A 43,577-nucleotide genomic window follows, 5' to 3' on the forward strand; every position below is an offset into this window, starting at 1 on the left:
TAAACGTCCTGCCTGACCGGCTACTGCTGTTCAGCGGCGCTGACGGCGATCATCAGGTGGGGGAGTTTCAAGTGACCATACCCGGGGGATTTTGACCGACCCACGGGGGGCGATGGGACGGGCGCTGGTGCGCGATCCCCTGCTCTTCCTGTTCGACGAGCCGCTCTCCAATCTCGATGCGAAGCTGCGCGTCGAGATGCGGATGGAGATCAAGCGGCTGCACCAGCGTATCGGCGCCACCATCATCTATGTCACCCACGACCAGATCGAGGCGATGACGATGGCAACACGCATCGCCGTGATGCATCGAGGCGTGGTGCAGCAGTTCGCCGATCCGGACACCGTCTACCGCTATCCGGCCAATCTGTTCGTCGCCCGCTTCATGGGTTCGCCGCCGATGAACACCATGCCGGGGCGGCTCGAGGCCGATAGTAGCGGACTGATAGCCGTGATCGGCGCGGGGCGACCGGACGAGGTTCGTCTGCGCCTGCATGGACACGACGGGGCGGCGCCCTACGTCGGCCGCGACGTGGTCGTCGGGATCAGGCCGGAATGCATCGCCGAGGCCAGCCGCATCTTTTCCGGCGAGGCGCCCGTCCTCGTCGACGCGCCGGTCGAGATGATCGAGCCGACCGGCGCCGAGACAATCGTGCTGCTGCGTCTCGGCGGTGAGACTGCGCTGGCGCGCATCACCCCGGATATCCGTCCCGCGCCCGGCGCGACCGCCACCTTCGCGCTCGACACGCGGCGCATTTGCCTGTTTGACCCTGAAACGGAGCGGCTGATCGCATGACCCGGACCATCTATCCCAGCCTTGCCGGCCGCGTTGTGTTGATCACCGGTGGCGCCAGCGGCATCGGTGCCGTCTTCGTGCGCGCCTTCGCGACCCAGGGCGCCCGTGTCGCCTTCCTCGACATCGATGCGGGCGCCGGCGAGGCGCTGGTGCGGGACGTCGCGGCCACATCCGGCTCCGCGCCCCTGTTTGTGCCCTGCGACCTCCTCGACATCGACGCCTTGCGCGCTGCGATGGCAGGGGTGCACGGATCGCTCGGCGATGCCGCAGTCCTCCTCAACAATGCCGCCAACGACCAGCGTCAGGTGCTGTCTGAGGTGACGCCGGCCGAATTCGACTGGACGATCGGCGTCAATCTCAAGCACGTCTTCTTTGCGGCCCAGGCGGTGGTGCCGCAGATGCAGGCGCGCGGCGGCGGCTCGATCATCAACATGTCGTCGGTGGCGTGGATCCGCGGTGCGCCGGCGCTGCCGGTCTATGCCGCGGCGAAGGCGGCGATCGTCGGCTTCACCAATTCGCTGGCCAGATCAGTCGGCCCCGACCGCATTCGCGTCAACGCGATCGCGCCCGGCATGGTGATCACCGAGCGCCAGCGCCGGCTCTGGTTTCCGGACGAGCAGAAGATCTCCGAGCTGCGCACCCGCCAGGCGGTTCCCGATGCGGTGACGCCCGAGGACATCGCCAGCATGGCGCTGTTTCTCGCATCCGACGAGAGCCAGCGTATCACCAGCCAGTGTTTTCGGGTCGACGGCGGCCTCGCCTAGGACTGTAGGGTGGACAAAGCAAAAGCGTGCCCACCACCTCTCCGCAACCGAGAAGGAAATGGTGGGCACGCTTCGCTTTGCCCACCCTACGAAGCCGTCTGTTGCCGCCTGCCCTTGCGCATCGTTGCGAGCACGATGTCGGCGGCGAGCACGCTCGGCGACTTGTTTCCGGTGGACATGATGGTGTCGAGCCGTGCGAACGCGTCGACCTGTCGTTTGCGCAGCGGCGTGTCCGTGAGCAGCTCCGACAGTGCCGGCGTCAGCTTCTCCGGTACGCAGTCCTCCTGCAAGAACTCCGGAATGACATCCTCGCCGATCACGAGATTGGCGAGGATCACCGAGGAGACGCGGATCGCGCGGCGCAGGATGAAGGCTTCGATCGCGCCGACGCGATAGGCCGTCACCATCGGAATGCCTGATAGCGCGAGCTCCAGCGTCACGGTGCCGGATTTGGCCAGCGCCGCGCGCGCGGTTCGGAACGCGGCGCGCCTCTCGGTCTCGCCGACCACGATTTGCGGCTTGACCGGCCAGCTCGCGATGCCTTCGCGGATGGTGGCTTCGAGATGCGGCATGGTCGGCAGCTTCAGTTCGAAGGCGCGGCCTTCGGCCTGGAGCCGTCCGAGTGTCGCGCCAAACACGTCGAGATGGTGCCTGATCTCGCTGCGGCGGCTGCCGGGCAGCACCAGCAGAACCGGCGGCTCGGCATCGCGGCGCCGCTGCTCCTCCGCATTTGGCCGCAGCGACGGCAATTGCTCGATCAGGGGATGGCCGACATAGCTGCATGGCGGCCCGCCGAGCTTGCGGTATTCCTCCGGCTCGAACGGCAACAGGCCAAGCACATGATCGACGTAGCCGAGCATGGTCCGCGCCCGTCCCGGCCGCCAGGCCCAGAGCTGCGGCGAGACGTAGTCGACGACCGGGATCGCGGGATTCTTCGCACGCACGCGGCGGGCAACGCGATGGGTGAAATCGGGGCTGTCGATGATGACGAGCGCGTCGGGCGCAGCCTCCAGCACGGCGTCCACGGTCTGGCGGATCAGCCGCAATATCTTCGGCAATTGCTGGACCACCGCGGCGAAGCCGACGATCGACAGCTCCTCGATCGGAAACAGCGTCTCGAGCCCCTCGCGCGCCATGGTCCGGCCGCCGACGCCCACGAACTGCACGCCGTCGCCGAGCCGCTGGCGCAACACCTTCATCAAGGCGCTGCCGAGCCGGTCGCCGGATTCCTCCGTCGCGATCAGGAAGATCTTTCGCTTGGGATCGCGGCTCTGCATCACGCCGTCAGGCCGATGACGAAGAGATATTTGGCGTCGGCAAGCGAGATCATCGCCTGCGGCTCGGCGGCGATGGTGTTGCCGGCGACGACGGCGATGCCGGCCAGTCCGGCGCGAGCGACGCCTTCGAGGGTACGCGGGCCGATCGTCGGCAGGTCGAAGCGCAAATCCTGCCCGCTCTTCGGCACCTTCACCAGCACCCCGCGTCCTGTCGCAGCGCGGATGCGACCTTCCTCGCGCAGGCGTGCCACGCGCGCGAGCAGCGCGTCGGTGCCCTCGATATCCTCGATCGCCACCACATGGCCGTCGATCACGACCGCGGCCTGGCCGATGTCGAACGGGCCGAGCGCGGTCAGCACCGCGCGGCCGCGCTCGATGTCGGCCTTGCTGTTGTCGTTCGGCCAGGCGCGGCTGATGCAGCCCTCGGGCATCAGCAGATCCGGCGCGACATCCTTGATGCCGACCATGCGAAAGCCGCCCTGTTCGAGAATGCGCCCGACGCCGGACAACAGATGATCGTCGCCGCCGCGGAAGGCGCGGATGACGTTGCCGAGCAGGCGCAGTGTCGTGACGTCGAACCTTATTTCGGACAGCGCGGGCCGCACCAATGTGCCGATGAAGATCAGATCTCGGCAGCCCTCCTCGCGGAACAGCCGCATGGCGCGGCCGAGCTGGCCGACCGAGATCCAGCGATGGCGGAATTGCTCCACCCGCGTCGGATCGCAGGCGCCACGCAGCGGGAACAGCACCGGCGTGATGCCGCGCGCGGCAAGCGAGTCGGCGACCGCGAACGGCATCGCGCCGCCGCCGGCGACGACGCCGACCGGCGACGAAATCTCCGAAGCCGCCGATGTCATGCCCGCGGCCATCCCGAAATCACTTCTCGATGGCGGGAAGACAGATCGGGCGATGCTTGCGCTTGCCGATGAAGTCGAGGATCTCGGCAATCGCGGGATCTTCGCTCGCGAGCGGCTGGGCCGCCGCGAGCCGCTCGGCGAACGTGCCGGGGCCGTGGAAGAGTTTTTGGTAGAACGATTGCACGGTTGCGCGCCGCTGCTTGGTGAACTGACGCCGTTTCATGCCGATGAGATTGAGGCCTTCCAGCGCCGCATACTGGCCGTTGGCGAGGCCGAACGGAATGATGTCGTCGCGAACGCCCGAGAGGCCGCCGACCATCACCTGCGGGCCGATGCGCGTGAGCTGATGCACCGCCGACAGGCCACCGATATAGACGAAATCGCCGATCTCGCAGTGGCCGCCGAGCGTCGCCGAGGTCGCGAAGATCACGTTGTTGCCGACCATGCAGTCATGGCCGACATGGCTGTTGTTCATGAAGTAGCCGCCGTTGCCGACGCGTGTCAGCCCGCCGCCCTTGATGGTGCCGACATTCATCGTCGCGCCTTCGCGGATGGTGCAGCCGGAGCCGACCTCCAGCCTGGTCGGCTCGCCCTTGTAGCTGAGATCCTGGGGCGCGCCGCCCAGCACCACGAATGGCGAGATCACGCAGCCGTCGCCGATCGAGGTGTGGCCAATGACCGTGACTTGTCCGATCAGCTTGCAGTTCGCGCCGATCACGGCATTCGGACCGATGATGCAGAAGGGTCCGATCTCGGTACCCTCGCCGATCACGGCGCCGTCCTCGACCCGTGCGGTGGGATCAATCTTACTCATCAAGCAATCTGACTCATCAAGAAGGTCTGATCATGTGTTGAAGTCGCTCGGTTTTCCGGTGGTTAGCGCGACTATGCCCGATCTGTCCAGTGACGTATCATCTCGGCCTGTTTCAGGCGCCGGATGAGCTGGCCGTCCTAAAGCACGATGAAATTGGGATGAATCATCATCGCGCTTCAGGCTATTGTTTAAGCATGATCCTTTCGGGAAACCGCTGCACACTTTTCCGGATCATGCTCTAGCCCTTCAACGCCTTCATGTGGAGCTTGAAGTCATCGTGGTCAGGGCCCTGGCAGTTCTGCTCGCACAGCTCGCGGCCGCCCCGATCGTCTCCGAGACGGTCGAGACCGGCGAACGTCGCTTCGTCGATCTCGCGACGTTCGAGTGCCGCGACATCACCCGCAGCACGGTGCTTCAGCGGGTCTGCTACGACGGCGCGCGGCAGGACCTCATCGTCGCGATCGACGGCCAATATGATCGCTATTGCGGGGTCGCGGCCGAGACGGTCGACAGCCTGCTCGGCGCGCCGTCGATGGGCCAGTTCTTCAAGCGGAATATCAGGCGCGAGACGGCCGGCGGCCGTTACGGCTGCGGCGCATAATCCATTTGCGCTGGCTTAAGCCGCTCAGTCCGTCAGCATGGCGCCGACGTCGGCTTCGGCAACGATCTGGCCGTTGACCTTGGCGTCACCGTGAAACCACCACATCGCCTTGCGGCGGCCGATCGAACGCATGTGATATTCGATGGTGTCGCCGGGCAGCACCGGCTTGCGGAACTTGCACTTGTCGATGGTGAGGAAATACACCGCGCGCGGCTTCTCGGTGCCCTCGACCGAGGTGATGCCGATCACGCCCGCGGTCTGCGCCATCGCTTCGATCATCATCACGCCGGGATAGACCGGGCGTTCCGGGAAATGCCCCTGGAAGGCCGGCTCGTTGAAGGTGACGTTCTTGATGCCAATGCCGCTGTAATCGGCGCGGATATTGATCACCCTGTCGATCAGCAGCATCGGGAAACGGTGCGGCAGCGTCCGGAGGATCGCGTTGATATCCACCAGCTCGAATTTGATCGGTGATTCCTCCGTCATTCCCGTCCCTCGTTCTTCGGATCGGCCCTGCTGTCGCGTACCAGGCGCTCCACCGCGATAATTTCCTTGAACCACTGCTTGGTCGGCTTGGCGAAAAAGCCGCCCCAGCGTCCGTTCGGCGGGATGTCGTCCTTGACGCCGCTCATCGCGGTGACCTGGGCCCCATCGCCGATCTTGAGGTGATTGTTGATGCCAACCTTTGCTCCCAGCGCCACGTTGTCGCCGATCGTCAGGCTGCCTGCGAGCCCGATCTGGGCCGCCAGCAGGCAGTTCCGACCGATGGTCACATTGTGGCCGATCTGGACCTGGTTGTCGATTTTGGTGCCCTCCCCGATCACCGTGTCGCGCAGGGAGCCGCGATCGATGGTGGTGCCGGCGCCGACTTCCACATTGTTCTGGATCAGCACGCGGCCGGTCTGGGGCACCTTGAGATGGCCTTCGGGGCCGAAGAAGATGAAGCCATAGCCGTCCTGGCCGATCGAGCAGCCGGGATGGATCAGTACGTTGTTGCCGATCAGCGCGCACTGGATGGCTGTGCGGGCGCCGACATTGCAGTCCCGGCCGATCTTGACGCCGGGACCGATGACCACACCGGCCCCGATCACGGTGCCGCTGCCGATCTCGACGTCAGCGCCGATGACGGTCAGGGGATCGACGATGACGTCGTCCTCCAGCCGGGCCGAGGGATCGATGATGGCCGACGGGGCGATGCCGTCATTGCCGACCCAGGACTGCGGGCGCAGCGCATCGCCGTGCCATTCCCGGGCGAGCCCGACGAAGGCGCGGAACGGCTGCGCCACCCGCAGCACAGCCACATGCGCAGGCACCTGGGCCTCGAAGCGCGGACTCACAAGGCAAGCCCCGGCCTTGGTCGCCTTGAGCTCGTCGGCATATTTGAGGTTGTCGAAGAACGCCAGATGCATCGGGCCGGCTTCGTCGAGCGAAGCAAGACCGGTAATGACGTGACCGCCCCTGGCAGGGTCAACGAGCTGCGCCTTGGTCAGCGCTGCAATGTCAGCCAGCGCTGAGGCCGGCGGCTTTTTGAAGAAGGTCGGTTGCGCCATTCCACCCCATCGCGGTCCGGCTTCGGCATGAAGCGGTCAGGCCGCATCATGCCTTATCTCACGGATTGAGCACGATCTTTTTGGAAACCGACCCCAACAAGGGGCCGGCTCATGCCCTGCTGATCGAATTAGAACGAGGTGCCGCCGCCGAACCGGAACTCCTGGGTACGGTCGTACTTGCCCTTGGTGAGCGGCACGGCGTAGTCGAAGCGCAGCGGTCCGAATGGCGACTGCCAGATCAGGCCGACACCAACCGACGAACGGACGACGTTGCCGTTGTCATACACCAGGCCGGTACAGGTTCCAGACGTGGGCGGGTTGATGGTCGACGCCGTGCAATTCGAGTTCCTGGTCGTGGTCACCTCGTTGGTGAACGACCACGTCGTTGGGCCCTGATAGTCGAACAGGCCACCCGCATCGGCATAGACCGCGCCCTTCAGACCCACTTCCTTCGGCAGGAACCAGAACGGCATCTGCAATTCGAACGAAGCGCCCCAATATTTGGTGCCGCCAAGCGCGTCCTGCGTACCGAAGGGATTCAAATCGCGCGGGCCGATGCCGTTCGGAGCAAAGCCGCGGACGAGATTCGGGCCCATCTGGAACTGATCCAGCATGCGGATCTCGTTGTTGCCGATCTTGTTCAGCATGCCGCCCTGAAGGTGGACGAGGCCGACGATGTCGGACACCAGCGGAGCGTAGTACTTCGCATCGACGACGGACTTCAGGTAGGTGACGTCGCCGCCCACACCGGCGAAATCCTGACGGAAGTCGACGAGCAGACCGTCGGTGGGGTTCTTGTTGTTGTCCAGCGTGTTGTAGGTCAGCGTGTAGCCGAGCGCCGAGGTCAGGGTCTTGCCGCCGGCAAGCTCCTTGCGGACCGGCAGCGAGGCTTCGCCGTCGGAGTAGCAGCCGAGACCGCCGGTCGAGGCAGCCAGAGGAATACCAGTCGCTGCCGAGAAAGCCGGGCTCGGATTGAAAGCCGGATTGGGCGTCACACCGTCCGCGAGGAACTGGTTGTTGTTACAGTTCGCCAAGTAGGACGGCAGCGTGATTTCCTGCTGGTAGATCGAGTAGCGCACCTGGAGCGCCAGATCTTCACGCAAGGAGAAGCCGAGGCGCGGCGAGAAGCCGAGCGTCTTGGTGCCGTAGGAGATGTAGCTGTTGGCCAGCTGCTGGCGCTGATAGAGGTCGAGACCGAGCGCGACGCGGTAGTCGAGCAGATACGGTTCGACGAACGACAGCGAATAGCCGCGCGCATACTGGCCGTAGGTCACCGAAGCCTTGGCGAACAGGCCGCGGCCGAGCAAATTGCGCTCGGAGATCGAGACTTCGGCGAGCGCGCCGTCGGTCGTCGAGTAACCGCCCGAGACCGAGAAGTCGCCGGTCGATTTCTCTTCGAGATCGACGATCAGGACCACGCGGTCGCTGGAGGAGCCCGGCTCCGTCGTGATCTTCACGCTCTTGAAATAGTCGAGGTTCTTCAGGCGGCGCTCGGCACGGTCGACCAGCGCGCGGTTGTAGGCATCGCCCTCGGAGATGTCGAACTCGCGGCGGATCACGTAGTCGCGTGTGCGGGTGTTGCCGCGGACGTTGATGCGCTCGATATAGGTGCGCGGGCCTTCGTCGATATTGAACACGACGGCGACGGTGTGCGCCTCGAAATTACGGTCGCCGCCGGGACGGACCACGGCGAAGGCATAGCCGCGACGCGACGCCTCGATCTGCATTTCCTCGACCGACTTCTCGACCGATTCGACGTTGTAGAGCGCGCCTACATTGACGCGCGAATAGTTGCGCATCGTGGTCGGATCGAAGTTCGGAATGGAGGAGCGGAAGTCGACGGTACCGACGCGGTACTGCGAGCCTTCCTCGATCTTGAAGGTGACGTTGAAGCCCTTCTTCTCCGGATCGTATTCGGTGAGCGCGGCGACCACCTGGACGTCGGCGAAACCGTTCTTGAGATAGAAACGGCGAATCAGGTCGCGGTCGGCCTCGACGCGATCGGGATCGTAGATGTCGTTGCTGGCGAGGAAGCTCAGCAGGTTCGATTCGTGCGTCTTGATGACGTCGCGCAGACGGTAGGACGAGAACGCGCTATTGCCGATGAACTCGATCGACTTGACGCCGGTCTTGGCGCCCTCCTCGACCGTGAAGACCAGGTCGACGCGGTTATTCGGCTGCTCGATGATCTCGGGCGTAACGCGGACGTCATAGCGGCCCGAGCGGCGGTAGATTTCGGCGATTCGCAGGGTGTCGGACTGCACCATGGCGCGGGAGAAGGTGCCGCGCGCCTTGGACTGGACCTCAGCGGTGAGCTGCTCGTCCTTGATCTTCTTGTTGCCCTCGAACGCGATGCGGCCGATCACCGGGTTTTCCACCACAGAGACGATGATCTGGCCACCGGAACCGCGATTGATTCGCACGTCCTGGAACAGGCCGGTCTCGATCAGGGCCTTCAGGCCGTCATCGATGGCGCCCTGATCCAGGCGGCCACCCGGGCCCGGCTTGAAATAGGAGCGGATCGTCTCCACCTCGACACGGCGATTTCCTTCGACGGAAATAAACTGGACGGTCTGAGCAAGCGCAGACGAAGACACAAAACCAGCCCCAACCGGGGCAAGCACCGGCGCGCCGAACAAGATCAGGGATGCGAGCAAGCCCCCCCGGAGTCGCAGTCCAAACTTCATTGCGCAACGCGCCCTTATCAGTACCAGACCCAACCCCAACGCCGGTCCGGGAGATTCCCCAAGTTCGAAGCCGCTTGTAGCCAATTTCCCCGATGTCGCAAACGGCCGCTGACACCGTAATTTCAATTTCATTCCAAGACGTTGCTCATGAGCAACGCCACAAAAAAGCCCGTATCAGGAAGCTGCCATCCGCAAGATGTCGTTATAGGTGGCAAACACCATCAGCATCAGCACCAAACCGAGCCCGATTCGGAACCCCATCTCCTGAGTCCGCTCGGACAGGGGTCGGCCCCGGACCACCTCCGCCGCGTAGAACATCAGGTGACCGCCATCGAGCAGCGGGATCGGGAACAGGTTCAACAGCCCGATCGACACCGACAGCACCGCGCACAGATTGATCACGAACTGGAACCCGGCGCTGGCCGCCTGCCCCGACATCTTGGCGATGCCGAGCACGCCGCTGACCTCGTTGGGATTGCCTTGTCCGACAAACAGCGAGCCAAGGAACTTGAAGGTGCTGGTGATGATGAACCAGACCTGCTCGACCCCGATCTTGAGCGCTTCGCCGACGCCGACCGGCGTGGTCGAGGCCTCGCCGGCCTGGGACTTGTGCTCGACGCCGAGCACGCCGAGGCGGTGGCTATTGCCGAACGGATCCTTGCGCTCGAGCAGCGCCGGCGTCGCGGTCAGGGAGACGATGGCGCCGTCCCGCTTGACCTGGAAGGCAAGCGCCGAACCCGCATTCATCGCAACGATTCGCTGCATGTCGGCAAAGCTCTCGATCGGCTTGCCGTCGATCTGCACGACGACGTCGCCGATCTTGAAGCCGGCCGTGGCCGCAGCACCGTCGGCGACGACGCCGTCGACGCGGGCGATCGTGCTCGGCTTGCCATAATAAAGCGCCATGGCGGCGAAGATCAGTGCGCCCAGGATGAAATTGGCGATCGGTCCGGCCGCGACGATGGCGGCGCGCGGGCCGACCTTCTTGTGATGGAAGCTGCCGGCGCGCTCCTCGGCCGTCATGGCCGCGAGCGTCTCGGCCGACGGGGTCGAAGCCTCGCTCTCGTCGCCGAAGAACTTGACGTAGCCGCCGAGCGGGATCGCCGAAATCTTCCAGCGGGTGCCATGGCGGTCGTTGAAGCCGACCAGCTCCGGTCCGAAACCGAGCGAGAAGGTCAGCACCCGAACGCCCGCCCAGCGCGCGACCAGGAAATGGCCGAGCTCATGGAAGAACACGACGATCGTCAGGACGAACAGGAAGGGAACCGCGTAGCCGAGGAGCCCATGGCTCAACGTATTGAAACTATGGACGAAAAAGTCGATCATCGAATTCCCTCATCCAGCGCCGCAAGGCCCTGGCCCCGTGCCATCTAGGATGCCTTTAAGGCAATTTGAGGCAATAGGGCGGCAGCTCTATTTCGCGCAACATGGTCAACAGAGATTGCATCGTCGGCGGACGTCAGGGGAGCCTGGTTCCCGCCGCGAATCCAGTCGTCCAACGTCGCCTCGACCAGCCGCGCGATCGCGCCGAACCGGATCTTGCCGGCGATGAACGCGGCGACCGCGACCTCGTTGGCGGCGTTGTAGACAGTGGTCGCCCCCTTCCCGGTCCGGAGCGAATCGAAGGCCAGCCGAAGTCCGGGGAAGCGCTCGAAATCCGGCGCCTCGAAGGTCAGCTGGCCGATCTTGGCCAGATCGAGCTTGGCCGCCGGCCCCTTGATGCGATCGGGCCAGCCGAGGCAGTGCGCGATCGGCGTGCGCATGTCGGGAGAACCGAGCTGGGCCACCACCGAACGGTCGGAGAACTCGACCATGCCGTGGATGATCGACTGCGGATGCACGAGGACGTCGATCTCGTCGGGCGAGAGCGCGAACAGATAGGACGCCTCGATCACCTCGAGGCCCTTGTTCATCATCGAGGCGGAATCGATCGTGATCTTCTGGCCCATGCTCCAGTTCGGATGCTTCAGGGCCTGCTCGAGTGTCGCCTGCTCGATGTCGGCGGGCTTCCAGGTCCGGAACGGCCCGCCCGAGGCAGTGATGATGACGCGGACGAGCTCGTCGCGGTTGCCCGAGCCGAGCGCCTGGAACAGCGCATTGTGCTCGGAATCGGCCGGCAGGATGCAGGCGCCCGCTTTCGCCGCGCGCTGCATGAAGAAATCGCCGGCGCAGACGAGACATTCCTTGTTGGCGAGCGCGACATGCGCGCCGCGATCGACCGCGGCCAGGGCCGGCTTCAGTCCGGCGGCGCCACTCACGGCGGCCATCACCCAATCGGCCGGACGCGCGCCCGCTTCGATCACCGCGCTTTCGCCCGCGCCGCATTCCGTGCTCGTTCCCGCGAGCGCAGCCTTGAGTTCGGCGAACTTGGATGTGTCGGCGATCGCGACGTAGCGCGCGGAAAACTCCTTGGCGAGCTTGGCCAGCGCTTCGACATTGCCGTTCGCCGTCAAGGCTTCGACGCGATAGCGCTCGGGAGATGCGCGCAGCAGATCCATCGTGCTGTCGCCGATCGAGCCGGTGGCGCCGAGAACCGTGACACTGCGGACGGTCGACGCCGCAGCCTTGTTGTTACGCAATGGGACCGCGCTCATATCCTCACCAAACCATAAGACCGCTTCCGGCGCTATGCACACCATGGCGGAGAAAGCCGATAATCCATGCCATCAGGATGGCGGCAACAAAACCGTCCAGACGGTCCAGTAGCCCGCCATGGCCGGGAATTAAGTGACTGGAATCCTTGACGCCGAAGCGCCGCTTCACCGCGGATTCGAACAGATCGCCCGCCTGCGATACCACCGACAGGATGGCGCTGACGAGCAGGAGTGGAACCGCTTTTCCGATCCCGCACGCCGCAAAGCCGGCCGCAACCAAAAGGCTCGCCGCGAAGCCGCCGAACGCCCCAGACCAGGTCTTCTTCGGGCTCACGCGCGGCCATAGTTTCGGCCCGCCAATGCTGCGTCCGGCGAAATAACCGCCGATATCGGTCGCCCACACCACGAGCAGCACGAACATCAGCGCGGCGAAGCCGTTGACCAGATCCTGCCGCACCAGGATCGAGGCCAGCAGCGCCGCCGATGCGTAGGCGAAGCCGGTGGCCGCCCAGATGAACTTGCTCCGCGCGATCAGCGTCACGATCGCGCCGCCGATGAAGCCGGTGATGATTGCGGTCTTGAGCGCGCCGAAGGCGACGCAGGCCCCCATCATGGCAATGACGATGGTCCCCGCCCCGGTCAGTGCGGCAGACCCCGCGCCCACCACCATCAGCCATTCCGCAAACAGTCCGATCGACACCAGGGTGACGAGAAGCGCCCACAGCCAGCCGCCGGCATAAGCCAGCGCGATGGCGAGCGGCGCCAGCACCAAAGCTGCGAGGACTCGCATCACGAGATTGCTCGGGGCAGGCTTCGCGCCCGTCGATGCGGCGTCGGGTTCGCTCACGAGGCGTTTTTCGCGACCAGACCGCCGAAACGGCGCTCGCGTCTGGCGAATTCGGCGATCGCGCCTTCCAGCGCCGCCTTGTCGAAATCGGGCCAGTGGATCGGCACGAAGACCAGCTCGCTGTAGGCGGCCTGCCACATCAGGAAGTTGGACAGCCGCTGCTCGCCGCTGGTGCGGATGATGAGATCGGGATCGGGAATGTCGGGCGCATCGAGATGAGCCCCGATCGTCTCGGCGTCGATCGTTTCAGGGGCGCGCTTGCCGTCTGCGACTTCCCGCGCGAGCTTCTGGGCGGCTTTCGCGATTTCCTGCCGCGAACCGTAATTGAAGGCAACGACCAGCGTCAGGCGTGTGTTGTCGCGCGTCAGTTCCTCGGCCTCGTTGAGGAGTGCGCAGATGTCGCTATCGAGTCCGTCGCGCTCGCCGATGATGCGGACCTTGACGCCGTCGCGGTGCAGGCTCGCGAGATCGTTGCGGATGAAGCGACGCAGGAGACCAAACAGATCGCCGATCTCGCTCGCCGGGCGCGACCAGTTCTCCGAAGAGAAGGAGAAGATGGTGAGATAGCGGATGCCGAGCTCGTGCGAGGCACGCACCACCCGGCGCAGCGCCTCGACACCGCGGCGATGCCCTTCGGCCCGCGGCAGGCCGCGCGCGGCGGCCCAACGCCCGTTGCCATCCATGATGATGGCGACATGCGCAGGCGCGTCGGACCGGTCGGGTCCTTCGGTTGCTGGCGCGGCGGCGTTGGACATTAGGGAAGCCTTAGACGGTGAGGATTTCTTTTTCCTTGGCAGCCAGCAACTGGTCGATCTCGGAGATAGTGCCGGCGGTCGCCTTCTGCACCTCGTCGGCGTGACGCTTCTGATCGTCTTCCGACATCTCGTGATTCTTCTCGAGCTTCTTGAGGACGTCGAGGCCGTCGCGGCGGACGTGACGCGTGGCGACCTTGGCCGCTTCCGCGTATTTGTGCGCGACCTTGACAAGCTCCTTGCGACGCTCCTCGTTGAGCTCGGGGATGCGCAGGCGCAGCACCTGGCCTTCGGTCGCGGGCGACAGGCCGAGATTGGAATCGACGATCGCCTTCTCGACCGGCTTGACCATCGACTTGTCCCAGACCTGCACCGAGATCAGCCGCGGCTCCGGCACGCTGACGGTGGCAAGCTGGTTGAGCGGCATGTGGCTGCCATAAGCCTCGACCTGCACCGGGTCGAGCATCGAGGCCGACGCGCGCCCCGTGCGCAGGCCGCCAAGCTCGTGCTTGAGGGCCTGGACGGCGCCCTGCATGCGACGCTTCACTTCGTTGAGGTCGAAATTACCCGTGGCCATCACGTTTCTCCTTCAAAATCCCGGCGACCCACTCCGCGCGCCTCAGGCGCGACCGACGAGCCGTCAGCCGGCGACGACGGTTCCGTGGCCGCCGCCACGCAGCACAGCGCCGATCGAACCCGGCTCCGCGATCGAGAATACGATGATAGGCAGCAACGTCTCGCGGGCAAGCGCGAAGGCGGTCGCATCCATCACCTTGTAGCCGCCCTCGATCGCCTGCGAATGCGTCAGCCGGTCGAATCGCGTGGCGGTCGGATCCTTTTTCGGGTCGGCCGAGTAGACGCCGTCGACATTGGTGGCCTTCAGAACAGCCTCGGCTCCGATCTCGGCGGCCCGCAGCACCGCGGTCGTGTCGGTGGTGAAGAACGGATTGCCGGTTCCGCCCCCGAGCAGCACGATCCGGCCCTCGGCGAGGTATTTGTGCGCCGCGGTGCGGGTGAACAGCTCGGAAATCTCGGGCATGACGAAGGCCGACAGCGTACGTGCCGGCGTGCCCTTGCGCTCGATCGTCGCCTCCAGCGCGAGGCAGTTCATCATGGTGGCGAGCATGCCCATGGTGTCGCCGGTGGTGCGCGACACCCCTTGCGAGGACACTTCGACGCCGCGCACGATGTTGCCGCCGCCGATCACCACCGCAACCTCGGTGCCGAGCTGGCGGGCGGCGATCAGATCGTCGGCAACCCGGTCGAGGGTCGGCTGATCGATGCCAAAACCCTGCTGTCCCGCGAGATACTCGCCGGACAGCTTGATCACGACGCGACGATAGACCGGATCAGTCATGAGCACTTTCCCCGCCCGGGCGCCGCTTCCGGCGGCAAGCCGGAAGGAACGTACCGGCGCTTACTTCTTGCCGCTGGCCGCTGCGACCTCGGCCGCGAAGTCGCTTTCCTGCTTCTCGATTCCCTCACCGAGAGCATAGCGCACAAAGCCCGCGATCTTCACCGCGCCGCCGACCTTGCCTTCGGCTTCCTTCACCGCCTGCGCCACCGACTTGCCGGTGTCGTGGATGAAGGCCTGCTCGAGCAGGCAGACTTCCTTGTAGTAGGTCTTGAGGCCGGACTCGACGATCTTCTCGATCACGTTCTCGGGCTTGCCCTGCTGGCGATATTTGTCGGCGAGCACGTCCTTCTCGCGCTTCACGACCGCCGGATCGAGGCCGGACGGCTCGAGCGCGAGCGGGTTGGTGGCGGCGACATGCATCGCGATCTGGCGACCGAGGGCCGCGAGCTCGTCGGCCTTGCCGGGCGATTCGAGCGCGACGATCACGCCCATCTTGCCGGCGCCTTCGACGACGGCGCCGTGGACGTAGCTCGACACGACGCCCTGCGTCACTTCAAGCGAAGCTGCGCGGCGCAGCGTCATGTTCTCGCCGATGGTGGCGATCGCATCGTTGATCGCGGCTTCGATCGTGACGTCGCCGACCTTCGCGGCCTTGATCTTCTCGACATCGGCGCCGACGTCGAATGCGACCTGGGCGACCATCTTGACGAGGCCCTGGAACTGGCCGTTGCGCGCGACAAAGTCGGTCTCGGAGTTGACCTCGACCACGACGCCCTTGGTGCCCTTGGTGAGTGCGCCGATCAGGCCTTCCGCGGCAACGCGGCCGGACTTCTTGGCGGCCTTCGACAGGCCCTTCTTACGCAGCCAGTCCTGCGCCGCTTCCATGTTGCCGTCGTTTTCGGTGAGCGCGGCCTTGCAGTCCATCATGCCTGCGCCGGTGGACTCGCGCAGATCCTTGACCATCGCAGCTGTGATCGTTGCCATCGTTGAAAATCCTTCTTGCCTGCCGGTTTGCCGCGGCGTGGCATCAAACAGCCCCGCCGCGGTCCATCTCAGGAATTCGCGTCAACTGAAATGGTGGCCGGACTTATATCCGGCCAACCCATCGCTCTTTTTGACTATTCCGCTTCCGCGGTCAGCGCCTTGGCCTTGGCCACCCAGGCATCCGCACGGCTCGGCAGACCGACTTCTTCGCCGATCTTGTGCGCGGTGTCGTGATCGAGCTCGGCGAGCTGCCAGAAGTGGAAGATGCCGAGGTCGTTGAACTTCTTCTCGATCGCACCCGACACGCCCGGGAGCTTCTTGAGGTCGTCGGCGGTGCCGCGCGGACCGGCAAGGCCCTGGAAGCCGCTCGAGGAAGCGGCCGGCAGCTCTTCGGCGACCGGACGAGCCGAGGCGCCGATGTCGATGCCCGAATCGCCCTGGGCGCGCGAGATGCCGTCGATCGCAGCACGTGCGATCAGGTCGCAATACAGCGCGATCGCGCGGCCGGCGTCGTCATTGCCCGGGACCACATAGGTGATGCCCTTGGGATCCGAATTGGTGTCGACGATCGCGGCGACCGGGATGTTGAGCCGCTGGGCTTCCTGGATCGCGATGTCTTCCTTGTTGGTGTCGATCACGAAGATCAGGTCGGGCAGACCGCCCATGTCCTTGATGCCGCCGAGCGAGCGATCGAGCTTGTCGCGCTCGCGCTGAAGCGTCAGGCGCTCCTTCTTGGTGTAGGAGCTGGCGTCGCCGCCGGACAGCACGTCATCGAGATGACGCAGGCGCTTGATCGAGGCCGAGATCGTCTTCCAGTTGGTCAGCGTGCCACCGAGCCAGCGCGAATTGACGAAATACTGCGCGCAGCGCTTGGCAGCGTCCGCGACGCCGTCCTGCGCCTGGCGCTTGGTGCCGACGAACAGGAGGCGGCCGCCCTTGGCGACGGTGTCGCTGACCGCCTGCAAGGCGGTGTGCAGCAACGGCACGGTCTGCGCGAGGTCGACGATGTGGATGTTGTTGCGGGCGCCGAAAATGAACGGTGCCATTTTCGGATTCCAGCGGTGAGACTGGTGACCAAAGTGCACGCCAGCTTCGAGGAGCTGACGCATGGTGAAATCGGGTAGCGCCATAGTTTCAATTCTCCGGTTGGTTCCTCCGGAAACGTGTGAGCAAAACGGAGCGTTCTCGCCCCGGTTGCCACCGGACGGCCTTGTGAGCCATGTTTCCGTGTGAGATGGGGCGCTATATAGCGCCATTTCGGCCAGAAGCAAGGAAATAAGGGCCTTTCGGGGGCGGTTTTCGCCCCTCGAAGGCCCTCTTCCGTAAAGTCCACGCCAGTCCGTAAAGACCTAGCACTTGGGCTGGTTCGGCGGGCACTTTTTCGCCGCCGGCGCCGCTGGGTGCGCCGGAGGTGCCGCCGGACGATGCGGGGGCGGGGGCGCGACGGCCATCCGCGGCGGCGGCGGTGGTGCCGGCCGGGCGACCGGCGGTGGCGGCGCGGGCCGCGCCACGGGTGGAGGTGCAGGCCGGGCCACCGGCGGAGGCGCCGGCCGTGCAACGGCCACAGGCGGAGCCGCTCGGGCCGGCGGAGGCGATGCGACATGCGGCGGCGGTGCCGGGCGAGCGGCGGGCGGAGGCGGCGTCGGCCTCGCCACGGCCTGCGGCCGCGATGCTGGAGTTGACGGCAACGGCCGGGCGGCCTGCGCTGGCGGGGTCGCGGGCAAGTGCTGCGGTTTGACCGGCTCGCGCGCGGCCGAGGGCGGCGGCGTGACCGGCTTGCCCGCGGCGCCCGAGGGCGTGCCGGGCGGCGTGCCCGCAGCCGGCGGCGGCGCGCCAGCCGGCTCACGGGTTGCAGACTTGCCGCCAGCGGGCGCGCCGCCCGCCGGGGTCTGGGCAACCGGCGGCTTCGGCGGTTGGCTGGGCGCAGCCGGGTTCGCGGTGGGCGCAACGGTGGTCGGAGTGCCGGCCGTTGGCGCACCAGGATGTGGCGGCAGCGTTGTGCCGGGTGCAGCCGTGGTCGGCGCCCCCGGATGCGTTGGCGGGGGCGCGCCGGGTGCATTTGCCGTCGGCGCCAAGGGCCTGCCGCCAGGCGACGTCCCTGCTCCGGCCGGCGGCGACGGTGGCCCGCCTTGGGCGCCGGGAACCGGCAGCGTGTTGGTCTGTGGCAGCCTGGTCGGCGGTGCGGCGGGGGGTGTGCCGGTCGGCGCGACATTGGCCGGCGTCCCGGGAGGTATCCCCGGCCGCGCCGTCGGCTGGACCGTCGCGCTCGGCGGCATCGGCGCCTTGCCCTGCTGGATCAGCGCGGCGCGTTGCGTAGCGGCTTGCGGCAACATTGGCGCTACCGGGTTGGCGCGCTCGGCAATCGCCGGCCTCAGATTGCCTGGCCCGGTCCCTCCTCCCGCTCCCACGGGCGGGGCGGGCGGCCGGTTGATCACGGTGTTGATGACCGTGGTGTTATGGATGTTGTTGAAGACGATGTTGTTCGGCGGCGGCGCGACATAGACCGGCGGCCTGACGAACACCGGGATCGGCACGAACATCGGCTGCGGCAGCACGAACAGGCCGACCACGGGCAGCGGTGGCTCGAGCACGACGAAATCCGGCGGCGGCGGCGGCAGATAATAGACCGGCGGCGGCGGTGGCGGCGCGAAGCCAAAATCAGGGTCGCTGAAGTACAGCACGGGACGGTCGACATAGACCACCTCCTCCGGCGGCGGAGGCGGCACGTCATAGTCGATCATCGCGAAGGTCGGCGGTGGCTCAGGCGGCGCGGTGAGAATCGCCAGACGCCGGCGCGCATCAGCCGCGTGCGGCCCGCGCGGATAGCGGCGCAGATAGGACCAATAGGCCCCCGGCGTATCGTTCCGGTAGGTCCGCCGCCAGGTGATCGCCTCGCGGCGCGCCGCGACGATCGCCATCACGCGCTTCGACAGCGGATCACCGGGATAGGCCGCGAGAAATTCTTCATAGGCCGGCAGCGTGTCGCGCTCGAGCGCGGCCGCATAGGCGTCCTGCACACCGAGATCGCGGATCGGCTTGTTGCGGATCGCCGCAACCTGGTCGGGCGCGGCCTCCGGCGGCGGCGCATCGGGCCCGCGCTCGAAGAACGAGAAGGGTGCCGATATCTTCGCCTCGTTCCACGGCACCTGCGCGCCCTTGCTGGCCTCGTTGACGCGCAGACGCACGCGGTCGAACACCTCGGCCAGCGGCAGGCCGCCCGTACGGATCATCTCCGCCAGCGATTGCGCATAAATGCCGTACGGGCCGGGCTCTTCCGGTGCGACAGTGCCGGGCGCGGCGTTGAAGGCGATCAGCATGTTCGGATCCGGCTCGACCAGCGCCAGTCCGCTCGCGATCGGCTGGCCGCCCTCGATGAAGGGCTGCGCGCGCGCCGCGTCGAGCACGACAATGTTGGCCTTGAGCGGAATGGAGGCGAGCTGGCGGGCGTAGTCGCTGATGCGCAGGCCTTCGGTCGGAATGTCGGTGTCGCGGGTGATGTTGGAATCGACCGGGATGAAATAGTTCTCGCCCGCAAGCTGCACGCCGTAGCCGGCAAGATAGATCATCGCGACGGTGCCGGAACCCGAGGCCTGCGCCTTCTGGATGAAATCGCGAAGACTCTTGCGCAGCGTGTCGCCGTCGAGATCGCGCGCGCCGACCACGTCGAAGCCCGCCGCTTGCAGCGTCTGCGCGATCAGGCCGGCATCGTTCGCGGTCGTCGTCAGCGGCGACTTGGCGTAGGCGCCGTTGCCGACCACGAGCGCGATGCGCTTTTCCTGCTGCTGCGCGCGCGCCGGATCGGGCGCGGCCGCAGCGAAGGCCAGGATCGGCAAGAGAAAACAGATGAAGGCCTTGTAGGTCCCACGCATGGCTTGCTTGCCCGCTATCGTTGTTGAGCTGCCACCGTACAAGAGACGCGCGGCCGGCTGAATGGCTCTTGAACGAAAAGCGCGGATTGAGGCGGCGGCATGGCGCCCCCGCCCCATCAAGCCCCTGCGTCAGGCCAGCGTAAGCCTCGCGACCGCTTTGTGGCGCGAACCTCGCTCAGCCCTGCGCGATCAGATCGACCGTTCCCGTGGTGAGCCGGTAGATGCCACCGACGACCTTCAGCTTGCCCTGCTCCACGGCCGCATTGAGGATCGGCGCGGCCGACTTCAGCTTCGCGACGTTGTCGATCACGTTCTGCCGGATCGCCTTGTTGAGCACGTCCCCGCCCTGCTGCATCGCAGCCTTTGCGGCGGGCGCGATCGCATCGACCAGCGAGGGAATCTGTCCCGGCGGCGACGTGTTGTCCTTGATTGCCTTCAGCGTCGCATCGACCGCGCCGCAGGCATCATGGCCGAGCACGAGGATCAGCGGTGCGTTGAGCACGGCCACCGCATACTCCATGCTGGCAATGGTTTCGGTGCCGGCAAAATTTCCGGCGACGCGGCAGACGAAGAGATCCCCGCGGCCGCTGTCGAAGGCATATTCCGGCGCGATGCGTGAGTCGGCGCAGCTCAGAACCGCCGCGAACGGATTCTGTCCACCGGCCAGCGCCTCGCGCTCGTGCTTGAAATCGTGGCGCCGCGCCACACCGTCGACATAGCGCGCATTGCCCTCCATCAGCCGCTTCAGCGATGCGTCGGGCGACAACACGTTCTGCGGCTTGGGTGGCTGCTTGGCCTCCTTTGCCAAGGCGCCGCTCGCGAAAGCTCCGCCGGCGAAGGCCATGCCGAACGCAGCGGCGCCAGACAGCATCGCGGACCGCCGCGACGGCGCGATGTCTCGATGCAGAGATTCATGATGCAGAGAGTCAGAGCACTTGTCGCACATGTGACGTTTCCCCGGGTACAGTGGACGAATGGAAGCGTCGCGATGATAGGTGCATCGATGTGAAGAAATCACCAATGACAAATGATGCAACTGATGATTGCTGCAACGCGAACCATGCTGCAAAGCCGAAGCGATCGCTCGCCTCACGCGCAACGACCGCACGGAGCTGCGTCCATCTGCATAATATTCGAGATCGGCTGCTAAAGCATCATCCGGGAAAGGGCAGCAATTCTCACTCACCACAAACGCGGCACGCGTTTGTCGTGAGATCATACGCTAACGCCGATCCCACGCGCGATGACGATTCTTCCAGATCTCATCGTGCTTTAGAGCTGCTGCACGTCTACCACGCCCGCGACCGCCTTGATCGCGCCGGCGATCTGCGGCGAGACCTTGAAGCGGCCGGGCAGCTTCATCTCGACCTCGGTCTCGAGGTCGAGCATCATCACCAGCGAGACCTCGCCGTCGCCGTTCGAACGCGGCGCGATGCCGGGACTGCCGACTTTTGGCGCGGCGCCGTTCGAGGCCGCCATGTCGGGCCCGGCCAGTCGCTTGGCGATCGACTCCAGCGGCTTGGTGTCGCGCACGAAGATCCGCAGGCCCTTCTGCGTCTTGGCGGCGGCGTCATCGAGCGGCTCGGCATGCAGCACGCGGGCGCGAACGTCCTCGCCCTGCAATTCCGCGCCCAACTGGAGCAGCACGGCGGCGCCTGGCTCGAGCACATCGCGGTATTGCGCGAGGCCTTCGGAGAACAGCACCGCCTCGAAATGGCCCGTGGGATCAGACAGCCCCATGATGCCCATCTTGTTGCCGGTCTTGGTGCGCCGCTCCATGCGCGACACCACGGTGGCCGCGACCTTGCCGGCGGTGGCGCCGGTCTTCACCGCACGCGAGAACTCGGCCCAGCTCTGCACCCGCAGGCGCTTCAGGACCATCGCGTAATCGTCGAGCGGATGGCCCGACAGGAAGAATCCGATCGCGTCATATTCGCGGCGCAACCGCTCGGCCGGCAGCCAGGGCTCGATCTGCGGCAGCATGATGGTCGGCGCGTCCGCCGACATGCCGAACATGTCGTTCTGGCCGATGGTCTCGGCCTGATGCGCACGCTGGCAGGCGGCCAGGATCGAGTCCGCGCCGGCAAAAACCCGCGCCCTGTTCGGCTCCAGCGTGTCGAAGGCGCCGGCGGCGGCGAGGCTTTCGATGATGCGCTTGTTGATCGCGCGCGGATTGACCCGCGCGGCGAAGTCGGCGAGCGAGGTGAACAGCCCGCGCCTGGTCCGCTCCTCGATGATCTGCTCGATGGCCTGGATGCCGACGCCCTTGAGCGCGGCGAGCGCGTAGTAGATCGTCTTGTCACCGACCTCGAAGGTCGGGCCTGAGCGATTGATGTTCGGCGGCTCGACCTTGATGCCGAGGCGCTGCGCCTCGGAACGGAATTCGGAGAGCTTGTCGGTGTTGTTGAGATCGAGCGTCATCGACGCCGCGATGAACTCCACCGGGTAATGCGCCTTCATATAGGCGGTGTGGTAGGACACCAGTGCGTAGGCCGCCGCGTGGCTCTTGTTGAAGCCGTAGTCGGCGAACTTTGCGAGCAGCTCGAAGATGGTCTCGGCCTGCCCCTTCGGCACGCCGTTCCTGACCGCGCCGGCGACGAAGATGTCGCGTTGCTTGTCCATCTCGGCGCGGATCTTCTTGCCCATGGCGCGGCGCAGCAGGTCGGCGTCACCGAGCGAATAGCCCGACATCACCTGCGCGATCTGCATCACCTGTTCCTGGTAGATGATGACGCCGAAGGTTTCCTTCAGGATCGGCTCCAGCACCGGATGCAGATATTCCGGCTCCTCGTCGCCGTGCTTGCGCGAGCAATAGGTCGGGATGTTCGCCATCGGGCCCGGGCGATACAGCGCGACCAGCGCGATGATGTCCTCGAAACGGTCGGGGCGCATGTCGACCAGCGCGCGCCGCATGCCCTGGCTTTCAACCTGGAACACGCCGACCACCTCGCCCCGCGCCAGCATCTGGTAGCTTTCGGCATCGTCGATCGGCAGCGTCGCGAGATCGATGTCGATGTTGCGCGGCTTCAAGAGCTTCACCGCGACGTCGAGCACGGTCAGCGTCTTCAGGCCGAGGAAGTCGAACTTCACGAGCCCGGCCGGCTCGACCCATTTCATGTTGAACTGGGTTACCGGCATGTCCGACTTGGGATCGCGGTACATCGGCACGAGTTCGCTCAAGGGGCGATCGCCGATCACGATGCCGGCCGCGTGCGTCGAGGCGTGACGGGTCAGGCCTTCGAGACGCTGCGCGATGTCGAAAGCGCGCGCCACCACCGGGTCTTCATCGCGGAACGCCTGAAGCTTCGGCTCGCTCTCGATCGCGGCGGCCAACGTCACCGGCGCGGCCGGATTCTGCGGCACCAGCTTGGTCAGCTTGTCGACCTGCCCATAGGGCATCTGCAGCACGCGGCCGACGTCGCGCAGCACGCCGCGCGCCTGCAGCGTACCGAAGGTGATGATCTGCGCGACCTGGTCGCGACCGTAGCGCTCCTGGACGTACCTGATCACCTCGCCGCGGCGGTCCTGGCAGAAATCGATGTCGAAGTCCGGCATCGAGACGCGTTCCGGATTGAGGAAGCGTTCGAACAGCAGGCCGAACTTGATCGGGTCGAGGTCGGTGATGGTCAGCGCCCAGGCGACCAGAGAGCCGGCGCCCGAACCGCGCCCCGGTCCGACCGGAATCCCTTGGCCCTTCGCCCATTTGATGAAGTCCGACACGATCAGGAAGTAGCCCGCGTACTTCATGCGCATAATGACGTCGAGCTCGAACGCCAGGCGCTTGCTGTAGTCCTCTTCCGTGGTGCCCTGCGACAGGCCGTGCACGCGCAGGCGGTTGGCGAGCCCCTCCTCCGCCTGCCGCTTCAGCTCGGCCGCCTCGACCGACGCGGCGTCGGAGCTTGCGGCGGCGCCGACGGTGAAGAACGGCAGGATCGGCTTGCGCGTCATCGGGCGGAACGAGCAGCGCTCGGCGATCTCCACCGTCGAGGCCAGCGCCTCCGGAATGTCGGCGAACAGCACCGCCATCTCGGCGCGGGTCTTGAAGCGGTGATCGGGCGTGAGCTGAACGCGATCGGTCTCGGCGATCAGCCGCCCGCCGGCGATGCAGAGCAGCGCATCGTGCGCCTCGTAATCGTCGTTCGAAGCGAAATACGGCTCGTTGGTCGCAACCAGCGGCAGGCCTTTTGCGTAGGCGATGTCGATCAGCCCGCTTTCGACGCGCCGCTCCTTGTCGATGTTGTGGCGCTGCAATTCGACATAGAGGCGGTCGCCGAACAGGCCGGCGAGACGCTCGCAGCGCGTCGCCGCAATTTCGGCCTGCCCGCTGGCAAGCGCGAGCGAGATCGGCCCGTCAGGGCCGCCCGTGAGTGCGATCAAGCCTTCGGTCTCACCGTCGAGCCAATCGAACTTGATGAACGGCGCGTGGCTGTCAGGCGATTCGAGGAACGCGCGCGAGTTCAGCCGCATCAGGCTGCGATAGCCGCGCTCCTGGGCCGCCAGCAGCACCACACGCGACGGCAGCAGCGCATTGCGCGCGTTGGGATCCTGGTCGCCGAAATCGATCGCGAGCTCGCAGCCGACGATCGGCTGGATGCCGGAGCCCGCCATCTTGTCGGAGAACTCCAGCGCGCCGAACATGTTGTCGGTGTCGGTCAGCGCCAGTGCGGGCTGGTGGTCTTTCTTCGCAAGCTCGGCGAGCTTGGCGATCTTGATCGAGCCCTTGAGCAGCGAATAGGCCGAGTGAACGTGAAGGTGGACAAATCCGGCGCTCGGCATGGTCGCGTGACGGCCTCTTGCAGATGAGATGGAGCGGTCGCCGGCTCCAGGGGGGATCATGAGGACATCTTCTGCCCACCCAGCCGACTCGCCTCACAATGGTGGGGCGTCACCGCTTCAGAGTCCACGCCGGAGCCACGAAACGGCCGCGTCGTCCCGCTTTTCCCCAAGGGCATGACCAAGGGCTCTGGCCAGCCGCGGCCTAGAGCTGCGGAATCACCTGCGCCCAGATTGCGATCATCCCGACGAACAGCGAGATCGAGGCGAGTGCGGCGGCTTCTTCCACGAAAATCCTGAACATGGCTTGCTCCATCACCAGAACGTATGAAGAACATTGTTCTCATTTCGTTCTTGAGAGTCAAGCCATGTGAGCTCTGTCGAAAAGTGATGGTTAACTCGCTGAATTCACGCAACAAAAAAGCCCCGGCGCAAGGCCGGGGCTTTTCGACGATCGCTCGAAATGAGCGACCAGTCTCAGTAGCGACCGATCATCGGGCCGCCGAACTTGTAGTTCAGGCGGACGAGACCCATGTCGACGTCCTGACGAATGCGCTCCGAGCCGGCGAAGCCAGCGAAGGTCACGTCCTTGTCGGACAGGAAGATGTGGTTGTACTCGACGCCAACCGACCAGTTCGGCGCGAAGCCGTACTCGAGGCCGGCACCGACCGTGCCACCCCAGCGGCTGTCGCTGGACGAGGAGAGCAGCGCGCCCGCCGTGCTGGAGATCTCGTACTTGTTGCTGACCACAGCCGCACCGCCCTTGACGTAGACCAGGACGTTGTTCCAGGCGTAGCCAACCTGACCGGTGATCAGGCCGAACGCATCGATCTTGGTGCGGTTGCGGGTGGCGAACAGCGCGCTGGTGTTGTCGCCCGAGAAATCGGCCCAGTTGCCCTGGCCTTCCACGCCGAACACCCACTGGCCGGACTGCCAGCGATAGCCGATCTGACCACCGACCGTGCCGCCAGTCGCATCGTGCGAGCCTTCACGACCAACGCCAACGAAATCCCAGGTCGCGTGCGACGAACCGCCGCCGCCGTTGATGCCGATGTAGAAGCCGCTCCAGTCATAGACGGTGGCGATCATCGCAGGCGCCTTGGTGTAAGGCCGCGCAGCGAGGTCAGCAGCCAGCGCCGGCGCAGTCGCGCTCAGCGCGACAAAGCTCACAGCAGCAAGCAACAAATTCTTGTTCATTTGATTCCCGTTCCAGTTTCGTCGTTAGGCCCCCGGGCCGTGTCGTCGTCATATCAGCGCTCGACGGAATTGCTGTAACTCCGACGCAACAGTCGGAGCCAAAGGGCTGTGCTGCGTTAATGAATGTTTAGCAGCGCGCGCGGGAAACCCTTTGAAACAAGGGTTTTCACGAATTCCAATGTCGACTACACGACGTATGCTGCATCTGTGCTTGGACATCTGATGCACGCACGATTGTGTGATTGGAGATTGAGATGCGTAGACAGATTGCTCTCCCCATTGTCGCCACATTTTCGCTCGCAATCGCCACATTCGCGCTCACGCTGAGTGCAAGCACGCCCGCACGCGCATTCGGCACGCATCACGCGTTCTGCCTGACCGGCCAGGAATGGCCGGGGCTGAGCAATTGCACGTTCGACAGTTACGCACAGTGTCAGGCAAGCTCGTCGGGCCGCGCGCTGACCTGCCTCGCGAATCCGTATTTCACGGGCCAGAGCGATGATCCCTACGCCTATCAGAATCGTCCGCGCACGCAGACACCGGGCTATTCACCCGGCTACTACCCGCCGCGCTGAGATGCGTCGCGCCCGCTTCGCGCTCGTCGCCACCGGCCTGCTCTTCTCGGGCGTGCCGGCGCACGCGCAGACCTATGATCCCAGCTATCCCGTCTGCATGCAGATCTACGGCCCTGTCGGCTATTTCGACTGCCGCTACACTTCGCTCGAACAGTGCAAATTTCTCGCCGTCGGCCGTTCCGCGAGCTGCGCCGTGAACCCGTACTTTCCGCAGAAGAGGTCAAAAGCTCCCCGACGGCCGAAGCAGGCGGACTAGGCGTGCTCCCATGCCGGGACTTGCCAACTTTGACGCCCTTGCGACCTTAACGCACTTGCGAGCTTTTCCATCGCGCCGACATTGCCCGCTCACCCCCTCGTCGCGTATTCGGAAGTTACTTTCCGAGCGAGGTCTTGCACGACAGCCAAGAACGCAGCCGACGCCATCGGCCGATACGGCTCCAAGGCCTGGTCCGAGGGCGGTAACGTCAGCAGCAGGTCCGCATCGCCATGACAATCTTGATAATCTTGCAGCCAGAGCGCTGTCAAATGGACCGCCGGCACGGTGAGCAGGAAAGCCTCGAAGCGTCCTTCCCGAACTTCGGGAAGCTTCTCGGCACGACGGATCGCCTCCGACGTCGCCGCCACAAACGGCCCTTCGTTCAGGTCACCCAGTTCATACGTCGTATCATACGTCGTCGCTGCCGACTCCACGATTGTCGCAGCAGCGATCGGCTCCTGTTCCTCCCCTCCACCATCATCAGCGGCGGTGCGCCGCTTCGCTTCAATCACAAGAAATCTCCAATTGCCTAGCTTCGCAGCCGCTCTGAGTTGGTCTGCGCGACGGATCTTGCCAAAAGCCAGATAGGCAATGCGATGCGGCAGGGAAATGAAGACCGCGTCGCGGTTGGCAGTGGAAAGCTTTGATCGCGGGAATTTCGGGTTGCCCACCCGGATCGCCACCGCTCGCTTCACAGCTACGACCGCAGCCGCCGGAGGATCGCTGGGATGAATTGCCATCTTTTCTCTCCTTTCACGGTGGCGAGGTTCTAGACCGGGGGCTTGGTGAAGTAAGTGTCCGTCCAGACACCTTTGGCGTCCTGATAGTTTGAGCAAAATCGATTAAACTGGATCTCTGGTGTTAGGCCGAAAAGGGGATCCTCAATGACCAGGCTGTCGGTATCCTCCAGATATCCGACGATTGCGACGAAGTGCGCCGGTCCCTCCTCATCTTCGTCTCCCGACCAGACCGTGCGAACACAAATGGGTCGCCCTGCACTGATCTCCTGCTGCACCTCCATTCGTGTCGCTCGTTGGTCGAGGGCCAACACGGCGAGGCAGCGGACTCGGTTGAGCGGTGATCCGAGGCTATGCGTCACATCGAATTCCAGGCCCGGCGTGCCGCAAGGGAAATCACAGCAATCATGCCGGTTCAATTCGAGGTTGGCGATGCGGCACTGCGTGAAAGTACTGGTCTCGTCGTAATAGCGCGAGATGCTGGAAGCGACAGCTGCCCAGCACCAATTGATGTGACACTGATGTTGCATCGTGAAATCTGGCGCCAACTGAATCCGTGTCCTTTCGATGACGGAAATTTCTTCCACACCCATTGCAATACCTCGTGGTTGAGATCGATTGGTCCAACTTCAATTCCTTGTGGCCGTGCGGAGCGCATCCTTGCAAAATCCAAGGATGCGATCTCGGCTGCGACATTAGGCACTGTTCAATGCTCTTGTTTTGCCACCTCGGTCACCGCATGGAAGGTGCTGCATTGCTGGAGGTACGGAAACACGGCTTCAGCAATGGCCTTCCCGGCAGCCGTGTCACTCGGGTAGTGAACGCCAGCGATCTCGCGATTCTTCCCGATCCGCGCGGCCAGCGCCCTCAGTGCACTCTTCGCACCGGGGATAATCTCTCCCAGCGCCAGTGCCATCAGATGACTCTCCAGCGAATGTCCGCTCGGATAGGAGGCGTGCCAGGGCGACGCGACCATTGGGAAAAGCGCCGGACACACCTGTTGCGGCCGCCCGCGATTGAACCTGAGCTTGTAGTAGACGGCGACCATCAGCCCAACATGATCGGCCATCTCCAGAATCTTGATCGTATTTGGATGCGCCGACGGCGAAAGCATGAGGACCTGCGCAAAATAGCCGACAAGCCTCACGTCCTGATCGACGATCTCATCTGCCAATCTCTTGCGACGATCCATCGACGCCCCAAGGAGTTCATCGATCTCCCCGAAAATCACATCGTGATCCGTTGGCGGGCCGGCGACAGTGATGGTTTGCCAATCGGTCCTGGCAAATTCGAGCAATGCGATCTGGGCAAAAAAGTCAGGGCGCCAGGCAGACAGCGGAAATGTCGCCCCGTAATTCAAGCTACCGGGCGGGACTCCGACGAGACTCTCGAAGATCGGGAAAGGACGCGGGGGAATTCCACCACCAACGTAACCGCCGCTGACCGCGCCGTTTCCGCCACCACCGCCGCCGCCTCCGCCACCGCCGCCACCGCCGCCACCACCGCCGCCGCCGCCACCGCCTCCTCCTGCAACACCAGGCATTGTGCTCTCCATCGAGGGGCTAATAATTTGAACCGGGCTCCTGGCCCCATCAATCCGGCAACCCAGCTGCTCCTAATCGCTCGACATACAAAGACCCCTGGGGCTCCTTGAACGGACAACGGCGCGCATAGTCCGATACCCTGAAGCCGGGCAGGATGTTCTTATGGTGCTGCGAGACCTGCCGCGCTTCCTCCAGGCGACCAACCGCGACGAGGCTTGCGGCGAGGACGCGCGCGGCGTTTCCAAAACGCGGGCTGAGAGTCAAAGACTTCTTCGACCAGCGAATGGCATCATCAAATGTTCCGTTCAGATAATGATTTTGGCCGAGCAGGCAGAAATTGAAAAAGGCCTGTTGGCCAAGTGGTGAAAGCCGGATGGCGCGCTCCGCACGGGCGATTCCGGTTGAAGCATCGCCGATGAACCCGGGGGTCCCGCTCCCGAACACCCATGCCCACGAATTGCTGGGGGATATGGCAAGAGCCCGCTCACACAGGTCCAATCCGCTGTCGTAGTCACGAAAGAACATGCTCTTGCCGTGCCCCTGGATCGCGAGCGCGAGAGCATTTTGCGGGTCTCTTTCGATGGCACAATTGGACAGCCGGATCACGTCGGCCGAGTCCGCATCGAAATCCGACGACCACCCCTCCGCGATCTTGAAATTGTGCCACTTCGCAGCGAACGCGTACGGCGCCGCGTATTCGGGGTCTTCCTCGCTGGCTTTCTCGAGCAGCCCTTTGGCGCGCGAGAAGCTCGCGAAATCGAATTTGTAGAGCAGCTCAAGCGCCCGCAGGAGATAGTCATACGCATTGAGGCTCTTCGGCGGCTTTCGCAGCGCCCGCTTGATCTCTGCGCGACGCACATAGGCGGCGATCTTCTCAACGACACCAATGGCGATCTCGTCCTGGACTTCGAAAACGTCCGCAAGGTCCGTGTCGTATTTCTCGGCCCACACCACGGAGCCAGTCGCAACATCGACCAGCTCGACCGAGAACCGGAATCGCTTGCCCGATCGGCGAACGTGACCGCTGACGTAATAGCGAACGCCAAGCTTCTCGCCGATTTCGACGGGATCGATCTCGCGCTGACGAAACGGCATCGTCGACCCGCGAGACACCACCAGGAGCTCCTGAATATTACTCAGGCTGACAATGATGTCTTCGACGAAGCCTTCGGCAAAATAGCTGTCGTCAACCTCCGAAGAGCTGTTCGCAAACGGAAGAACGGCGATCGAGGGCAGTTTGGTTCGTCTCGAAGATTTGGTGGAAGCGCCGATCACCGTGCGGCGGTCCACTCCCGGCGAGAGCAGGAGAAAGGCATGAACCGGCCGCGACAGGTTCTTGAGATGAAGCTCACCCAGGTCGTCAAACTTGAATTCGCTCAGATCGGCAGTTACTCGCAAAAGGGCCGATGACACCACAACGCCACCGGCGGGAGCGACAGATTGCAAGCGTGCTGCGATATTGACGCCATGGCCGTAAACATCGTTCAGATCAAAGATGACAGGCTCCCAGTGAACGCCGATGCGAAAGGCTATGCGGCGCTCGGGAGGTTGCAGGGTCTCAAGCCCGGTGACCTCACGCTGCAACTCGGAGGCACAGCGAAGGGCATCGAGCGGGCTCTCGAACACCGCGACGAAGCCGTCGCCGGTGTTCTTCACAATCTCGCCTCGTCGACCGATCAAGGCGGGATCGATGACGCTCACGCGAAGAGCCCGATAGCGACTATGCGTCTCGACCTCAGCAGCTTCCATAAGTCTGGTATAGCTGACGACGTCCGCCACGAGGACGGCGCGGAAAGGTCTTTCGAATTCGAGGATCGTACCTACTTGGGAATTGAAGTCCTGTTCGGCAGCACCAACCAACCTCGCACCACTGTCGTTGGTGGTGTTCGGCGACGACGGGGGGACGCTCGTAGGCTCCGACTTCATTGATCCCTCAGCGGCGAATAAAGCCTCTTGCCGAGCAGAGTCTCGTCGTTGAACCAATCTGCAACACGCTAAACGCAATTCGGTTGAGGCGCTACCAAAATCACCCGAATGGGTCGGAGCGGCAGCGCCACAACAAGTGGCGGCGGAGAGTAAAGGGCTTCTTCGGATTACCTCGTCTTGGCGATGAGCGGCTCGCGCCGGAATGAGGCGCCCAATCAATGCACTCTACCTTTCGAATTCCTTTTGAATTCCTTATGAATTCCTTCTGAATTTCGACAGCATTCGCGAATTCTCACTTGCACCGGGCGTCGAAGTGGAAGCCCTCGCGCCGGGCTCGATGGCAAAAGGTCGCGCCGACCGCTTCAACCGCCAATACACTTTGCCGCAGCTATGCAACTGTTCTACCCTCAGGCGTGTCAACCCCGTCTGTAGAGCGGATAGCGAAAGTCGCGGGAAGGCCGAAGCGCACCGATGAGGCCGCAGGTTGGTGCGCGACGCGTCCGGATCGCGCCACACTTAAATCGGGACGCTGATATGCGGCATGCCCTGCATCGCGCCTCCGATGTTGACGCGGGCTGGTGCAGGTTTAAGTACGACAACAAATCTTGCAGGGGTGGCGACGTTCGCTGGGCTGGTTCCCGTTGACGCCACCAATGCAGGACACATGACGACCTCGCCTCACGCGACCTCGCCCCGCACCTCAGCGCCCCCTCACCTCGCCATCGTCCTGTTCTCGCTCGCGATGGGTGGCTTTGCGATCGGAACCACCGAATTCGCATCGATGAGCTTGCTGCCGTTCTTCGCTGCCGACCTCGGGATCGACGAGCCGACCGCGGGGCACGCGATCAGTGCCTACGCGCTCGGCGTGGTGCTGGGCGCACCGCTGATCGCCGTGCTTGGCGCGCGGTTCGCCCGGCGCACCCAGTTGCTGGCCCTGATGGCCGTGTTCGCGCTCGGCAACGCGCTCACCGCGCTCGCGCCGGGCTTCGGCTGGATGATCGCGGCGCGATTTCTGTCGGGATTGCCGCATGGCGCCTATTTCGGCATCGCCGCGCTGGTCGCGGCCTCGCTCGTTCCGCAACACCGCCGTTCGCAGGCGATCGGCCAGGTGATGCTCGGCCTGACCTCTGCCACGATCATCGGTGTGCCCTTGGCCAATCTGATCGGCCAGGCGATGGGCTGGCGCGCAAGCTTCGGCCTCGTGTCGGTGCTGGCGTTGATCACGGTCCTGCTGTGCGCCCTGTTCGCGCCGCGCGATGCGGCCGGCCGGTCCGACCCGCTGCGCGAGCTCGGTGCGCTCCGAAACGGCCGCATCTGGATCACGCTGGCGATCGGCGCCATCGGCTTCGGCGGGATGTTCGCCGTCTATACATATCTCGCGACGACGCTGATCGAGGTCACCAAGGTCAGCACCGCGGTCATCCCGTTCTTCCTCGCCGTGTTCGGCATCGGCGCCACGCTCGGCAATCTATTCGTGCCGCGCTTTGCCGACCGTGCCTTGATGCCGACAGCAGGCGTCATCCTGCTGTTCGCCGCGGTCGCGCTGCTGCTGTTTCCGCTTGCCGCCGGCAATCCCTGGCTGCTCGCGGTGGACGTCTTCGCCATCGGCGCCAGCGTCTCGCTCGGCGCCATCCTGCAGACCCGGCTCATGGACGTTGCCGGCGATGCCCAGGCGCTCGCCGCCGCACTGAACCATTCGGCGTTCAACACCGCCAATGCGCTCGGCCCGTTCCTGGGCGGCATCGCCATTCGCGAAGGGCTCGGCTGGACCTCCACCGGCCCGGTCGGCGCCGTGCTCGCACTGCTCGGCTTCCTGATCTGGATCGTCGCCTGGCGCGACGCCAGGTCTGTACCGGTCGCGGTCACCGCGAGCAGGCACGCCGCTCCGCCGGCGAACGCGCCCGCGCGCGCGGCGCCGCCGCTGGCGCCGGATCACCGCAGCCGCGCAAGCGACCCGGTGGCGTAGCGGCAGGCACGTTCAGCTTTGCCAGGGCGTGTTGCGGATGCGCGTACAGGCGTTGGGCTTGTGGAAGGTCGGATCGTGGTCCTGGATGTAGTCGAAATTGACCGTCCCGAACGTCGTCTGGGGCTTCTTCAGCGCTGAACAGGTCTGCACCTTCAGGAACTCGTTCTTGAAGTCGCCGCGCGGAAACGCTGATATCACCTGGTCGCGCTGCTCCGGCGTGTAGTCGTCATAGCCGACGCCCACGACATCCACCAGGACGCCTGCGTTCGTCAGGGCGATTTCCGGCCTCATATATTGCGGGATGCCGGGGGTGGTATGCAATGCGATCGCTTCCCAAACCAGATCGGCCTGCGGCTCGGCAATGCCGCGCGCCCGGAGGAAGTCGCGCGCGGCGTCGGCCCCATCGACCTCAAATCGCTTTGTCGCCGTATGGTAATGATCGACAAGGCCGAGGTCGTGAAACAGCGCCGCGACATAGAGCAGTTCGGCATCGAACTTCAGCTTCTGGCGCAGCCCCTTCATCGCGCCGAACACGTAGACGCGAACCGAATGGTTGAACAGCATCTCGTCCTCGTAACTGCGCACCAGCTCAGCGGCTTCGCGCGCCAGCTTGCTGTCGGGAATTTTGACGCCGGAAATCACGTTCGTCATTTTCAAGCTCCTGCTTTGCATCTGTTGCGGCCGATGCCGTTCGTGGCCCGTCAGGCGGCCTTCTCGACGGCAGCCTGCGGCGTTTTACGGAAGCTGATCGCCATGCGATTGTACGTGTTCATCAGACCGATCGCGATGGTGAGGTCGACGAGCTCGCGCTCCTCGAACACCGTGCGCGCGGCTTCATACGCCTGATCCGGCACGCCGGCATCCGCGACGCGGGTCACCGTTTCGGCCCATGCGAGGGCGGCGCGCTCGCGCGCGTCGAACAGATTGCCAGCTTCCTCCCACGCCTGCAGCAGCGCGAGCTTTTCGATCTTCACCCCGCTCTTGAGCAGATCGCGCATGTGCAGGTCGAGGCAAAAAGCGCAGTTGTTGATCTGGGATACGCGCAGATAGACGAGGTTGATCAACCCCGCCGGAAGATTGCTCTGCATGATATAGCCGTAGACGCCGCCCAGCGCCTTCACACCCGCCGGCGCGATACGGTCGTAGTCGAGACGCCTGGTCATTGTCCTGCTCCTTGATGATCGATGCCCGGCCCTTGTCTCCGCCTTAAATGCCCCTGCCCTGGTCCATAGAAAAGGACCAAGAACGCACGAAAATCGTGTACCATGGAGCATGACCAAACCGCTGCGGCTGGAACTGGATCGATCTGCGAAGACGCCGCTGGCCGAGCAGATCCATGGGGGCATCAGGGCCGCCATCGCGAACGGCGTGCTCGCGCCCGGTGCGCGCCTGCCCTCCTGGCAGGACCTGGCGGCCCAGCTTGGCGTCGCGCGGGGCACCGTGCGCGCGGCCTATGAAAAGCTGTCCTCCGCCCAACTGATCGTCGCGTCACGCGCGACCGGCACGCATGTCGCGGATCGGCCGCCCCTTCCCGTTCGGAAGGACAAAGCCCCGGCGCCCGGCTCGTTCATGGAGATGTACCAGGAGCTCACGGCGGGGCCGGCAATCTTCCAGATGGGCGTGCCTGCGCAAGAGACCTTTCCTGCGACGCTGCTCGCAAGGATGCGCGCGCAGGCGGTTCGCGTCGAAATGAGCGCGCCGGCGATCTATCCGGATCCGCGTGGCGAGCTCGACTTGCGACGCGAGATCGCAGCCTACCTTGCGCTGGCGCGCGGCATCGCGTGCGCGCCGTCGCAGATCATCATCACCAGCGGTTTCAGCGGCGGCCTCGGATTGGCGCTCCGTGTCCTCGGTCTCGAGCCAAAGACAAAGGTCTGGGTGGAGAATCCGGGCTTTCCCTTCACGCGGCACGGTCTCGCGCTTGCAAGACTGTCGATCGCGCCGATCCCGGTCGACGCTGACGGCATCGATGTCGATTACGGCCTCAAGCATGCTCCCGACGCGGCGCTCGTCGTCGTGACGCCCGGGCAGCAGGCGCCACTCGGATCCACATTGTCGCTGGCAAGGCGTTCGCGCCTGCTCGACTGGGCCACCCGACGCAAGGCGTGGGTGATCGAGGATGACTATCTCAGCGAGCTTCAGCTCAAGGGCCGGGCCACGCCGGCGCTCGCCTCGCTCGATCGCGCGGGCCGCGTCATCCACATCGGCTCTTTCAGCAAGACCGTGACCCCTGCCTTGCGGCTCGGCTTTGTCGTTGCACCCGCCGCTCTGGCGTCGCGATTTGCCGAAGCCGCGGCCTGCCTCGCGCCGGCGCCCGGGCCCGCGGTGCAGCTCGCGACCGCCGATTTCATGCGCGAGGGCCATTATCTGCGGCATCTCCGGCGCACGAAGCGGGTCTACGCCGCGCAAGGCGATGCATTGCTGAAACAGCTTCGGACACGCACCGCCAACGTTGCGCTTGCCGGATTGGCCGCGGTCCTGCGGCTGCCGGATGGAGCGCCCGATCTCGCCATCGCCAGGGAAGCGGCATCGTTCGGGCTGGCGCCTACCCCGCTGTCGCTCTGGTATGCGTCCACGGCTTCGGCGCGCCCCGGTCTGTTGCTGGGTATCGCCACATCGCCGCAAAAGCGGATCGAGGCTTCCTGCGACAGGCTCTTCGAAATCATCGATCGTCTGACGTGACGGGCGCTGTACTTCGAGAAAGCACGATGTGCCGCCCGGCGCAATAAGCGCGCGCCGGCGTGCCACCGAAAGTTGTAGGCGCGCCGATCATCATGTAACGTCGGCGCCTATCTTCACCGCGCGTGGCCCAGTCGTTACATGCTTGCCCGTATTTTGTTTCTCGTGGCCATGCTGCTTCCCTGCGCACTGCATGCCGAGGAAACGCCTGCCGAAAATCCCGGATTTGCGCGCAGGCTAACGATCTATCTTGCCAAGGGGGCACCGGACGCGTGCGGGCCCGGCTGCGACCGCTGGATCGCCATCGAGGGTGAGATCGATGGCGACGCCGCGCCGCGAATTCGCCGCTTCCTGGCCGGCGTCAAGGACACTCGGCGTCCGATCTACCTTCATTCGCCCGGCGGGAACGTGGAGCAGTCCTACGTCATCGGCCGGCTGCTGCGCAGTCGCAAGGCGGTCGCACGGGTCGGCCGGACGATCGCGTCGGCGTGCGCCGCCGGCACACAGGTGGACGCCGCATGCCTGAAGACCAAGGCCGCCGGCGGCGAGGTCGAGGCGGAGCTCACGACCTACCATGCGATGTGCAACTCGGCCTGCGGTTACCTGTTTCTCGGGGCGACTTCACGCGAGGTCGCTCCCGACGCCGCCCTGGCGGTCCATAACTCTAGGCTGGTCCTCGTCTTTCACGGGCATCCGGCGTCGCAGGCGGTCGCGGAATACAGGCAGCGCCGGATCGCGAACGCCGACCGCGACCGCGCTGCGTTCATCGCGGCGATGGGGATCAGCCGCGAGCTCGACGTTCTCATCCGTACGGTGAAGTTCGAAAACCTGCATATGCTGACGCGAGCCGAGCTCTATCGTTTCGGAATCGACACGCGACCGTTTGCCGAAGGGATGTGGAGGCTGGAGAAGGCAACGCGGCCGTTCATCAGCAAGATCGCGGTGATGAAGAAGGAAAGCGGCTCCTCGTTCCGGACGATGGAGTGGCGCATGTTTTGCGAAACCAGGAATCGCGTGCCGCTGCTGTTCGCGGGCGAGATCGACGAGGCGAGCGTCGGCAAAAGTACGATCATGATGACCGCGGACGCTGACAAGGACCAGGAGGCCGGAGGTTTTCCGGTGCGGGCCGCGAATTACGAGATGTGGAGCGGCAGCATCGACCCTGACATGGTCAAGGCGATCATGGCGTCTCGCTCTCTCCATGTCCGGCGGACCACGCCGATGCCGGACGAAAAGGTGGATGTCGCGAAATTCGACATCGACCTGACGGGCCTGGCGTCGATGCGAACTCAGCTTGCGGCGGCGTGCTCGTCGGTCGCAGCCAAGCCGAAAGGTCCCTGGCCGGCAAGCCCTTGGCCAGCAACTCCGCTGCCGAACGTCACCGCGCCGCCTTCGACCGTGCCGTCGCCGTAAGCGCTGGAGCGCTGGAGCGCAATTCGAAGGCCCGTGGCCTAACGTAGCTTCACTCTGGGGCCGTCGCTGACTTCGCCTGCGCCACCTCGGAAATACGCTTTGGTCACGAACGAGTCTGTGCGCCACCGGCTGAATGGATGAACCTGTCACCTTGGGATGACTCAGGGAACAAGCACCGCTGGCATTCGTCCTGTCGGCAGCGGTACAAACTGATTCTGCTGTCCCCGCGCCATCGCCAGGATCGCCAATGCAATTGCGAGGACCGCCAAGAGTCTGGCCATCAATCAAATCCGCTGAAGATCCTGTTGGTACGTGCGAGATGATCTGCGCTTTGCGCTCCTTTGGAAAGGCAATCGTTCGACAGCGACTGGGATCGACCAATCACAATCAATACATGCATGCTGAAGAAACCAGCACCGTGAACATGTCGACGTCGAACTCGCTCTCCAGGCTAAGCCCGAACCGCTCCAGCCATTTATCCTGAGCCAGGTAGGCCAACTTCTCTCGCGCCTGTGGGCAATCAAATTTGAGCCTTCCAACATTCTGAAGGTGATGGACCATTTCGTGTACCAAGACCGATTGGTCGGTCGGCGAAGTGCCGCCCCAATCATCGGGAAGCAGGATCGTTCTCGTCTCGTTGTCGTAAAGCGCGACAACCTCGCGCTGAGGTAGTTGTCCATCGCTTTCCATGAAGCCTTGCGAAGAGGTACGGTCCCTTGCGCGCAACCTCGCAAGCTCCATCTTCGACGAAAATTCAACGACGGGGCGCTGTTTGATGGCAGGCAGGTCGAAATTCGATGAGAGCCAAGTCACAATGTCATCCAACTGGGCTTCCGCAAGTTGAGCCTTATCAGACTGCAACGAAACCGAACGCGACTTGGCGGACGCGCTGCGCTCCGAAGCATATTCGCAATGGGCTCTAGTGGATGTGGCTAACGTCAAGGAGGCTATCGCCGCGACCAAGAGGAATTGCTTGAACATGATCCTCTCCTCAGAGGCTGTTCGAAAAAGACACTCTTCAAAAAAACAGTCGGCAGTTGAACGGCTGGAACATAGCATTCGCCTGGCGACGTCGTTGTGAACCCATTCACACCCAAAGAACTCACAACGCCGGTCACCGAACATGCTGGTGAGCGGCGCGCCTCGTACTCCACCGGACACCGGCCGGCCGTTTAGCAGACGACGGAACCATGTCGCTAGTGCGTAGTAGCGGACATGAGCGCCGGGGCAAACCGTTCAGAAAATGTTGCTGGTGATGTGCGCCGATTCCCGAGGCTGCACGCCGCAGCAACAACGCAAAGTACAAGGCTTGAACGGCACATGACACGTAAACAGGCGGCTGAGCTGGCAGCGTTACGAGCAGAGCGCCATCGCCCGCTCTTCTTGAGTTACTTTGCGGCCTGCTGCGGCTGGGGCGGCGGCGGTTTGGGGACCGACGTCAGCATGCGAATCTTCCATTGCCCGTCCTCGCGAACATCGAGAGCGGTCCAAACAACGGTGAAGTCTATGGGAGCGCCTGTCTCGCTGTTGCCAGTAACACGAGACTCGCCCGTGACCAGAGCCATGCTTTCTGACAATGACTGAACCTCGGTCGTCTTGACCTCGAGGCGATTAACTCCCGCCTTGAAAGCGTTCTCATAGTATCTGGTATTGTCCACCACGCCGTCTTCAGTCACGCGCATATAGTTCTTGGTATAAAGCGAAGTAATCCCGGCGGGATCCTTGTTGCTGAAGTACCGCTCATATGCTGAACCTATCTTTCCAATTTCCTCCTTGAGATTTTGATCCGACGCAGTCGCGGGAATTGCCGATAGTAACAGCGAGATACATACAGCTCCGAATCCGCGCATGATGTCACTCCCTACTGTTGACGCCGCTCCAGACGAGACTTGAGACCAGGCTTACCTCCATCCCCCGTGAACTCCCGATGCCGCTGCATTTGGGCCCGCAGCCTCGTTGTTCTCCATGGACAGGATGTCTCTCTTGATCTGACGCAAGGAATTTTCTCCGCTGTCAGCGCTGCTCGAAATTTGGTCGTTCGTCTTCATGGTGGCAGCAGAGCGGCCGCGATTCCGCCGCTAAGGTCAGGCGCCCGCACGAAGAGAAAACGGGAGGTCGCCGGTATTTCAGCGTCATCTCGTCCGTCCTGGCCGATCAGGATCAATCCGGCTCCGCCATTCGCCACGTTGAGAACCACCGGCTCTCCGCTCCACGTCTTGATCGGCTGCATTCCCACGATGAGGAATTCGCCCATCGGCTGATCGAGATATTGAAGACGCAATTGCGGACCGACCTCCGCTGCCGCAAGTTCAAAGCCGAGTTGCCGGGCCCGTGCGTAAATGACGGCCAGAGGCACGCTATCGGTCTTGAAGCCGAGCTGGACCGCGGATACCACCACAAGCTCCACGTCCATCTTGCTAGAGCTGACGGCAAATGCCGGTCGAGCGAGAACTTCCGCGGCCAGCCCGCCGATATTGCAACCGACGGCATCCAATGCATTGCGCAACCCAACGGAGTTGCCAAACGTGCCGACTGCAATCGTCTTCCAGGTCGGAGCATCGCGGGCGGACCCGATGAGTTTTTGCGGCCAATCAACTGCACGAACTTTGCCGAGCTTCAGTTGATTCTGTAACACGTCGCGCGCCGAGCATTGTCCCCACGCTCTGGGCGTGAACTGAAACAGAGAAGCGGCCAAGAGCAACGCAACCATCAGGCAATGGCTGCCCCACCTCGCGTTCAGATGGTGATGTGGTGCGGCACGATCCGCGTGGCTTGTCAGAATGCACATGTCGAAGATCGACTTGTTGCAAAGTTCGACTGAAAAAAGCCCGCCTCCGAGTCAATGGGAAGAACGGAGGCCAATGAAAAACATCGTCCGACCGCACTCAAAAGGGGGGCCGGAGGCGGGACACTATTGGCTCAACTATTCCAATTTCAAATGAACGGGCGGCAGTCCGTAAGCCCGATCGCCCGTCGCATCAAACCGAAAACGGCATGACGTCTACAAACGTAGCACCACGAGTCCCTCGGTACAATCAGCAACTCCGCCCACCAGCGTGCATTGCGATCACTCGATTGCGCTTCGCCGCGAACACCACTCCGAGGCCGCAGACGTCTGTCATAGGTCACAAGCCGCGACTGTTCGCCGCAAGCTCATCGGCGACAATCGCCCGATCGCGCCGTCGCGCGTCCGTCGGCCGCGCCCTCGCCCGCATCGGCGATCCGTCAGAGCAACGCCGCTCGTGACCCGTCGGCGGACGTCCCTTGATCTAGATCAACCAGAACGCGACGCTTCGCCGCTTAGCTGGCTCATCCTCCTTTGCCTGAGTTGGAAGGAAATAGGAAAACACCCGCAGTGGGGCCACTACATCGCCCCACTCGGCCAATGCAGCGAATTTCAGGAGAACCCTTCATGCAAAAGCATCTGTTGTCGCTTGCTGCGATCCTGACGGGTTTGAGTCTCATCGTGTCGACATCGAGCCCGAGCGCCGCTCAATCGATTTCTGCGGAAGAGGCACAAGCGATCGCTGCGGAGGCGTATGTCTACTTCTATCCGCTCGTGACGATGGACCTGACGCGCAAGCAGCTCATCAATTCCGATCCCAAAACTGCGGCAATAGGCGGTCCTCCCAACACGTTCGACAATATCCAGGCCTACCCGACCGCAGACATGAAGGCGGTGGTGCGGCCCAATTTCGACACGCTGTATTCGAGCGCCTGGCTCGACCTGACCCGCGAACCCATGGTCGTTTCGGTTCCTGATACCGGTGGCCGCTACTACCTGCTGCCGATGCTCGACATGTGGACCGATGTGTTCGCGTCGCCGGGATGGCGTACGACAGGCACCAAGGCAGCGAATTTCCTGGTCGTGCCGCCGGGCTGGAACGGAAACGTGCCGGCGGGCTTCGCGCGTATCGACGCGCCGACGCCTTATGTCTGGATCATCGGCCGCACCAAGACCGATGGTCCTGCCGATTATGCTGCGGTTCACGAGGTGCAGAAGGGGTACAAGATCACACCGGTATCTGGATGGGGTAAGCCCCCGGTCGCCGTGACACAGACCATCGATCCCAACGTTGACGTCAAGACGCCGCCGAAGCTGCAAGTCGACACGATGGCAGGCGATAAGTTTTTTGCCTATGCGGCGGAGCTATCCAAGGTCCACCCGCCACACATCACAGATGAGCCGATCATCGCGCGCATGGCGCGGATAGGGCTCGAACCGGGCAAGAACTTCGACATGACCAAAGCCGATGCGACGATACGGAAAGCTATCGAGGATGCGCCGGCTCAGGCGCAAAGACTGATGGCATGGAAAATCCCAACGCTGGCGCGCGTTGCAAATCACTGGTCCATGAACACGGACACGATGGGCGTTTACGGGAACTACTACTTGAAGCGCGCGATCGTCGCGCAGCTCGGACTCGGCGCTAATCTGCCGGAGGACGCGATCTACCCGAACAGTGTTGGCGATGAAAACGGCAAGCCGCTCGACGGCGCAAACAAATACATCGTCCGCTTTGCCAAGGACGCGGTGCCGCCGGTCGAGGCATTCTGGTCAATCACCCTGTATGACGATGAAGGCTTCCAGGTTGCCAATCCACTCAATCGCTTTGCGGTGAGCAGCTGGATGCCGTTCAAGCGCGACGCCGACGGATCGCTCACGCTCTACGTCCAGAATGACAATCCGGGCGGCGATCGCGAAGCCAACTGGCTGCCCGCGCCCAAAAGCCCGTTCAACCTCACCATGCGTCTTTATGCGCCAAAGTCGGAGGCATTGACCGGCGTGTGGAATCCACCCGCCATCAAGCGGGTCGATAGTGAAACCGTTGGCCGGCAGCAATGACAATGCCAAGGGAGCCCGACCGGGCAAGGCACGCGCAGCGCATTTAAAGCGCCCAAGAAAGGCCAGAGATGATTCCCTTGCGAAGCCTGAACCAGGATGACGCCGCCGAAGACGAACCTTCATCGAGATCGAACGGGAGGTTCGCTCCTCAAACGTCGCTCGATACATGCCTCTTGGACAGTTTACACAGCTAAGGAGGTAGCCCATGCCGATCGTTCAATTTACTCGCTTCAAAACCGACAAGGTCGAGGAAACGGTCCAGATCATCCGGCAGGCGAAGAAAATCTTTGAAAAACACGGTGCCGAGTTTCTTCGGCTCTCCCGTTTCCACACAGGTCCCTGGGCAGGAGAGTTGCTGGTTACGACGCGCTACTCCAACTGGGAAGTCTACGGCAAGGTGCAGGAGGCCGTATCAAAGGACGCGGAGTTCGCGCAGCTGCAGGCTGATGGAATGAAGATTGCCGAACTACAGGGCCGTAACATCGCCGTCAGCATCGATCTCTAGTCGGGGCGCCGCCCCGCAAACCACAATAAGCGTGGAGGCCGCCGGACATATGCCGGTGGCCTTCCCGATCTGATGACTGCGTTCTACGCCCTACACCGGCGTGTAGATCACGAGCTTCAGCGCGGGATCGTCGTTGGCCTGAAAACTCGTGTGCTCGAAATGCAGCACGCCCAGAGTTGGATGAGACATCGTCTTGAGGCCCGAGGCGGTGCTGCGGATCTCGTGGGCTTCCCACCATTTGACGAATTCCGGGCTGCCCTGCCGCAGAAGCCCGCTTTGTGTGCGAAAATATCATTCGAGCTTAGACGAGATTTCAGTCACCTTTCGATCTGCGTAGGCAGAGAACAGGTACCCGTCTAAGTTGCCCATAATATCCGTGTGCCCATCGACTGAAACGCCCAACGAGCGTTGATTGTACAATCGGACAAACTCAGACAGTGCATTGGGACCGTTCAGCACATCATCCCCATGCCGTCCGTCAATCATCGAAAACAACTCGCGAAATACGGATCCGAGAGCCCGCCGAAAAAGGTTAACATAGTCTTGGCTGGGCCCGTCGTACTCCGCGACCAGAACGAGATATTTGTCATCAATTACGAATACCCGGGCAAAATGTATCACTGATGAATCACGGAAAGCTTTGTCCATCAGGGGCTGGAAAGTTTCAGAGAATGCGTTTTCAAGCGCCCTAAGCTTCGCTTGTGTGTGCTGGTCTTGCCCAATCGGGATCACGAGATTGAGGGCATGAGCCATGATGTCTCTCCGTGCTTAGGGCTCTCGACTAATCCTTGTTAGAGCCACATGAATCATCCCCGAAACAACCCCGTTCATCTCTATCCTGTCGGCATTCTGCAGAGCAGGAATTGCTGCGGCGGCTCGCGGCCCGATACTGCCGAGAGCCTCGACTACCGATTGACGCACCGACGCATCACCGTCGCCCAACGCGACGACCAACTCCTGTTCAACTTGCTGAACGACGCTGTCGAATGATACGAGCCAGATGCGGCCAAGGGCTTGCGCGACGCGGCCACGAACCATCGGATATTCGTCGCTGTGGAGGACCGCGACCAAAGCAGGCACTATCGCCGGCGACACTGGGCCAATTCGGCCAAGCGCCTCCGCCGCGCTGGCCCGAGTCTCGGTACGCGGATGTTCAAGAATGCCGATCAATATATTTATAACTTCCTGCGTCGCCGGTTTGACCTCGGCTAGAGTTTCTACAGCCCAACGCCGGTCCCGCGACTCCTGGGAAGTCAAACTGGACAATGCTCTTTGCACCCGCTGCATATCAGTGCGGTTGCTTTCTAGTACCCGGAATCAGAGCTGAGTGATACGGCGGCCTTTGAAACGGCGTTGACGGACCTTTTTCTTGGTCCAGACGAAGGGCTCGGCTCTGTCGTTGTATGCGTTGACG

Annotated in this window: 39 protein-coding genes and 1 pseudogene; 10 read left to right on the top strand and 30 right to left on the bottom strand. The window is 63.5% G+C overall.

Going from position 1 to position 43,577, the window contains the following annotated elements:
- Window positions 1-109 precede the first annotated feature (109 nt).
- Window positions 110-793, top strand: a pseudogene (locus QJT78_RS29690) (TOBE domain-containing protein); the annotation flags it as partial.
- On the top strand, window positions 790-1,557 hold the full coding sequence (locus QJT78_RS29695) for an SDR family oxidoreductase (protein ID WP_038944674.1): 768 nt from the start codon (window positions 790-792) through the stop codon (window positions 1,555-1,557). The pseudogene QJT78_RS29690 and the gene QJT78_RS29695, both read left to right, overlap by 4 nt.
- A gap of 86 nt (window positions 1,558-1,643) precedes the next feature.
- On the opposite strand, the gene lpxB is transcribed toward QJT78_RS29695, so the two are convergent.
- The 3 genes from lpxB to lpxA are packed head-to-tail and all read right to left on the bottom strand — an operon-like array spanning window position 1,644 to window position 4,505.
- Window positions 1,644-2,837, bottom strand: coding sequence for a lipid-A-disaccharide synthase (gene lpxB, locus QJT78_RS29700; RefSeq protein ID WP_085966018.1), 1,194 nt, complete (start codon window positions 2,835-2,837; stop codon window positions 1,644-1,646).
- Window positions 2,834-3,691, bottom strand: a complete 858-nt coding sequence (lpxI, locus tag QJT78_RS29705) for a UDP-2,3-diacylglucosamine diphosphatase LpxI (RefSeq protein WP_049807903.1) — start codon at window positions 3,689-3,691, stop codon at window positions 2,834-2,836. Before lpxI ends, lpxB begins: the two co-directional genes overlap by 4 nt.
- A 19-nt stretch (window positions 3,692-3,710) precedes the next feature.
- On the bottom strand, window positions 3,711-4,505 hold the full coding sequence (lpxA, locus tag QJT78_RS29710; RefSeq protein ID WP_028151689.1) for an acyl-ACP--UDP-N-acetylglucosamine O-acyltransferase: 795 nt from the start codon (window positions 4,503-4,505) through the stop codon (window positions 3,711-3,713).
- Window positions 4,506-4,782: 277 nt separating this feature from the next.
- Here lpxA and QJT78_RS29715 point away from each other — a divergent pair, with 277 nt between their 5' ends.
- Entirely contained in the window at window positions 4,783-5,106 is a 324-nt protein-coding gene (locus QJT78_RS29715) for a KTSC domain-containing protein (protein WP_038944668.1), read from the top strand.
- 24 nt (window positions 5,107-5,130) lie between these two features.
- On the opposite strand, the gene fabZ is transcribed toward QJT78_RS29715, so the two are convergent.
- The 15 genes from fabZ to QJT78_RS29790 all read right to left on the bottom strand — a co-directional run bounded on the left by fabZ (window position 5,131) and on the right by QJT78_RS29790 (window position 25,716).
- The gene (gene fabZ / locus QJT78_RS29720; protein WP_028151691.1) at window positions 5,131-5,592 is read right to left on the bottom strand and encodes a 3-hydroxyacyl-ACP dehydratase FabZ; all 462 of its coding nucleotides are present in this window, start codon (window positions 5,590-5,592) and stop codon (window positions 5,131-5,133) included.
- Window positions 5,589-6,656 carry a UDP-3-O-(3-hydroxymyristoyl)glucosamine N-acyltransferase gene (gene lpxD / locus QJT78_RS29725; protein ID WP_028151692.1) on the bottom strand — a complete coding sequence of 356 codons (1,068 nt, stop codon included), beginning with the start codon at window positions 6,654-6,656 and terminating at the stop codon, window positions 5,589-5,591. The genes fabZ and lpxD overlap by 4 nt, the downstream gene beginning before the upstream one ends.
- A gap of 128 nt (window positions 6,657-6,784) precedes the next feature.
- Window positions 6,785-9,343 (bottom strand): outer membrane protein assembly factor BamA, encoded by a 2,559-nt coding sequence (bamA, locus tag QJT78_RS29730; protein WP_038944667.1) that lies wholly within the window; start codon window positions 9,341-9,343, stop codon window positions 6,785-6,787.
- 174 nt (window positions 9,344-9,517) lie between these two features.
- Window positions 9,518-10,669, bottom strand: coding sequence for an RIP metalloprotease RseP (gene rseP / locus QJT78_RS29735; RefSeq protein ID WP_028151694.1), 1,152 nt, complete (start codon window positions 10,667-10,669; stop codon window positions 9,518-9,520).
- A 44-nt stretch (window positions 10,670-10,713) separates the two neighbouring features.
- Window positions 10,714-11,937, bottom strand: coding sequence for a 1-deoxy-D-xylulose-5-phosphate reductoisomerase (gene dxr, locus QJT78_RS29740; RefSeq protein WP_028151695.1), 1,224 nt, complete (start codon window positions 11,935-11,937; stop codon window positions 10,714-10,716).
- Window positions 11,938-11,941: 4 nt separating this feature from the next.
- Window positions 11,942-12,784, bottom strand: a complete 843-nt coding sequence (locus QJT78_RS29745; RefSeq protein WP_028151696.1) for a phosphatidate cytidylyltransferase — start codon at window positions 12,782-12,784, stop codon at window positions 11,942-11,944.
- Window positions 12,781-13,539 carry an isoprenyl transferase gene (locus QJT78_RS29750; RefSeq protein ID WP_014494938.1) on the bottom strand — a complete coding sequence of 253 codons (759 nt, stop codon included), beginning with the start codon at window positions 13,537-13,539 and terminating at the stop codon, window positions 12,781-12,783. The genes QJT78_RS29745 and QJT78_RS29750 overlap by 4 nt, the downstream gene beginning before the upstream one ends.
- 10 nt (window positions 13,540-13,549) lie before the next feature.
- Window positions 13,550-14,113 (bottom strand): ribosome recycling factor, encoded by a 564-nt coding sequence (frr, locus tag QJT78_RS29755; protein ID WP_038944666.1) that lies wholly within the window; start codon window positions 14,111-14,113, stop codon window positions 13,550-13,552.
- Between the two features lie 63 nt (window positions 14,114-14,176).
- Window positions 14,177-14,893, bottom strand: a complete 717-nt coding sequence (gene pyrH, locus QJT78_RS29760; protein WP_028151698.1) for a UMP kinase — start codon at window positions 14,891-14,893, stop codon at window positions 14,177-14,179.
- A gap of 60 nt (window positions 14,894-14,953) precedes the next feature.
- A complete protein-coding gene (gene tsf, locus QJT78_RS29765) occupies window positions 14,954-15,877 on the bottom strand; it encodes a translation elongation factor Ts (RefSeq protein ID WP_028169462.1) in 924 nt (307 codons plus the stop codon).
- Between the two features lie 134 nt (window positions 15,878-16,011).
- Window positions 16,012-17,007: a 30S ribosomal protein S2 gene (locus QJT78_RS29770; protein ID WP_038944664.1), complete on the bottom strand. Its 996-nt coding sequence runs from the start codon at window positions 17,005-17,007 to the stop codon at window positions 16,012-16,014.
- A 219-nt stretch (window positions 17,008-17,226) separates the two neighbouring features.
- Window positions 17,227-19,746 carry a caspase domain-containing protein gene (locus QJT78_RS29775; RefSeq protein ID WP_028151701.1) on the bottom strand — a complete coding sequence of 840 codons (2,520 nt, stop codon included), beginning with the start codon at window positions 19,744-19,746 and terminating at the stop codon, window positions 17,227-17,229.
- Window positions 19,747-19,921: 175 nt separating this feature from the next.
- A complete protein-coding gene (locus QJT78_RS29780) occupies window positions 19,922-20,692 on the bottom strand; it encodes a carbonic anhydrase (protein WP_028151702.1) in 771 nt (256 codons plus the stop codon).
- A 326-nt stretch (window positions 20,693-21,018) separates the two neighbouring features.
- A complete protein-coding gene (dnaE, locus tag QJT78_RS29785) occupies window positions 21,019-24,522 on the bottom strand; it encodes a DNA polymerase III subunit alpha (RefSeq protein WP_028151703.1) in 3,504 nt (1,167 codons plus the stop codon).
- A gap of 474 nt (window positions 24,523-24,996) precedes the next feature.
- Window positions 24,997-25,716, bottom strand: coding sequence for an outer membrane beta-barrel protein (locus tag QJT78_RS29790; RefSeq protein ID WP_028151704.1), 720 nt, complete (start codon window positions 25,714-25,716; stop codon window positions 24,997-24,999).
- Between the two features lie 254 nt (window positions 25,717-25,970).
- On the opposite strand from QJT78_RS29790, the gene QJT78_RS29795 reads away from it, so the two are divergent.
- Both QJT78_RS29795 and QJT78_RS29800 read left to right on the top strand, forming a co-directional pair.
- On the top strand, window positions 25,971-26,291 hold the full coding sequence (locus QJT78_RS29795; protein ID WP_028151705.1) for a DUF3551 domain-containing protein: 321 nt from the start codon (window positions 25,971-25,973) through the stop codon (window positions 26,289-26,291).
- Window position 26,292: 1 nt separating this feature from the next.
- Complete coding sequence (locus tag QJT78_RS29800; protein ID WP_028151706.1) at window positions 26,293-26,547, top strand: DUF3551 domain-containing protein; 255 nt, start codon at window positions 26,293-26,295, stop codon at window positions 26,545-26,547.
- Between the two features lie 89 nt (window positions 26,548-26,636).
- On the opposite strand, the gene QJT78_RS29805 is transcribed toward QJT78_RS29800, so the two are convergent.
- The 4 genes from QJT78_RS29805 to QJT78_RS29820 form a co-directional block, all read right to left on the bottom strand.
- Entirely contained in the window at window positions 26,637-27,287 is a 651-nt protein-coding gene (locus tag QJT78_RS29805; protein ID WP_028151707.1) for a hypothetical protein, read from the bottom strand.
- A gap of 29 nt (window positions 27,288-27,316) precedes the next feature.
- Complete coding sequence (locus QJT78_RS29810; protein ID WP_028151708.1) at window positions 27,317-27,877, bottom strand: papain-like cysteine protease family protein; 561 nt, start codon at window positions 27,875-27,877, stop codon at window positions 27,317-27,319.
- 113 nt (window positions 27,878-27,990) lie between these two features.
- Window positions 27,991-28,827, bottom strand: coding sequence for a phosphatase PAP2 family protein (locus tag QJT78_RS29815; protein ID WP_085965588.1), 837 nt, complete (start codon window positions 28,825-28,827; stop codon window positions 27,991-27,993).
- A 49-nt stretch (window positions 28,828-28,876) separates the two neighbouring features.
- Window positions 28,877-30,754, bottom strand: a complete 1,878-nt coding sequence (locus tag QJT78_RS29820; protein WP_080586788.1) for an adenylate/guanylate cyclase domain-containing protein — start codon at window positions 30,752-30,754, stop codon at window positions 28,877-28,879.
- 664 nt (window positions 30,755-31,418) lie between these two features.
- On the opposite strand from QJT78_RS29820, the gene QJT78_RS29825 reads away from it, so the two are divergent.
- A complete protein-coding gene (locus tag QJT78_RS29825; protein ID WP_028151712.1) occupies window positions 31,419-32,720 on the top strand; it encodes an MFS transporter in 1,302 nt (433 codons plus the stop codon).
- Window positions 32,721-32,732: 12 nt separating this feature from the next.
- Here QJT78_RS29825 and QJT78_RS29830 read toward each other — a convergent pair whose 3' ends face one another.
- The gene (locus QJT78_RS29830; protein WP_028151713.1) at window positions 32,733-33,371 is read right to left on the bottom strand and encodes an HD domain-containing protein; all 639 of its coding nucleotides are present in this window, start codon (window positions 33,369-33,371) and stop codon (window positions 32,733-32,735) included.
- A 50-nt stretch (window positions 33,372-33,421) separates the two neighbouring features.
- Entirely contained in the window at window positions 33,422-33,883 is a 462-nt protein-coding gene (locus tag QJT78_RS29835) for a carboxymuconolactone decarboxylase family protein (protein WP_028151714.1), read from the bottom strand.
- Between the two features lie 109 nt (window positions 33,884-33,992).
- Here QJT78_RS29835 and QJT78_RS29840 point away from each other — a divergent pair, with 109 nt between their 5' ends.
- Together QJT78_RS29840 and QJT78_RS29845 are read left to right on the top strand one after the other, a co-directional pair.
- A complete protein-coding gene (locus QJT78_RS29840) occupies window positions 33,993-35,402 on the top strand; it encodes a PLP-dependent aminotransferase family protein (protein WP_028151715.1) in 1,410 nt (469 codons plus the stop codon).
- A gap of 138 nt (window positions 35,403-35,540) precedes the next feature.
- Window positions 35,541-36,812, top strand: a complete 1,272-nt coding sequence (locus QJT78_RS29845) for a hypothetical protein (RefSeq protein WP_028151716.1) — start codon at window positions 35,541-35,543, stop codon at window positions 36,810-36,812.
- A 387-nt stretch (window positions 36,813-37,199) separates the two neighbouring features.
- Here QJT78_RS29845 and QJT78_RS29850 read toward each other — a convergent pair whose 3' ends face one another.
- The 3 genes from QJT78_RS29850 to QJT78_RS29860 form a co-directional block, all read right to left on the bottom strand.
- On the bottom strand, window positions 37,200-37,793 hold the full coding sequence (locus QJT78_RS29850) for a DUF6647 family protein (protein ID WP_028151717.1): 594 nt from the start codon (window positions 37,791-37,793) through the stop codon (window positions 37,200-37,202).
- Window positions 37,794-38,200: 407 nt separating this feature from the next.
- Window positions 38,201-38,662 carry a nuclear transport factor 2 family protein gene (locus QJT78_RS29855; RefSeq protein WP_028151718.1) on the bottom strand — a complete coding sequence of 154 codons (462 nt, stop codon included), beginning with the start codon at window positions 38,660-38,662 and terminating at the stop codon, window positions 38,201-38,203.
- A 194-nt stretch (window positions 38,663-38,856) separates the two neighbouring features.
- Window positions 38,857-39,600, bottom strand: a complete 744-nt coding sequence (locus tag QJT78_RS29860; RefSeq protein WP_028151719.1) for a hypothetical protein — start codon at window positions 39,598-39,600, stop codon at window positions 38,857-38,859.
- A gap of 624 nt (window positions 39,601-40,224) precedes the next feature.
- Here QJT78_RS29860 and QJT78_RS29865 point away from each other — a divergent pair.
- Together QJT78_RS29865 and QJT78_RS29870 are read left to right on the top strand one after the other, a co-directional pair.
- Entirely contained in the window at window positions 40,225-41,658 is a 1,434-nt protein-coding gene (locus QJT78_RS29865; RefSeq protein WP_038953093.1) for a DUF1254 domain-containing protein, read from the top strand.
- Window positions 41,659-41,863: 205 nt separating this feature from the next.
- On the top strand, window positions 41,864-42,163 hold the full coding sequence (locus QJT78_RS29870) for a hypothetical protein (RefSeq protein WP_028151721.1): 300 nt from the start codon (window positions 41,864-41,866) through the stop codon (window positions 42,161-42,163).
- 90 nt (window positions 42,164-42,253) lie between these two features.
- Here QJT78_RS29870 and QJT78_RS29875 read toward each other — a convergent pair whose 3' ends face one another.
- Genes QJT78_RS29875 through QJT78_RS29885 form a run of 3 tightly spaced genes read right to left on the bottom strand, consistent with a single transcriptional unit; the run spans window position 42,254 to window position 43,450 of the window.
- Entirely contained in the window at window positions 42,254-42,430 is a 177-nt protein-coding gene (locus tag QJT78_RS29875) for a hypothetical protein (RefSeq protein ID WP_249163845.1), read from the bottom strand.
- A gap of 24 nt (window positions 42,431-42,454) precedes the next feature.
- Window positions 42,455-42,916 carry a hypothetical protein gene (locus tag QJT78_RS29880; RefSeq protein ID WP_028154424.1) on the bottom strand — a complete coding sequence of 154 codons (462 nt, stop codon included), beginning with the start codon at window positions 42,914-42,916 and terminating at the stop codon, window positions 42,455-42,457.
- A gap of 15 nt (window positions 42,917-42,931) precedes the next feature.
- Window positions 42,932-43,450 (bottom strand): HEAT repeat domain-containing protein, encoded by a 519-nt coding sequence (locus QJT78_RS29885; RefSeq protein ID WP_038945029.1) that lies wholly within the window; start codon window positions 43,448-43,450, stop codon window positions 42,932-42,934.
- Between the last annotated feature and the right edge of the window lie 127 nt (window positions 43,451-43,577).

The sequence above is a fragment of the Bradyrhizobium sp. Mp27 genome (assembly GCF_029953005.1).
GTDB classification, from domain to species: domain Bacteria; phylum Pseudomonadota; class Alphaproteobacteria; order Rhizobiales; family Xanthobacteraceae; genus Bradyrhizobium; species Bradyrhizobium barranii.

Coding starts and splice junctions, on each gene's coding strand:
- QJT78_RS29695 (WP_038944674.1), top strand. CDS start 790: ATGACCCGGACCATCTATCCCAGCCTTGCCGGCCGCGTTGTGTTGATC.
- lpxI (WP_049807903.1), bottom strand. CDS start 3,691: ATGACATCGGCGGCTTCGGAGATTTCGTCGCCGGTCGGCGTCGTCGCC.
- lpxA (WP_028151689.1), bottom strand. CDS start 4,505: ATGAGTAAGATTGATCCCACCGCACGGGTCGAGGACGGCGCCGTGATC.
- fabZ (WP_028151691.1), bottom strand. CDS start 5,592: ATGACGGAGGAATCACCGATCAAATTCGAGCTGGTGGATATCAACGCG.
- lpxD (WP_028151692.1), bottom strand. CDS start 6,656: ATGGCGCAACCGACCTTCTTCAAAAAGCCGCCGGCCTCAGCGCTGGCT.
- bamA (WP_038944667.1), bottom strand. CDS start 9,343: ATGAAGTTTGGACTGCGACTCCGGGGGGGCTTGCTCGCATCCCTGATC.
- rseP (WP_028151694.1), bottom strand. CDS start 10,669: ATGATCGACTTTTTCGTCCATAGTTTCAATACGTTGAGCCATGGGCTC.
- dxr (WP_028151695.1), bottom strand. CDS start 11,937: ATGAGCGCGGTCCCATTGCGTAACAACAAGGCTGCGGCGTCGACCGTC.
- QJT78_RS29750 (WP_014494938.1), bottom strand. CDS start 13,539: ATGTCCAACGCCGCCGCGCCAGCAACCGAAGGACCCGACCGGTCCGAC.
- frr (WP_038944666.1), bottom strand. CDS start 14,113: ATGGCCACGGGTAATTTCGACCTCAACGAAGTGAAGCGTCGCATGCAG.
- pyrH (WP_028151698.1), bottom strand. CDS start 14,893: ATGACTGATCCGGTCTATCGTCGCGTCGTGATCAAGCTGTCCGGCGAG.
- tsf (WP_028169462.1), bottom strand. CDS start 15,877: ATGGCAACGATCACAGCTGCGATGGTCAAGGATCTGCGCGAGTCCACC.
- QJT78_RS29770 (WP_038944664.1), bottom strand. CDS start 17,007: ATGGCGCTACCCGATTTCACCATGCGTCAGCTCCTCGAAGCTGGCGTG.
- QJT78_RS29775 (WP_028151701.1), bottom strand. CDS start 19,746: ATGCGTGGGACCTACAAGGCCTTCATCTGTTTTCTCTTGCCGATCCTG.
- QJT78_RS29780 (WP_028151702.1), bottom strand. CDS start 20,692: ATGTGCGACAAGTGCTCTGACTCTCTGCATCATGAATCTCTGCATCGA.
- dnaE (WP_028151703.1), bottom strand. CDS start 24,522: ATGCCGAGCGCCGGATTTGTCCACCTTCACGTTCACTCGGCCTATTCG.
- QJT78_RS29790 (WP_028151704.1), bottom strand. CDS start 25,716: ATGAACAAGAATTTGTTGCTTGCTGCTGTGAGCTTTGTCGCGCTGAGC.
- QJT78_RS29795 (WP_028151705.1), top strand. CDS start 25,971: ATGCGTAGACAGATTGCTCTCCCCATTGTCGCCACATTTTCGCTCGCA.
- QJT78_RS29800 (WP_028151706.1), top strand. CDS start 26,293: ATGCGTCGCGCCCGCTTCGCGCTCGTCGCCACCGGCCTGCTCTTCTCG.
- QJT78_RS29805 (WP_028151707.1), bottom strand. CDS start 27,287: ATGGCAATTCATCCCAGCGATCCTCCGGCGGCTGCGGTCGTAGCTGTG.
- QJT78_RS29810 (WP_028151708.1), bottom strand. CDS start 27,877: ATGGGTGTGGAAGAAATTTCCGTCATCGAAAGGACACGGATTCAGTTG.
- QJT78_RS29815 (WP_085965588.1), bottom strand. CDS start 28,827: ATGCCTGGTGTTGCAGGAGGAGGCGGTGGCGGCGGCGGCGGTGGTGGC.
- QJT78_RS29820 (WP_080586788.1), bottom strand. CDS start 30,754: ATGAAGTCGGAGCCTACGAGCGTCCCCCCGTCGTCGCCGAACACCACC.
- QJT78_RS29825 (WP_028151712.1), top strand. CDS start 31,419: ATGACGACCTCGCCTCACGCGACCTCGCCCCGCACCTCAGCGCCCCCT.
- QJT78_RS29830 (WP_028151713.1), bottom strand. CDS start 33,371: ATGACGAACGTGATTTCCGGCGTCAAAATTCCCGACAGCAAGCTGGCG.
- QJT78_RS29835 (WP_028151714.1), bottom strand. CDS start 33,883: ATGACCAGGCGTCTCGACTACGACCGTATCGCGCCGGCGGGTGTGAAG.
- QJT78_RS29840 (WP_028151715.1), top strand. CDS start 33,993: ATGACCAAACCGCTGCGGCTGGAACTGGATCGATCTGCGAAGACGCCG.
- QJT78_RS29845 (WP_028151716.1), top strand. CDS start 35,541: ATGCTTGCCCGTATTTTGTTTCTCGTGGCCATGCTGCTTCCCTGCGCA.
- QJT78_RS29850 (WP_028151717.1), bottom strand. CDS start 37,793: ATGTTCAAGCAATTCCTCTTGGTCGCGGCGATAGCCTCCTTGACGTTA.
- QJT78_RS29855 (WP_028151718.1), bottom strand. CDS start 38,662: ATGCGCGGATTCGGAGCTGTATGTATCTCGCTGTTACTATCGGCAATT.
- QJT78_RS29860 (WP_028151719.1), bottom strand. CDS start 39,600: ATGTGCATTCTGACAAGCCACGCGGATCGTGCCGCACCACATCACCAT.
- QJT78_RS29865 (WP_038953093.1), top strand. CDS start 40,225: ATGCAAAAGCATCTGTTGTCGCTTGCTGCGATCCTGACGGGTTTGAGT.
- QJT78_RS29870 (WP_028151721.1), top strand. CDS start 41,864: ATGCCGATCGTTCAATTTACTCGCTTCAAAACCGACAAGGTCGAGGAA.
- QJT78_RS29880 (WP_028154424.1), bottom strand. CDS start 42,916: ATGGCTCATGCCCTCAATCTCGTGATCCCGATTGGGCAAGACCAGCAC.
- QJT78_RS29885 (WP_038945029.1), bottom strand. CDS start 43,450: ATGCAGCGGGTGCAAAGAGCATTGTCCAGTTTGACTTCCCAGGAGTCG.